This is a genomic window from Mycobacteriales bacterium (assembly GCA_036497565.1).
Lineage (GTDB): Bacteria > Actinomycetota > Actinomycetes > Mycobacteriales > QHCD01 > DASXJE01.
The window spans coordinates 1-56234 of record DASXJE010000077.1 but is presented as its reverse complement, the minus strand read 5'-3'; the positions used below and the strand labels follow the sequence as shown (position 1 = coordinate 56234).

At 67.5% G+C, this 56234-nt stretch carries 56 protein-coding genes and 3 pseudogenes (1 of these 59 running past the window's edge); 30 read left to right on the top strand and 29 right to left on the bottom strand.

The annotated features are described in order from the left end of the window. Positions 1-1068: the 5' portion of a sulfatase gene (locus tag VGH85_06810; protein HEY2173509.1), read on the bottom strand. Its footprint begins 387 nt before the window's first position; the window shows 1068 of its 1455 coding nt (coding positions 1-1068); it begins with the start codon at positions 1066-1068; the stop codon falls past the left edge of the window. 796 nt (positions 1069-1864) lie between these two features. On the opposite strand from VGH85_06810, the gene VGH85_06805 reads away from it, so the two are divergent. Continuing rightward, positions 1865-2389 (top strand): GrpB family protein, encoded by a 525-nt coding sequence (locus VGH85_06805; GenBank protein HEY2173508.1) that lies wholly within the window; start codon positions 1865-1867, stop codon positions 2387-2389. A gap of 486 nt (positions 2390-2875) precedes the next feature. After that, on the top strand, positions 2876-3844 hold the full coding sequence (locus VGH85_06800) for a class I SAM-dependent methyltransferase (GenBank protein ID HEY2173507.1): 969 nt from the start codon (positions 2876-2878) through the stop codon (positions 3842-3844). A gap of 465 nt (positions 3845-4309) precedes the next feature. Here the strand turns inward: VGH85_06800 and VGH85_06795 are convergent, their stop codons facing one another. The 5 genes and pseudogenes from VGH85_06795 to VGH85_06775 all read right to left on the bottom strand — a co-directional run bounded on the left by VGH85_06795 (position 4310) and on the right by VGH85_06775 (position 7899). Continuing rightward, a complete protein-coding gene (locus VGH85_06795) occupies positions 4310-4693 on the bottom strand; it encodes a hypothetical protein (protein HEY2173506.1) in 384 nt (127 codons plus the stop codon). Next, a pseudogene (locus VGH85_06790) lies at positions 4686-4844 on the bottom strand (flavodoxin family protein). The gene VGH85_06795 and the pseudogene VGH85_06790 overlap by 8 nt, the downstream one beginning before the upstream one ends. 65 nt (positions 4845-4909) lie before the next feature. Continuing rightward, positions 4910-6061, bottom strand: a complete 1152-nt coding sequence (locus tag VGH85_06785; GenBank protein HEY2173505.1) for a HAMP domain-containing sensor histidine kinase — start codon at positions 6059-6061, stop codon at positions 4910-4912. Then, positions 6058-6738 (bottom strand): response regulator transcription factor, encoded by a 681-nt coding sequence (locus VGH85_06780; GenBank protein ID HEY2173504.1) that lies wholly within the window; start codon positions 6736-6738, stop codon positions 6058-6060. The genes VGH85_06785 and VGH85_06780 overlap by 4 nt, the downstream gene beginning before the upstream one ends. Before the next feature lie 156 nt (positions 6739-6894). After that, positions 6895-7899 (bottom strand): NAD-dependent epimerase/dehydratase family protein, encoded by a 1005-nt coding sequence (locus VGH85_06775; protein HEY2173503.1) that lies wholly within the window; start codon positions 7897-7899, stop codon positions 6895-6897. A 122-nt stretch (positions 7900-8021) separates the two neighbouring features. Between VGH85_06775 and VGH85_06770 the strand changes: the two genes are divergently transcribed. From VGH85_06770 to VGH85_06745, 6 genes are all read left to right on the top strand, one after another. After that, entirely contained in the window at positions 8022-8678 is a 657-nt protein-coding gene (locus VGH85_06770; protein HEY2173502.1) for a glycosyltransferase family 2 protein, read from the top strand. Beyond that, positions 8678-9307 (top strand): DUF2064 domain-containing protein, encoded by a 630-nt coding sequence (locus VGH85_06765; protein ID HEY2173501.1) that lies wholly within the window; start codon positions 8678-8680, stop codon positions 9305-9307. The genes VGH85_06770 and VGH85_06765 overlap by 1 nt, the downstream gene beginning before the upstream one ends. Continuing rightward, the gene (locus VGH85_06760; GenBank protein HEY2173500.1) at positions 9307-9945 is read left to right on the top strand and encodes a class I SAM-dependent methyltransferase; all 639 of its coding nucleotides are present in this window, start codon (positions 9307-9309) and stop codon (positions 9943-9945) included. The genes VGH85_06765 and VGH85_06760 overlap by 1 nt, the downstream gene beginning before the upstream one ends. 202 nt (positions 9946-10147) lie before the next feature. Next, the gene (locus VGH85_06755; protein HEY2173499.1) at positions 10148-11218 is read left to right on the top strand and encodes a molybdopterin-dependent oxidoreductase; all 1071 of its coding nucleotides are present in this window, start codon (positions 10148-10150) and stop codon (positions 11216-11218) included. After that, positions 11215-11685, top strand: a complete 471-nt coding sequence (locus tag VGH85_06750) for a hypothetical protein (GenBank protein HEY2173498.1) — start codon at positions 11215-11217, stop codon at positions 11683-11685. Before VGH85_06755 ends, VGH85_06750 begins: the two co-directional genes overlap by 4 nt. A 61-nt stretch (positions 11686-11746) precedes the next feature. Then, on the top strand, positions 11747-13081 hold the full coding sequence (locus VGH85_06745) for a hypothetical protein (GenBank protein HEY2173497.1): 1335 nt from the start codon (positions 11747-11749) through the stop codon (positions 13079-13081). Positions 13082-13232: 151 nt separating this feature from the next. Here VGH85_06745 and pip read toward each other — a convergent pair whose 3' ends face one another. After that, positions 13233-14186 carry a prolyl aminopeptidase gene (gene pip / locus VGH85_06740; GenBank protein HEY2173496.1) on the bottom strand — a complete coding sequence of 318 codons (954 nt, stop codon included), beginning with the start codon at positions 14184-14186 and terminating at the stop codon, positions 13233-13235. Between the two features lie 955 nt (positions 14187-15141). Here pip and VGH85_06735 point away from each other — a divergent pair. After that, a complete protein-coding gene (locus tag VGH85_06735; GenBank protein HEY2173495.1) occupies positions 15142-16026 on the top strand; it encodes an alpha/beta hydrolase in 885 nt (294 codons plus the stop codon). Positions 16027-16241: 215 nt separating this feature from the next. Here the strand turns inward: VGH85_06735 and VGH85_06730 are convergent, their stop codons facing one another. From VGH85_06730 to VGH85_06710, 5 genes are all read right to left on the bottom strand, one after another. Beyond that, a complete protein-coding gene (locus VGH85_06730) occupies positions 16242-16430 on the bottom strand; it encodes a sigma factor-like helix-turn-helix DNA-binding protein (GenBank protein HEY2173494.1) in 189 nt (62 codons plus the stop codon). A 679-nt stretch (positions 16431-17109) separates the two neighbouring features. After that, entirely contained in the window at positions 17110-17241 is a 132-nt protein-coding gene (locus tag VGH85_06725; GenBank protein HEY2173493.1) for a hypothetical protein, read from the bottom strand. 61 nt (positions 17242-17302) lie between these two features. Then, positions 17303-17692 carry a heme-binding protein gene (locus VGH85_06720; protein ID HEY2173492.1) on the bottom strand — a complete coding sequence of 130 codons (390 nt, stop codon included), beginning with the start codon at positions 17690-17692 and terminating at the stop codon, positions 17303-17305. A 45-nt stretch (positions 17693-17737) separates the two neighbouring features. Continuing rightward, a complete protein-coding gene (locus tag VGH85_06715) occupies positions 17738-18589 on the bottom strand; it encodes an enoyl-CoA hydratase/isomerase family protein (protein ID HEY2173491.1) in 852 nt (283 codons plus the stop codon). Positions 18590-18754: 165 nt separating this feature from the next. Next, entirely contained in the window at positions 18755-19102 is a 348-nt protein-coding gene (locus VGH85_06710; GenBank protein ID HEY2173490.1) for a hypothetical protein, read from the bottom strand. Here VGH85_06710 and VGH85_06705 point away from each other — a divergent pair. Beyond that, positions 19095-19358, top strand: coding sequence for a hypothetical protein (locus VGH85_06705; protein HEY2173489.1), 264 nt, complete (start codon positions 19095-19097; stop codon positions 19356-19358). The two genes, VGH85_06710 and VGH85_06705, sit on opposite strands and share 8 nt — an antisense overlap. Before the next feature lie 313 nt (positions 19359-19671). On the opposite strand, the gene VGH85_06700 is transcribed toward VGH85_06705, so the two are convergent. Then, a complete protein-coding gene (locus tag VGH85_06700) occupies positions 19672-19974 on the bottom strand; it encodes an antibiotic biosynthesis monooxygenase (GenBank protein ID HEY2173488.1) in 303 nt (100 codons plus the stop codon). 235 nt (positions 19975-20209) lie between these two features. Here VGH85_06700 and VGH85_06695 point away from each other — a divergent pair, with 235 nt between their 5' ends. The 5 genes from VGH85_06695 to VGH85_06675 all read left to right on the top strand — a co-directional run bounded on the left by VGH85_06695 (position 20210) and on the right by VGH85_06675 (position 22848). Continuing rightward, positions 20210-20926 carry an alpha/beta hydrolase gene (locus VGH85_06695; protein ID HEY2173487.1) on the top strand — a complete coding sequence of 239 codons (717 nt, stop codon included), beginning with the start codon at positions 20210-20212 and terminating at the stop codon, positions 20924-20926. After that, positions 20923-21531: a sulfite oxidase-like oxidoreductase gene (locus tag VGH85_06690; GenBank protein ID HEY2173486.1), complete on the top strand. Its 609-nt coding sequence runs from the start codon at positions 20923-20925 to the stop codon at positions 21529-21531. The genes VGH85_06695 and VGH85_06690 overlap by 4 nt, the downstream gene beginning before the upstream one ends. After that, positions 21501-22226: a ferredoxin reductase gene (locus VGH85_06685; protein HEY2173485.1), complete on the top strand. Its 726-nt coding sequence runs from the start codon at positions 21501-21503 to the stop codon at positions 22224-22226. Before VGH85_06690 ends, VGH85_06685 begins: the two co-directional genes overlap by 31 nt. Then, a complete protein-coding gene (locus VGH85_06680; protein ID HEY2173484.1) occupies positions 22223-22378 on the top strand; it encodes a hypothetical protein in 156 nt (51 codons plus the stop codon). The genes VGH85_06685 and VGH85_06680 overlap by 4 nt, the downstream gene beginning before the upstream one ends. 185 nt (positions 22379-22563) lie before the next feature. After that, positions 22564-22848, top strand: a complete 285-nt coding sequence (locus tag VGH85_06675; GenBank protein ID HEY2173483.1) for a hypothetical protein — start codon at positions 22564-22566, stop codon at positions 22846-22848. Between the two features lie 138 nt (positions 22849-22986). Here VGH85_06675 and VGH85_06670 read toward each other — a convergent pair whose 3' ends face one another. Further along, positions 22987-23169, bottom strand: coding sequence for a hypothetical protein (locus VGH85_06670; GenBank protein ID HEY2173482.1), 183 nt, complete (start codon positions 23167-23169; stop codon positions 22987-22989). Positions 23170-23655: 486 nt separating this feature from the next. Beyond that, the gene (locus tag VGH85_06665) at positions 23656-24255 is read right to left on the bottom strand and encodes a redoxin domain-containing protein (GenBank protein HEY2173481.1); all 600 of its coding nucleotides are present in this window, start codon (positions 24253-24255) and stop codon (positions 23656-23658) included. Between the two features lie 389 nt (positions 24256-24644). Between VGH85_06665 and VGH85_06660 the strand changes: the two genes are divergently transcribed. Both VGH85_06660 and VGH85_06655 read left to right on the top strand, forming a co-directional pair. Next, positions 24645-25151 carry a DUF3237 family protein gene (locus VGH85_06660; protein ID HEY2173480.1) on the top strand — a complete coding sequence of 169 codons (507 nt, stop codon included), beginning with the start codon at positions 24645-24647 and terminating at the stop codon, positions 25149-25151. Positions 25152-25358: 207 nt separating this feature from the next. Next, on the top strand, positions 25359-28124 hold the full coding sequence (locus VGH85_06655; protein HEY2173479.1) for a LuxR C-terminal-related transcriptional regulator: 2766 nt from the start codon (positions 25359-25361) through the stop codon (positions 28122-28124). Positions 28125-28217: 93 nt separating this feature from the next. On the opposite strand, the gene VGH85_06650 is transcribed toward VGH85_06655, so the two are convergent. Next, complete coding sequence (locus VGH85_06650) at positions 28218-28934, bottom strand: SDR family oxidoreductase (protein HEY2173478.1); 717 nt, start codon at positions 28932-28934, stop codon at positions 28218-28220. Positions 28935-29185: 251 nt separating this feature from the next. Between VGH85_06650 and VGH85_06645 the strand changes: the two genes are divergently transcribed. Next, positions 29186-29800, top strand: a complete 615-nt coding sequence (locus VGH85_06645) for a muconolactone Delta-isomerase family protein (protein HEY2173477.1) — start codon at positions 29186-29188, stop codon at positions 29798-29800. A 217-nt stretch (positions 29801-30017) separates the two neighbouring features. On the opposite strand, the gene VGH85_06640 is transcribed toward VGH85_06645, so the two are convergent. After that, positions 30018-30986 carry a helix-turn-helix domain-containing protein gene (locus VGH85_06640; GenBank protein HEY2173476.1) on the bottom strand — a complete coding sequence of 323 codons (969 nt, stop codon included), beginning with the start codon at positions 30984-30986 and terminating at the stop codon, positions 30018-30020. A gap of 70 nt (positions 30987-31056) precedes the next feature. Between VGH85_06640 and VGH85_06635 the strand changes: the two genes are divergently transcribed. Beyond that, positions 31057-32091 carry an EamA family transporter gene (locus VGH85_06635; protein ID HEY2173475.1) on the top strand — a complete coding sequence of 345 codons (1035 nt, stop codon included), beginning with the start codon at positions 31057-31059 and terminating at the stop codon, positions 32089-32091. Positions 32092-32705: 614 nt separating this feature from the next. Here the strand turns inward: VGH85_06635 and VGH85_06630 are convergent. From VGH85_06630 to VGH85_06605, 6 genes and pseudogenes are all read right to left on the bottom strand, one after another. Further along, a complete protein-coding gene (locus VGH85_06630; protein ID HEY2173474.1) occupies positions 32706-33422 on the bottom strand; it encodes an urease accessory protein UreD in 717 nt (238 codons plus the stop codon). After that, positions 33419-34018, bottom strand: a pseudogene (ureG, locus tag VGH85_06625) (urease accessory protein UreG). The gene VGH85_06630 and the pseudogene ureG overlap by 4 nt, the downstream one beginning before the upstream one ends. A gap of 82 nt (positions 34019-34100) precedes the next feature. Continuing rightward, positions 34101-34730 (bottom strand): urease accessory UreF family protein, encoded by a 630-nt coding sequence (locus VGH85_06620; protein ID HEY2173473.1) that lies wholly within the window; start codon positions 34728-34730, stop codon positions 34101-34103. 4 nt (positions 34731-34734) lie between these two features. After that, positions 34735-36459, bottom strand: a complete 1725-nt coding sequence (locus VGH85_06615) for an urease subunit alpha (GenBank protein HEY2173472.1) — start codon at positions 36457-36459, stop codon at positions 34735-34737. After that, positions 36452-36760, bottom strand: coding sequence for an urease subunit beta (locus VGH85_06610; GenBank protein HEY2173471.1), 309 nt, complete (start codon positions 36758-36760; stop codon positions 36452-36454). Before VGH85_06610 ends, VGH85_06615 begins: the two co-directional genes overlap by 8 nt. Continuing rightward, positions 36760-37062: an urease subunit gamma gene (locus VGH85_06605; GenBank protein ID HEY2173470.1), complete on the bottom strand. Its 303-nt coding sequence runs from the start codon at positions 37060-37062 to the stop codon at positions 36760-36762. The genes VGH85_06610 and VGH85_06605 overlap by 1 nt, the downstream gene beginning before the upstream one ends. Positions 37063-37255: 193 nt before the next feature. On the opposite strand from VGH85_06605, the gene VGH85_06600 reads away from it, so the two are divergent. The 3 genes from VGH85_06600 (at position 37256) to VGH85_06590 (ending at position 41064) form a co-directional block, all read left to right on the top strand. After that, a complete protein-coding gene (locus VGH85_06600) occupies positions 37256-39343 on the top strand; it encodes a wax ester/triacylglycerol synthase family O-acyltransferase (GenBank protein HEY2173469.1) in 2088 nt (695 codons plus the stop codon). A 226-nt stretch (positions 39344-39569) separates the two neighbouring features. Next, positions 39570-40316 (top strand): class I SAM-dependent methyltransferase, encoded by a 747-nt coding sequence (locus VGH85_06595; protein HEY2173468.1) that lies wholly within the window; start codon positions 39570-39572, stop codon positions 40314-40316. Continuing rightward, positions 40309-41064, top strand: a complete 756-nt coding sequence (locus VGH85_06590) for a hypothetical protein (protein ID HEY2173467.1) — start codon at positions 40309-40311, stop codon at positions 41062-41064. Before VGH85_06595 ends, VGH85_06590 begins: the two co-directional genes overlap by 8 nt. Positions 41065-41117: 53 nt before the next feature. Here the strand turns inward: VGH85_06590 and VGH85_06585 are convergent, their stop codons facing one another. The 4 genes from VGH85_06585 to VGH85_06570 form a co-directional block, all read right to left on the bottom strand. Further along, on the bottom strand, positions 41118-42452 hold the full coding sequence (locus VGH85_06585) for an SPFH domain-containing protein (GenBank protein HEY2173466.1): 1335 nt from the start codon (positions 42450-42452) through the stop codon (positions 41118-41120). Positions 42453-42526: 74 nt separating this feature from the next. Continuing rightward, the gene (locus VGH85_06580) at positions 42527-43840 is read right to left on the bottom strand and encodes a vanadium-dependent haloperoxidase (protein HEY2173465.1); all 1314 of its coding nucleotides are present in this window, start codon (positions 43838-43840) and stop codon (positions 42527-42529) included. 441 nt (positions 43841-44281) lie between these two features. Further along, positions 44282-44884: a YceI family protein gene (locus VGH85_06575; protein ID HEY2173464.1), complete on the bottom strand. Its 603-nt coding sequence runs from the start codon at positions 44882-44884 to the stop codon at positions 44282-44284. Between the two features lie 413 nt (positions 44885-45297). Continuing rightward, on the bottom strand, positions 45298-46686 hold the full coding sequence (locus tag VGH85_06570) for an EAL domain-containing protein (GenBank protein ID HEY2173463.1): 1389 nt from the start codon (positions 46684-46686) through the stop codon (positions 45298-45300). An 83-nt stretch (positions 46687-46769) separates the two neighbouring features. Between VGH85_06570 and VGH85_06565 the strand changes: the two are divergent. Both VGH85_06565 and VGH85_06560 read left to right on the top strand, forming a co-directional pair. After that, a pseudogene (locus tag VGH85_06565) lies at positions 46770-46883 on the top strand (alpha-ketoglutarate-dependent dioxygenase AlkB). A gap of 715 nt (positions 46884-47598) precedes the next feature. After that, positions 47599-47961, top strand: a complete 363-nt coding sequence (locus VGH85_06560) for a response regulator (GenBank protein HEY2173462.1) — start codon at positions 47599-47601, stop codon at positions 47959-47961. A 5-nt stretch (positions 47962-47966) separates the two neighbouring features. On the opposite strand, the gene VGH85_06555 is transcribed toward VGH85_06560, so the two are convergent. After that, positions 47967-48623, bottom strand: a complete 657-nt coding sequence (locus tag VGH85_06555) for a response regulator transcription factor (protein HEY2173461.1) — start codon at positions 48621-48623, stop codon at positions 47967-47969. A gap of 273 nt (positions 48624-48896) precedes the next feature. Here VGH85_06555 and VGH85_06550 point away from each other — a divergent pair, with 273 nt between their 5' ends. After that, entirely contained in the window at positions 48897-50411 is a 1515-nt protein-coding gene (locus tag VGH85_06550; GenBank protein ID HEY2173460.1) for a DUF4118 domain-containing protein, read from the top strand. A 202-nt stretch (positions 50412-50613) separates the two neighbouring features. Here the strand turns inward: VGH85_06550 and VGH85_06545 are convergent, their stop codons facing one another. Continuing rightward, positions 50614-51516, bottom strand: a complete 903-nt coding sequence (locus tag VGH85_06545; protein HEY2173459.1) for a LysR family transcriptional regulator — start codon at positions 51514-51516, stop codon at positions 50614-50616. Positions 51517-51707: 191 nt separating this feature from the next. Between VGH85_06545 and VGH85_06540 the strand changes: the two genes are divergently transcribed. From VGH85_06540 to VGH85_06520, 5 genes are all read left to right on the top strand, one after another. Next, positions 51708-52457 carry an SDR family NAD(P)-dependent oxidoreductase gene (locus tag VGH85_06540; protein ID HEY2173458.1) on the top strand — a complete coding sequence of 250 codons (750 nt, stop codon included), beginning with the start codon at positions 51708-51710 and terminating at the stop codon, positions 52455-52457. Between the two features lie 91 nt (positions 52458-52548). After that, on the top strand, positions 52549-53586 hold the full coding sequence (locus VGH85_06535) for a sigma-70 family RNA polymerase sigma factor (GenBank protein ID HEY2173457.1): 1038 nt from the start codon (positions 52549-52551) through the stop codon (positions 53584-53586). Continuing rightward, a complete protein-coding gene (locus VGH85_06530) occupies positions 53586-54350 on the top strand; it encodes a DUF427 domain-containing protein (protein ID HEY2173456.1) in 765 nt (254 codons plus the stop codon). The genes VGH85_06535 and VGH85_06530 overlap by 1 nt, the downstream gene beginning before the upstream one ends. 331 nt (positions 54351-54681) lie before the next feature. Beyond that, entirely contained in the window at positions 54682-55482 is an 801-nt protein-coding gene (locus VGH85_06525; protein ID HEY2173455.1) for an SDR family oxidoreductase, read from the top strand. 13 nt (positions 55483-55495) lie between these two features. Further along, positions 55496-55975 carry a peroxiredoxin family protein gene (locus VGH85_06520; GenBank protein HEY2173454.1) on the top strand — a complete coding sequence of 160 codons (480 nt, stop codon included), beginning with the start codon at positions 55496-55498 and terminating at the stop codon, positions 55973-55975. The last annotated feature ends 259 nt before the right edge of the window (positions 55976-56234 follow it).

The window sequence follows — 56234 nt, the reverse complement described above, 5'->3', positions numbered from 1 at the left end:
GAACGTTGGGGCCAAGTCGATGTTCTCGACCGGCCGAGCATCGACCATACCCGCGGCGATACCCGGTCCGGCGGCCACCAGCGGCACCTTCACATCGGTGTCGAAGGCGGTGAGCTTACCGCCGGTGAGGCCGAAGTCGCTGATATGGAATCCATTGTCCGAGCTGAACAGGAACACGGTATTGGCGAGCTGACCGGTGCTGCCCAGCGTCGTCTCCAGGTCACCGATCATTCGGTCCACCGACTGAACGCACTCCACGCGCTTGCGGAAGGCCCGATCGCCGGCCGCGATCTGCTTCGCGGTCAGCTGCGGCCGCGCGGCCAGCCAGCGGGGCGCGTTGGCCGGGTGCCTGTTGAACGCGGGCGTCCGCGGGACCCTGAGCGAGGCGAACCTGCCGACATCAGTCGGCGCCGGAACGTAGGGGCTGTGGGGAGTGAACGTTGCAATCTCGAGCGCGAACGGGGTGGCCGCGGCGGCCGAGGTCCGGATGAAATGTCGGCCCATCCGGTCCAGCACCGTCGTCAGATAGTCGCCGGGCGAAAAGCCGTGATGCACGATCTTGCCGTTGAGCGACAGGTTGTAGCCGTACTCGCGATATCCGTGGCCGTCTACCGCTCCCCATTGGCTCCAGCCGGGCGGGTTGGCCGGCTCCGCGAGCGGGGCGTATCCGTTGAGGTACTTGCCGAAGAAACCGGTACGGTAGCCGGCCCGCCGCAGGCTCACCGCGAACGTGTGGGCCTGGTCAGAATTGGCCTGGAAGGCCGCATACCCGCCGCTGGGCGCGGTGTTCGACAGGACCCCCGTGTTGTGCGGGAACTCCCCGGTGAAGATCGACGCCCGAGACGGGCAGCACAGCGAATCTGTGACGGTGTAGTTCGTGAACGTCATGCCGCGGTTCATCAACGACTTCAGGTGCGGCATGTACCGAACCAGGTTCGACGACAGGTCGTCGGTCAGCACCAGCACGATATTGGGCCGGCGCGGTGACGCAGCAGCGTGCGTCGAGGACGCGGTGGTGCCCGTGGCAGCCGCCCCGCCGTCCACGCTGATCAGCGCGAGCGCGGCCACGCCGCAGACGAGCAAAGCGACAAGCGACCTGCGCAGGGTCCGACCGGCGCGAGACACGCGGCGTGGTGTCTGCACCGCACCACTGCCGAGGGACGGGATCTGTGTGCGCATCGCACTCCGATCGCCCGGCGCCGGCCACTGCGACGCGTGTCGAGATCGTCCCGGCGACGCTAACACGCCGAAAGGCGCATGTGGGTCACGATCGACACGCCTAGGACGATGTACCCGAGTTCGATGCATCGCTCGCGCAGGGGTCGGCAGCGCAGATCCGCCGCCCACGAAAAGCGCTGCAATCGCGAGTCAAGTCTCACTGGCCGGTGGCGGTCTCAATGGTGACCAGCTCGCCGGCGGGGACCAAGTCGCTGGGCGCAGGCCACCCAGGACCGTCGCGGGTCAGGAAAGTACCGGCGAGATCGACGGCGCGACCAGATCCGACCCCCCGCCACCACTGCCCGGTAGCCGTCCCACTTGGCGTCACACCCGGCTGGCACCGACCACATCCGCCGCGCGTGCCGCTTCGCGTACATGCATCTGCCGCCGATGGTGCGCAACAAGCGGTCGCTACTCGTCCGTCTCAACCAACTTCCACCGCGTCGGACCCATCGTGGCCGTCAGTCGTGCGCGGAAATCGGCGTCTGCCTCCCCCGAAACAGTCACGCCGATGACGCCTCCGCCGACCACTTCTACCGCTCGGACCGGTGGAATCAAGCCGCTCCGCGTCCGGTAGCCGAAATCCTGGTGGATGCGATCGGTCGCTCGATCGCCCGTTGGGTCGGGTTAGCTGGACACTGTCTTCGTGTCAGAAGTCGTCGTTCCTCCTGATCCCGAATGGCGTGCACGGTTCGAAAGCGAGCGTGAGGCGCTGGAAGCCGTGCTTCGGCCGTGGCTGGTCGCTGGGATTCACCACATCGGCTCGACGTCGATCCCGAGGATGCCTGCCAAGCCGATCCTGGACATGATGGCGGGGGCGTTGTCGTTGGCATGTGCGCCTGAGGCCGGCATGCGGCTGGCCGAGTTGGGCTACCGATCAGCGCCGCATCGCATCGACGCCGCCTTGTTCGTCAAGGGAACCCGAGGCGCCGACACCCACCATCTGCACCTGACTATGCCCGAGAGCGATCTGTGGATTGAGCGTCTGACTTTCCGCGACGCCGTTCGCGCCGATCCCCGGTTGGCTCAGGAGTATGCGGAGCTCAAGCAGCGGCTGCTCGTCGCCAGCGGTGGTCGACCCTATGACGCGGCTGGCAAGCGGGACTTCGTCCGTCGAGTCCTGGCCGGGGCCGGAGTGACACTTCGCGACGGTTTGTATTCGCGCCAGTGATCCCTTCGGGCGGCGCTGTGGCTGGTGCAGATGCCGAACTTCAATCCCAAGGAGTGGATGTAGCTGGCGACCGATGGTGGCGACGTATCTCCCCAGGACAGGTTCTCTGTTCAGAGGCCGCAGCACGCAGCGCGCATACCGATTACGAGATCGTCTACGAAGCGTTCGCCTCCGGCCTCGACCGGTGAACGTGTCACCCATCAAAGGCCCGCCAGCGCAGACCGCGATCACCAACACCGGCCACGCCGTCGTCGCACGCCCTGCAGACGACGAGGCGGGCGCCCGCGGAGCGTTCACGATCGCAGTCAACGTGAATAGCTTCTACGTGGGCAGGGCAGCAATCGAAGATGAACAGAATCGTCCGAAACTCAGCCTCGTCACAAGGCCAGAAATGCCGACACGGGGCAACCGCAAAGTCGGTCAGCGCCGCCCCGTCGTGACAGGGGAGCATCGACACAATCCCGACCAACCGTCTACGGTGTCGAGATGAAGATCAAGAAACGGTCAGCGCGGCTGCTGCGGCGCGTCGCGCGGCGTCTGGACCCGCCCGCCAAGCGGCCACCTCGCCGGGAGCCCCCGCCTCCGCCTCCGCCTCCGCCTCCGCCGCCCCCGCCACCGGAGGTCAAGGTCGCCGCGCCGCCGGGCAAGTGGATCACTTCGTCGCCGGCCGGTTCACGCAAGGCCTCGCTGTTCTTCGACGACTATCCGCGCTTTTACGAGACGAGCCAGACCACCGCGACGCGCGGCAGACTGAACCTTCGGTACGAGGCCATCTTCGCCGAGAACCGCGAGCTGTTCGAAGGTGCGCGCGTACTCGACATTGCGAGTCACGACGGCCGCTGGTCGCTCGCTGCGCTCGCGAGCGGGGCCGAGTCCGTGATCGGTATCGAAGCCAGGCCGGAACTGGTCCAGAACGCGGTTGAGACGCTCGCCCACTACGGTTACCGACCCGATCGCGCACAATTTATCGCCGGTGACATCTTCAGCACCTTCGCCACCCAGGACTTCGAGGTGGATGTCGTGCTGTGCCTGGGTTTCCTCTACCACACGATGCGTTACAACGAGCTCATGCACGGGATCCGGAAGGCCAACCCGCGCCACGTCATCATCGACACCGCATCGCCGATCATGATGGGTGACGACGCCGCCGTCGCAGTGCAGCGTGATTTCCATGACCGGCAGCGCGCCGCAGCGCGCGACGACTACACCTATGGCGACTCCGTACTCGTGGGGCAGCCCAACCTCAAGGCGATCTCGGTCATCGCGAGGTCCTACGACTACAAGATCGAGGGCATCTCTGATTGGGACGGCGTGCTCCGTGACAACCCGGACCTGGTCGCGCTCGGCGAGGTCGGCGACTATGTCAACTACATCCGCACCACCGTTCGGCTCACCGAAAGGGTCGCCACTACGTCACAGATCACCGACGAAACGGCCGTCGCGGGCGTGGCCTAGGAACCGAAGGCGAGTCCGTGCAGTCGCCGAGAGTAGGCACGGCAGCTCAGCGCTCCTTCGGTCATGACCAGGCGCACTTCGCATAGCACACCGATCCGCGGCAGATGCGTACGGTGCCGCTGCGCGGCAGACATCCGGTCGGTGCCCCTGCGGCATTAGCGCGCGTTGCCTGCGAGCGGCGGCTGGCAAACCCTGCTTCGTGTCTGAAGCCACCGAGGTAGCCGCGTTGCTGGACGAGGTAGCGCCTAGGCTTGATCCGCTTGCTGTCGCGGTACGCGCGGAGGGCGACGCGACTCGGTTCTTCACCCCCGCGCCGGCGGGTGACTGGGTGGCGCTCTCGTTTACCGACTCAAGCGGTCACCGCGTTATCAGAATCGCCCTCGACCCTTAGGACCGTCATCGCAGGTAGCGGCCGCCCGAACGTAGGGCCGACCGGGACTGATCGGCCGAGTTGAGGTTGCGAGCCTAGTCGGCAGGTTGATGTGGTCCCCAATCTGCTTGGTGATCGAAAGTGGGCGACGTCGTGACGAGATCGACGTCGCTGCCGTCGGCGTTCGCGGTGGCGATGCCTTCGGTGACGGCCTTGCCGCAGCTCGGGACGCAGAGTAAGTAGCTGATCTGCGTGCCGGTGGGTGCCCAGGAGAAGTCGCCGGCGTTGTAGCGGCCGCCGTTGACCGCGAGCCGGATCTGGGTCAGGCCCGTCCCGTCCGGGTGTACGGTGAACAGCCGCCCGGAGTGTTCGAAGGCGATCGTGTCTCCGTCGGGCGACCAGCTGCCGTCGTCATCGACGAAACCCCACGGTGTGATCCGGTGCAGGCTGCGGCGGTCGGTGTTGACCACGAACGGCACGGACGATGTCCACGCCGAGGCCGTGCTCGCGCATGATGTGCGCGCTCGCGTCAACCAGCCCCTGGGTATTGCTCGGCTCGGGCGATCGCTTCAAGGTGCAGTTGATGAACAGTGCGCTGAGGTCGGTGTAGTCGGGGAGCGTGGCGGTCATCTTGTTTCCCTTCGCTCGTGAGTGTGCAGCCCACCCCGGTTCCTGGCGGTCAGGGACAACGCCGTTCATCGCCCATGCGGGCCGGCGCGGCGTGAGTGTGCATCGAACGGGACGGCGAGCCGGAACGTGCAGCCGCAGCCGTGATTGGCCACCGAGACGGCACCGTGATGAGCCTCGATCACGCCGCGGACGATAGCCAGGCCCAGGCCTGCGCCCGCGCTGCCGTCATCGTGGGGAGGACGGGCGGACTCGCCGCGAAACCCCACGTCGAACACGCGTGCCAGGTCGGATTCGGGGATTCCGCCGCACTCGTCGCTCACGCTGATCTCGGCGCAGTCCCGGGCGCGGCTCACCGCGATGGTCACCGTGCCACCGTCAGGCGTGTGCCGAATGGCGTTGGCAACGAGATTGGTGACGGCGCGGTCCAGTTGAGCCGCGTCACCGCGCACGAACGCAGTGCCGGCGGGGGTGCCTCGCAACGTCACCCCTCGAGCCCGCGCCAGCGGCGCTAGCGCAACGATCACGTCCGAGGCCAGATCGTCGAACGACACCGGCTCGTCGGCAGTACGGGTGTGGCCGGCCTGGATCCGGGACAGGTCGAACAGGTCGTCGACCATGTTGTTCACCCGATCCACCGATGCGCTGATCTGCTTGTAGTACGCGGACGGATCGTCGGCCAGCCCGTCCTCGAGCGCTTCGGCTATCGCACGCAGTCCGGCCAGCGGCGTCCGCAGGTCGTGGCTCACCCATGAGACGAGCTCGCGGCGGGCTGCTTCGAGTGCTCGCTCGCGATCGCGAGTCTCGCTGAGGCTACGCGCTGTGGCCGCCAGGTCGTGTCGCAGCTGATCGAGTTCGGCGGTCAGTGGACGGCCGTCGGTCGTTGGGACGCGTCCCGCCGCGAGGTCGGCGACTGCGGTATGCAGCAGTCGATTGTCGTGGGCCAGACGTCGCGCCGCGGCACCGGCTGCGACCGTAGCGATGACCCCGGCCACGACGGTAAGAACGACAACGGTGACCAGCTCGGAGGTCGGCAACAACATCGCGTGGATGGCGCTGAGCATGGCACCCAGGGACGCTGCGGTTCCCGTCAGCACGACGCAGGTCACCACGCCGAGGAGCGTGCGTCGCCGCACCGGCAGGAGCGCGAACCAGACCGCGATCGCCGCGACGGCGGACCACAGCATCGCCCACGCGACGTTCGCGACGGTGAGGTTCACGGGAGCTCCAGCCGGTACCCGATGCCCCAGACGGTCTTGATCAGTGCCGGGGTCGTCGGATCGTCTTCGACCTTCTCGCGCAGCCGCCGGATGTGCACGGTGACGGTCGACTGGTCACCGAAGGTCCATCCCCACACTTCGCGCATGAGTTGGTCGCGCGAGACGGCCACATCGGGGTGCTCCATCAAGTACGCGAGCAGTTCGAGCTCGCGCACGGTGAGAGTCAGCTCGTGGCCGTTGCGGGTGGCCCGGCGCGCGGTGCGGTCGACGGTGATCGCACCCGCCGTCAGCATGCGCTCCGGGCGCCGCACCGGTGCGCTGCGACGCAGCACCGAATCGACGCGGAGCACGAGCTCGCGTGGTGAGAACGGCTTGGTCACGTAGTCGTCGGCGCCGACCTCGAGGCCGGCGATCCGGTCTTCGGCCTCTCCTAGTGCCGTGAGCATGATGATCGGCAGGTCGGGGCGGGCGGCGCGCACCTGGCGGCAGATCTCGAGGCCGTCGAGCTCGGGAAGCATGATGTCGAGGACGACGAGGTCGGGCGGGTCGGACTCGATCGATTTCAGCGCCGTCCGTCCGTCGCTGACGTACGCGGCGGCATGTCCGGCGCGTTCGAGGTAGTCGCGCACAACGGTCGCAATCGTCTCGTCGTCATCGACAACGAGCACACGCGACATGACTGCATCGTATGTGCGGATGGGCCCGGCGAGCGGGCACGTCACTGCTTCGTAAGCTCGCGCTCGCCTGCCGCACCCTGCTCGGCCATTTGGTACTCACGGCCGGCGTGCTGTGTCGTCCTTCGTCGTGCTTCGTGTCAGGGCCGAGGCTGCCGGTCAGTCGCCGGTGGACATCAGCTCGCGGACACCGGCCGCGAAGTCGACTTCCGGATGCCAGCCGAACATCGTGCGCAGTCGGCTCGAGTCGGCGGTGATGTGCCGGACGTCGCCGAGCCGGAACTCCCCGGTCACGCATGGCGTCGGGCCGCCGGCGGCCAGAGCGAGTGCCTCGGCCATGGCGCCGATCGTTCGAGGGGTGCCGGACCCGACGTTGAGTGCGACCATGCCGCGCTCGTGCCGTTCGATGGCTGCGACTGTCGCCGCCGCGACGTCACGCACATGGATGAAGTCGCGGCGTTGTCGACCGTCCTCGAACACGCGCGGCGACTCGCCGCGCGCCAGCGCGGACCGGAAGATCGCCGCGACTCCGGCGTATGGGGTGTCTTTCGGCATGCCGGGCCCGTACACGTTGTGATACCGCAGGCAGGCGACGCTGCCGCCTACCGCGCGCGCCCAGGACGAGGCGAAATGCTCCTGGGCAAGCTTGCTCGCGGCGTAGGCGTTGCGCGGGTCGAGACGGCCGTCCTCGTCGATCATTGCGGAACCGAGGCGGCGGCCACATCGGGGGCAGCCGGGGTCGAACCTGCCGGCGCGCAGGTCATCCTCGGTGCGGGCACCGGGCGCCACGTCACCATGTGCTGTGCAGCGACCGAGCCCCTCGCCGTACACGACCATCGAACTGGCCAGCACGAGCCGTTGGACACCGTGCTGCGCCATCGCAGCCAGGACGGTGGCGGTGCCGCGGACGTTGACGTCGGCGTAGTCAGGAGTGTCTTGAACGTCGACGCCCAGGCCCACCTTGGCCGCGAGATGACATAACGCGTCGGCATCGCGAATGACCTGACCGACGGCGACGGGATCGCGTACGTCGCCGAGCGTGACGTCGACTCCCCAGCCGGCGGCGCGCGTGTCGAGCACGCGGACGTCGTGGCCGCGTTCGACCAGTCGTGTCACGACAGGTCGGCCGATGAAACCGGCGCCACCGGTCACGACAACACGCATCGCTGGTCCTTTCGCAGAGTTCCCTCCACCCTCACACGCGAACCGCGCTCATCTCCTTACGATCCGATGATCGATTTGGCCATTCGCTCTGCGCAGCCGCTGTCCGTGGTTACGTCGCTGACATGAGCACCGACCCCCTCATCGAAATCGTGCTGCCGTGTCTGGACGAAGCTGCCGCGTTGCCGTGGGTCCTGAATCGGATTCCGTTGTCCGCTCGCGCCATCGTGGTCGACAACGGGTCGAGCGACGGATCGGCCGACCTCGCCCGGGCCGGCGGCGCAATCGTCGTCGAGTGCACGCAACGCGGCTACGGAGCGGCCTGCCACACCGGCTTGAACGCGGCCACCGCCGACGTAGTGGCGTTCTGCGATTGCGACGGGTCGCTCGATCCCGCCGACGCAGTGCGCCTGACCGACTCCCTCGTGGCCGGCGCGGACCTCGTCGTCGGCCGCCGTCGGCCGACCTCGCGCGCAGCGTGGCCGCTGGCCGCACGGCTGGCCAACCACGCGCTCGCCCGGCGGGTGCGAGCGCGCACCGGAGTCCAACTCACCGACCTCGGCCCGATCCGCGTCGCCCGCCGAGAACCGCTGCAGGCGTTGGACATCCGCGACCGCCGCAGCGGATACCCACTCGAGACAGTCGTTCGTGCGGCGCACGCCGGTTGGCGCATCGACCAGGTCGACGTCGACTATCACCCCCGCTCGGGCCGTTCGAAGGTCACCGGGACGCCCCGCGGCTACCTGCAGGCCGTCCGCGACATGAGCGCGGTGCGGTTCTGATGATCGAGACCTACATCGTCATCGCGAAGGAACCGGTGCCGGGACGCGTGAAAACGCGCCTGACACCGGACGTGACGGCAGCGGACGCCGCTGAGCTCGCTGCCGCGGCGCTGCAAGACACCCTCGATGCCGTTGATGCGACACCGGCGCGCGACCGGGTGCTTGCATTCGACGGCTACGCCTATGACTGGCTGCGTCCAAGATGGCGGCACTGCGATCAGGCGGGCGGCGGGTTGGACATGCGCCTCTCGGCCGCCTTCAGCAATGCCGCCCTGCAACCCGCGGTGCTCGTCGGGATGGACACCCCGCAGGTGACCCCGGCGCTGCTCGGGCAGTTCGACCCTGCCACGTTCGACGCGTGCCTCGGCCCGACAGTCGACGGCGGGTATTGGTGCATCGGCCTGCGCGACCCATCGCTGGCGCCCACCGTGATCAACGGCGTGCCCATGTCAACGTCGTGGACTTTCGCCGCGCAGCTCGACCGGCTCAGAAGACACGGGCTCCGGGTGCAGGTGCTCGACGAGCTCATCGACGTCGACACCGCCGCTGACGCCCAGATCGTCGCACAGCTCGCCCCGGCGACGGCGTTCGCCGCGACCTGGCTACGCCTGGCCGAGGAGGCAGCCTGATGCAGGTCGGTGCCCTCCCCGCCTACGAGCATTCGCTCTCACGCGGCACGGCGCTGCACCTGCGCCACCCCGACGGTTGCACCGTCACGCTCGACATCGCACGTTGGCTTGCGCCGGCCGATGCCATCGACCTCGACGCGCTCGACCGTTCAGTGGGTCTGGCCCTCGACGTCGGTTGCGGCCCGGGACGCATTGTCGCGGGACTTGCCGACCGGGAGTGCCTCGCCCTCGGCATCGACATCGCGCCGACCGCTGTCGCCATGACCCGCGAGCGCGGTCTCAACGCGCTGCGCTGCGACGTCTTCGCGCATGTGCCGGGCGAGGGCCGGTGGTCCACAATCGTATTGCTCGACGGCAACATCGGGATCGGCGGCGACCCGTCACTCCTGCTGCGCCGCGTGCACGAACTGCTCGCCCCCGGCGGGCGGGTGATCATCGAAACGCACCCTCAGTGCTCCGTCGACGACCGCCAGCGCGTGCGCTTCGTCGTGTCCGATCAGGTCGTCGGCCCGGATTTTCCGTGGGCCTATGTCGGCAGCGATGCCGCCGTCGACTACGGCCGCACCACCGGCTTTCAGACCATCGAACGCTGGACGAACGGCGACCGAGCATTCGTGCTGCTCGAGCGGCAGCCATGACCGGAATGTCCTGGCGCGACCGCCGGCGCGGTGGTTGGCGGCCTGTCAACCACCGACGAGAGCGCTGCGCGGTGACGGAGCGAACGCAATGACACGCCCGGACAACTGGCCGCGTTTCCGCAGCCCGTTGCGTTCGACCGCGGTCACCGCGCGGCTGGGACGATGGGTCGGCATTTGCTTCGGAATCTGTTTCGTAACAGGGATGCTGAGCCACTACCAGTACCACCCGTGGTCCTGGCTGCCCGAGCCTGCCACGCCGGTGTGGGGATATCGACTGACGCAGGGCATTCACGTTGCCACCGGCACGGCGACGGTTCCGTTGCTGTTGGTCAAATTGTGGTCGGTCTATCCGAACCTGTTCCGCTGGCCGGTGGTCCGCTCCGTCAAGCACGCCGCCGAGCGGCTGTCGGTCTTCGTTCTCGTAGGTTCGGCTCTCGTACAGCTGGTCACCGGCTTCCTCAACACCCTGCACTGGTACCTGTGGCCGTGGGACTTCGCGTCGGTCCACCGCTTCCTGGCCTACGTGGTGATCGGGTCCATCCTGCTGCACATTTCGATCAAGCTGCCCGACATCCGCTATGGGCTCAGCGCCAAGGTGGCCGATGCGGACGTGCTCACCGAAATCCCCTGGCAGGACAACCCCGCCTCACACACCAACGCCGGCGACACAGCGCCGCCACGCACCGACGCACTGACCCGACGTGGCCTGCTGATCGCGGTCGGCACCGGCATCGGCACCGTCCTCGTCACCACCGTCGGAGAGACGATCACACCGCTGTCGCCGCTCGGACTGCTCGCCAACCGGCAGGCCTCGTCCGGGCCGGCCGGCGTGCCCGTCAACCGCACCGCGCTTGAGGCCGGAGTCATGCACGCGGCCCGCTCGCCGCGGTGGCGACTGCACGTCCACGGACCGAGCCCGTTCCTGCTATCCGAACCCGAACTACTCGACCGCGCCCGCACCGACGCCCACCTGCCGATCGCCTGTGTCGAAGGATGGAGCGTCGGCGCCTCGTGGCGCGGCGTGCCGCTGCTCGACATCGTGCGCGAAGCCGGCGGCAATTCCGACTCCCGCGTCCACGCCGTCTCCCTCGAGACCGGCAGCCCCTACAACAACAGCTTCATCGAAGGCCCCCAACTGGCCGCGGCGCTGCTGGCCACCCACCTCAACGGCGAAAGACTCGACCTCGACCACGGCTTTCCGGTTCGCCTGATCGCGCCCGATCGCGCCGGCGTGCTGAACACCAAATGGCTACACAGAATCGAGATCCGGTGACTATGCGCACGTGGCGGATCGTGCTCGGCGCCGCTGGGATTCTTCTCGCACTGTTCGGCGGGTTCCGCCTGCTCACCCAAGTTCCGCTCGCCGACGTCGCGATCCTGGCAGCTTGGATGATCGGCGTCGTAGTAATACACGACGGAGTTCTGTCCCCGCTCGTGATCGCGGTGGGGACGCTGGTCGCGCGGGTGCCGCCTCGCGCCCGCCGCTACGTGCAATTCGCGTTGGTGACAGGCGGCCTCATCGCCGTGATCGGCGTAGTACTCGCCGCCCGCAGGGGTAGCCAGCCACCGGTCAAGGCGCTCCTGCTTCGTAACTACGGGATGAACCTGGTCATCCTGCTCGGCCTGGTCGCCGCCATCTCGCTCGGCACGTACGCCGTGCGTGTCGCCCGCGACGTCAACGCCCGGGGCCGCGGTGATCGCGGTCGCGGTGACGGCGGTACCGGGGCGGGCGGTGACTGACCGGGCCACCGGACCGACTGCCGGGGCCATCGCTACGCGATCCCCGGTCCGGATCGAGCCGGTGCGGTGGGCGAACCGCGGGCTCGCGGTCGGGGTTGTCATTGTCGGGCTGGGTCTGGTCGTTCCGGCGGTATTCCAGTGGCACGTCTATGCCTCTGCGTTCGCCCCGCTCAGCGCCCTCTGGCGACCTCGCGTCGGTGTCGGAACCGCTCCGGCCATCGCGATCGGCGTCGCCGTCGCCCTGCGCGGGATCGCAGCAGCCGATCGGCTGCTGCGGTGGCCGCTGCTGCTAGCCGGGGCTTACGTCGTGTCGCTGGCATGGATGTTCAGCCTGGCTTTGGTCGATGGCGTGTCCGGGATCAGCGCCGTCTTCGAGAACCCGAACGAATCGCTGATCACCGCGCACCGCGTGGGGGGCATCTCGACCCTGCTGCACACCTTCATCGCGCGGATCCCCGCCAATGCTCCCGGCAGTTGGACCACGCACGTCGCCGGGCATCCGCCCGGATCGTTGCTGGTGTTCGTGGCGCTCGTACGGCTGGGCCTGGGCAGCGGCCTGGCGGCCGGGCTGGTCGTGACGATCCTCGGCGCGACGACCCCCGTCGCCGTGCTGCTGACCCTCGACCGGTTGGGCGCACGCCCCGCGGCACGGCGCGTCGCCCCGTTCCTGGCGGTCGGACCGTTCGCCATTTGGTCCGCTGTGTCGGCCGACGCACTGTTCGCCGCGGTGCTCGGGTGGAGCATGTACGCCCTAAGCCGGGCAGCGGCACGCACCGACCGAGCGACCCGTTCGGTGCTCCGAACGCAGGGCTGGGGTTTGGTCGCCGGCCTGCTGTTCGGCTGCGCCCTCATGCTGTCCTACGGCCTGGCGATCGCGGCAATGCTGCTCATAGCCGTCCTGGTCGCCGCCCGGACATGGCGGCCGGCACCGGCAACGATCGTCGGTGCCGCTGTCGTGCTTGCCGTCTTCGCCGCAGCCGGCTTCCGCTGGTGGGCCGCGTTGCCGGTTCTGCACACGCGCTACGACGCGGGTATTGCGCACCTCCGACCAGCGGCCTACTGGATCTGGGCAGACTTCGCAGCCCTGCTGCTCAGCGCAGGTCTCGCTGCCGCGCCCGCCGCCGCGCTCGTGGTGCGTCGCTGGCGACTCGCGGGGCGTTCGATCCGGTCGCCGGCCCGGCCCGTGATCGTGCTCGGCCTCGCTGCGCTGGCCTGTGTCGCAGTCGCGGATCTCACGCTGATGAGCAAAGCCGAGGTCGAACGCATCTGGCTGCCCTTCATGCCCTGGCTCCTGCTCGGCGTCGCGTTGCTCCCACCGCTCTGGCGCACCCGCGCACTAGCCGGACAAGTCGTCCTCGCCCTCGTGTTGCAGACCCTGCTCTTCACCGTGTGGTGAAACCGGTGCCGGCGGCACGTCGCAACCGGTTCGCTGTCCCCGATTACGCGGCATTTGCGGCGGCCACGGGCGGGCCAAGCTATGTGCGAGCTGCAATGCTGGTCGGTCACCATGGTTGAGGCGCCGGCGGCGGGTCTCCGCGAATCGATGTTCAGGTCGTCGTGGCGTAGCTGTCGAGCGCGTCGACGGTTGCGGTGCCGAAGCTGTCACCGCCGTGGCCGGCGTCGCCGAGGACGACGAGTTGGCTTGCCGGCCAGGCTTGGCGGAGGTGCCAGGCTGTGTCGAGCGGACCGGACACGTCGTAGCGGCCGTGGATCAGCGTCGCGGGGATGTGCGCCACCTGATCGATGTTGGCCAGGATCTGGCCGTCTGTGAGGAAGCAGCCGTTGCCCCAGTAGTGGGTGACGAGCCTGGCGAAGACGAGCCGCTCGTCCGCGGGCAACCTTTGTAGCCATGGCTCCCAGTCCGGCATGAGGGACACGTGTGTGTCCTCCCAGACGCACCAGGCCGACGCCGCGCGCTCGCGCACCGCGGGATCGGGATCGGCGAGAAGTGCGGCGTAGGCGGCGGGGATGTTGCCCGAGACGGCGACTGACGGCACGAGTGAGATGAACCGGTCCCATTCGCGGGGGAATATGCGGCCCATGTCGCGGACGATCCAGTCGATCTCACGTCGTGACCCGGCGGTGACCGCGGACAGCACCATCGCCCGCACCCGTGCGGGGTGGGTCTGCGCATACGCCAGCGCAAGGGTGACGCCCCACGACACGCCGTAGACCACGAAGCGGTCCACATCGAGGTAGTCACGTAGCCGTTCGATATCCGCGATGAGATGGGCAGTGGTGTTGCTGCGCAGGTCAGCGTCCGGATCGCTGGCTGACGGTGTGCTTCGACCGCAGCCGCGCTGATCGAACAGAACGGCTCGGTAGCGGGTGGGATCGAAGTGCCGGCGCGCGCCCGGCCCGGTTGCGGAGCCCGGGCCGCCGTGCAGATACATCGCAGGGACGCCGTCTGGTGTACCGACCGTTTCCCAGTACAGGACGTGCCCGTCGGACACCGGCAGCATCCCGGTCTGGTACGGCTCGATGGGCGGGTAGAGACCCACGCGACAAGTCTCGCGCGAACGTCAAGGCTCCGACAGCGGCAAAGCCCGTAGAGCCGCAGGGCGGCATATCCGGTTGGACCGCTGCGCGCATGTCCGGTCGTTGGTGACCAGGGGCTTCCTATTTGACTCAAGTTGGGGAGTCGAGCCGCCGGTCCGCTACGTTCCCTCGGCGTCGATCTGGTCTGAGGTGATACCGGGATCGTGTCGCCAACGGCGAGACAAGGTGGTCGCTCGGCTGCGCGACCACAGCGGGCACGAAGCCGCGAGGACGTGCACGGCTACTACGGCAACATCCCAGACAGCCGACTCAAGCTGAGGCCGCCCGTTCGAACGGGGCCTGTGCCACCCGGCCTTACTCAGCATTCGCTGTTGCACACGCCGCCAGCCTCGCCATCGCCGCCAACGCGCTGGATAGCGCACGACATTCGGCGCTCGACGGTCCTTCTGCAGCCAATTTCAGGAGGTGGTGACTTCGTGGACGTAACAAATGGTGCGCGCCTGGATACCTACGTGATCGAGGCGGACGCGGAAGGATGACCGGCCAGAGTTCGAGGTGCACTCGCGGCAGGATGCATCAGGCCGGGCCGGCAGTGACCAACTTGGCCAGGTCACTGCGCCAGCGCAACAGCAGGCATCGACTGACCGCCTGTGCAGCACGGTCGTGCGCCCTAGCTCGGACATCAGCACGAGCGGCCGCTTGAGCGTCGGGTTCTCCGGCTGCAGTGATGCCGAACCTCCGGTCGATGCACGGTTCGTTCGGCCGGGTGCACAACGAGCGCGGACCGGGGCCGAACGGCCCGGGCATTCCCCGGGCGCGGGCCGAGCCGTCCGAACGGGATGGTGGTCGTAGCGGCGCGGGTCCTGCCGCCCACGCGGACTTCCATTTCGATAACAGCTCTATCCCCGGCCGTCCTCGCCGCAGCGGCCACATTCCCTTCAGACCAGGAGCAAAGCGATGAACGACAACTGCCATCAGGATGGCATCTACCCCTTCCCGGCCGGTACGCAGTCGCGTGAGATCGAGACCAACGGCGCGAAGATCCACGTACGCCTCGGCGGGAATGGTCCCGCGGTCGTCCTGCTGCACGGCTTCGGCACAACCGGCGACATGTGGGGTCATCTGGCGAGCGCACTCATCGAAGACCACCAAGTTATCGTGCCCGACCTGCGTGGGTTAGGCCGCTCGTCAAAGCCGGATGGCGGCTACGACAAGAAGAATCAGGCGGCGGACGTGTGGGGCGTCCTGGACGCTCTGGATGTGCATACCGCCGAATTGGTGACGCACGACATCGGCATCATGGTCGGCTTCGCCGTAGCCGCCACCCATCCCGAGCGCGTGAGCCGATGGGTGGCAATCGATGCGCCGCTACCCGGCATCGGAGCCTGGGATCAGATCAGACAGGACCCGACCATGTGGCACTTCGGCTTCGGCGGTCACGACATGGAGCGCCTGGTCGCCGGCCGCGAGCGCACCTACCTCGATCGCTTCTGGAACGAACTATCCGTCGATCCGAAGCGGTTTGATGAGGCGAAACGCGAGCACTATGCGGCTCTCTACGCGCAACCCGGCGCAATGCGAGCAAGCTTTGCCCAGTTCCTGGCATTCAGCCAAGATGCGGCCGACAACAGGACGTTCCTAGCGCAGGGCAACAAGCTTCAGATGCCCGTCTTGGCCTTTGGCGGCGACGCCACGTTCGGCCCCGGGATCGGCGAGGTCATACGGTGCGTCGCCGATAACGTCGAAGATGCGATCATCCCCGATTGCGGGCACTGGATCACCGAAGAGCAACCGCAGGCAACCACAGATCTGGTCGTCGACTTCCTTCGCCGGGCGCGTTGAAAGGCGGTCTGTGGCTTTGAGGCCGCCGCCTGAGCAGGTTGGAGCTGTGGCGGCGTCGCCCTTTACGTGGGGACTTTGTTGATTCTCACCGCGGTCGCCCCTCCGCGGGAACCGGCACTGTCGACCTCACCATGACCCGGGACGGTGGTCCATGAGGTACGTGACGGAAGGGCGAGGACGCTACAACGGTCAGAGTGGCCGGAGGTCGCATTTCGTCAGGCGGCGCCTCCCATGCCGTCGAGCGCCTGTCGTAGAGCGCGGAATGCGTGGTGGGTGCGGTACTTGACGGTGTCGGGTGGCACGCCGAGCGTGTCGGCGGCATCGTCGATTGATGCGCCGCGGTAGTAGCACTCGAATAGCACCTGCCGGTGTTCGATCGAGAGCGTCTGTATTGCGGCATGCACGAGCTGAACGGCTCGAGCAGACGGAAGGCCGCTGCTAACTTCACAATGGTGGTCGACTCGCCACCACTGGGCACCACCAGCGGGTCGACCGGACTTGGGCCCTACAACGAGCGGCCACGGACCCCTCATCTTTCGACCGCAGCGCGAACTTCGGGAGCGAGCGCATTCAGCGCTGCTTGCATCTCGCCGTCGACGGTCGGTTCGTGGGTAATGTTTGCGGCGTCGTGCGGGTTGCCGCCAGGCGGTACGCGAGCCGGTGAACGGTCGCTGTGTGGGCGCAAACGACCCGGTCCCGATAGCCCCCGGGAGCTGGCATCGGGCCGAGGACAGCCGATGGCTGTATCCGGCGCGATTCCCTCGGCGCGATGGTGTCTTGTGCCGCTCTCATGACGCTACGGTCGCGCCCAGGCCGTTCGATCGCACCCGTGGTTAGCCCTGGTCCGGCGGTCACGGCGCAGCGGGGCAATCGACGTTGTGATCGAATCCTCTGCAGCGGCTGCGCAGGTGGTCACGCACGTGACCATGCATCGGAGCATCCCGAGACCTTGACACGGCGGCTCTTTACGCTCTGGCCGGTTGCTCACGAACTCTCCGTCCGCCGAGGGCCGGGCGTGCGCCCTCGCCGAGCGTGGCGACAGTCAACCCAGCAGCGTCGGCCGCGAGTTGGCGCGGTCGAACATCAACGGTCTTGTTGTGTCTTGGACATGTGCCGCAACGCGATGCCGTGCGAATCGCGGAACATCTGCAACTGCGCATGACCCGCCAGACCATCCGCGCGAAAGTCGTCGCCCCCCAGCTTGCGCTCGCGCAAGCGCCACACGAAACCTATCGACCGACACCGGCGGCCACGCGACTCGGTCGGTGGCTAGGACTTAGCTCATCGCCGCTTCGACAATCGCAATGTCCTGCTCCGTGGTTCCGCCGCTGACACCTACGCCGGCGATCAGTTGGCCTTCGCTGGTGACTGGCACGCCGCCGCCCATCGCGGAGTATCTACCGCCGGAGACGGCTAGGAGAGGATAGAGCTCCGCGCCTGGTTGCACGAGAGGAACCAGGTCGGCGGTGCGGATGCCGACGAGCGCGGACGTGTAAGCCTTTCGCTCGGCAAGCTCGAGTGAGAAGGCAGGCGCTCCGGTCATGCGATGAGTGAGAACGACATTGCCGTGGACGTCGATGACGGTTACCGCGACAGGAACGTTTTGTTTGAGCGACTCGGCCTCGACGTGGTCGGCGATCTTCTTCGCGGTAGTCAGCAGGTCCATGGTGATGTGCTTCCTTCCAGAGGGTGACAATAGGTCGTTCGGGTTTCAGCGGTCGCTCTTGAGGCTTAGCTGTCCCACGGAGAATCCGAGCCGGTCCTCCGTGTCTCCAGGGTTCTGGAGTCCTCGCTCGAGGAGGGTTTTGACTCGTGCCTGGGTCGCTGGTCGCCTGACCGACGCCATGCAGGCGTCCCAGCCTGCTCTGATCTCCACGTCGGGCGGCAGGCTGGCTTCGTTGACGAGGTGCTTGGTGTTGGCGATCGCCCACTTGTCGAACGAGGCGATCCGGGTTGCCAGTGCTTCCACGAAACTGTCCAGCTCGGCATCCGGTAGCGCACGGTTCACATAGCCAAGACGCTCGGCCTCGGCGCCTCGGATGTCGTCCGCGCCCAGCAGCACTTCGAGGGCGCGTGCTCGTCCCATGACCCGCGGCAATCGCGCCATAGGTCCTCCACCAGGGACCACACCCACGCCCACTTCGAAGTGCGACAAGAGTGCTTTCTCTCGGCTCGCGAAGCTCATGTCGCAGGCCAGCGCGAGCTCACTGCCGTTTCCGGTCGCCCGTCCCCGGATCAGCCCGATCGAAACGAACGGCGCGCGCGTCAGTCGCGCCAGGACATCGGGCCATGCCTCGAGACCGGTCGGACCCTGCGGGATGCCCGTCAAGTCGTCGAAATTGGCGAGGAAGTCGGAGTGGTTCAGAAAGAAGCCGTCCACGGCACTTTCGAAGACCACCACCTTCACTCGGTCGTCATTCTCGAGCGCCGTCACGATCTCTCGCATCTGCAGAACGAAGTCCGGACCCATGAGGTTCAGCGGCGGGTTGTCGAGGACGACCCGGCAATATGAAGGTGTCCGTCGATTGAGCCTGACCTGCGCGGCCGGTGTTGCTGAGGACATGACGCTCCTGCTCCTGGTGTTGGCGGTGGACGACGTGACTTGAACATTGCCCGAGGCGCACGCGCTTCGAACCCGTGCGACACCCGGGTCGGGTCTCCCCGGCGCGCTGCCCTGCCTTATTTCGATAACGGAAAGAACGACGACGCCACGGAGGTTCCGGGTTCGCTATCCAGTGGCGACGATGTGCCAGATCGACCCGAACGTCTTGAGCTGATCGCCAGCGGCCACCGTCGTGTCCTTGGATGCCAGGTCGGGCGTGAAGTAGTAGAGCGGTTGGCCGTTCAGGGTGAGCTGGACTACACCATGGTTGCTGAACGTGCCGAGTTCGCCGCCGATCCCAGCTTGCTTGTTGATGCCGTTGCTCGAGCTCACCGACACTGGCGGCCAGAACCCCCAGCAGTTGGTTTTCGTGCGTGCCGTTTTCTCGCAAATGATGTGCTGGGTGGTTTCACCCTGGAATGTGTAGACCGGGTATCCGGATGGACCCACAGCGACGGACTCAGTCGTGTCCACGGGCTTCACCCTGAACGCCTTCGTAGTCGTGTTCGTGACATGGACAGCTGTCCGAATGCTCACCGTCGTCTGCACCGTGGCTGAATTTCCGGACCGGCTTCTGGCGGGCTGGGTCTGCGTCGTCGAGGTGTCAGCGTTTGTGCCCCCGCCGCTTCCGCAGGCCGCGACCGCCAATGAAATCAACACCACGAGAAGGATGCCGTACGTTACGTTGCGAGATCTGATCGGATACATCGATTGCTCCTGTCATTGCTAGGTGTGGTGATCCGCAGGACACACAGAACGCGGGACCGGTTCGAGTCACGTGCACGACTCGCCTCGAAGCTCGCTTCGTGATGCCGTTACCCGGTGCTTGCCATGAAGGTTGCGCTGCGTGCGCACCGGTCGCGCCCGAGTAATGCCCTGGTCAGATGACGCATGCTTCCCCGGGTAGCACCCATCGGGCGGGCTAGCGAGATCAGCGAGGTCGTCCCCGGCACCGACTACCTCGAACCTGCCACGTTCGTCGTTGGCGAGACGCGGCACTTCGACGGTGGTCAGGGTGTGGGGACTGAGGGCAGGCTGTCCGACTAGACGAGTGTTGGGTTGATGGCGGCGTCAAAGATCGTGCGCTCGGGCTGCGCAATCAGGGAATCCGGGAGCATTGCCATGACCCTGTGCACCTGCGGAAGTGACTCCTGTCGTTCGAGAGCCGAGCCGTCCTCATAGATCGCGGTCGCGATGAAGGAATCCGGGTCGCCAAGGGCGCGGGCGATGTCGAACTCGACAACGCCCTCCGTGGCTCGCGCCGGAATGATGATCTCGGCGAGCGCGGCCATTAGTTCGTCGCTCTTGTTCGGCTTGGAATGGATCTTGAAACGAAGAATGATCATTGCTCCTCCAATGGCTGATACAGCGTAGGAGCACACGATGCTCTTTCTGGTCGGGCCACACGCCCGGGGAACTCCCTGGTGCTTCCACGGGCCTCGCACGCAACATCGGTGCTTCGCTCGGCAGCGCGCAGACACGGGCATCTGACCGGGGCAAACCCCGGGCGCGATCCGGGAACGCCGAGCGCAGCCTGAAACGCGGAGTCACCCAGTCCCTCACAAGCGAAAGTAGGTCCACATGTCCAAACCAACCATCGTTCTCGTCCACGGCGCCTTCGCAGATGCGTCGAGTTGGCGCGCCGTGTACGACAATTTCGTCGACGACGAATACACGGTGTTCGCCGCGGCGGTTCCGCTTCGCGGAGTAGCTGTCGACGCGTCCTACCTCGGAGCAGTCATCGATCAGATCGACGGACCCGTCGTGCTCGTCGGCCACTCGTACGCTGGTTGTGTCATCACGGTCGCCGGCGCGTCCGACAAGGTCACCGGGCTCGTGTATGTCGCTGGCTTCGTGCCGGACGAAGGCGAGACGATCGCTGATCTGCAAGGGCGATTTCCATCGCTCGCGATGGGCAACTTCCTCCAGCCGCGGCCGTTGCCGGACGGTAGCGTCGAGGTGTCGGTCGACCCGTCACGCTTTCACGACATCTTTTGCGCTGACGTCCCCGACGCCGAGGCGGCGTTCATGGCGCACGCACAGCGTGCGCTCGTAGCCAGTGCGTTCGAAGAACCGGCTACTGCCGCCGCATGGCGTGTTAAGCCGTCATGGGCGGTGTTCGGAACAGCAGACCAACCGATCGCGCCTGAGTTGCATCGCTTCTCCTTCGCCCGAGCCGGCTCGAAGGTGAGCGAGGTCGACGGAGCCTCGCACTTGGTGATGCTGTCGCATCCGGACGCCGTCGTCGATGTCATTCGCGAGGCCGTGACAGCGAGCGCGGCAACCGTCGGCACGTGACGACGCCGATCTCGCGCGGCTTCCATGGCCGTCGTAGCGACGGTGACCAGGCGGCGCGCGTGCCGCCGGGCAACTACCTCACACGCGACTTCCCCGTGCTCTCGGCCGGACCGACTCCGCACAACCCGCTCGAGTCGTGGACATTCGACATCCGGGGCGAGGTCGCCGAGCCGAGGACGTGGACGTGGGAGCAGTTCATCGCCCTGCCGAGCGAGCGTGTCACCGTCGACATCCACTGTGTGACGAAGTGGTCGAAGCTCGATACATCGTGGATCGGCGTCTCGCTCGACACCCTGCTGGACGGTGTCTCTTCGAGCGCCGGCTACATCCTCGCGTTCAGCGACGGTGGCTACAGCACGAACATCCCTCTCGACGACGTCCGCGACGGCAAGGCCTGGATCGTCTATGAGTACGAGGACAAGCCGCTCGCTCCCGAACACGGCGGTCCGGCTCGGCTGCTCGTGCCACATCTCTACTTCTGGAAGAGCGCGAAATGGGTGCGCGGGATCGAGCTTCGCCAGGAGGACGCACCGGGGTTTTGGGAGGGCTACGGGTATCACAACTATGGAGATCCATGGAAAGAACAGCGATACACAGACGACTGACCTGGCAGTACGCGAGCGTGGTCGACGTCGTCGCCGAGACAGCACGCACGAAGACCATCGTGCTTCATCCCGGCGACTGGGACGGCCACCTTGCAGGACAGCACGTGGACGTGCGGCTCACCGCCGAGGACGGCTACCAAGCGCAGCGGAGCTATTCGATCGCGTCTGCGCCGGAGGACGAACATCTCGTCCTGACCGTGGAGAAACTCAACGACGGCGAGGTGTCTCCTTACCTGACGGATGAGCTGCGCGCTGGTGACCAGCTCGAGCTGCGCGGCCCGATCGGCGGGTACTTCGTTTGGAAGGAGTCGCTTGGCGGCCCGCTCCTTCTGGTCGGCGGCGGCTCCGGCGTCGTCCCGCTGCGGGCGATGCTCCGCCACCGCCGCGCGAGTGGAAGCGGCGTTCCCGCGCGGCTCCTCTACTCCGCGCGCACGCGGGACGACCTCATCTATCGGCAGGAACTGGGCGGCTTCGACGCGGCGATCACGTTGACGCGCGAGCAGCCCGAGGGGTGGACGGGCCATTCCGGGCGGGTCGGGCGCAAATTGCTGGCCGACGTCGCCTGGCCGCCGGCCGAGCGCCCGCTCGTCTACGTCTGCGGGCCGACAGGATTCGTCGAGGCCGTGGCCGACGCGCTCTTGGCGCTCGGGCACGACCCAGCTCGCATCCGAACGGAAAGGTTCGGTCCGACATGAGCATCGCCGTCTGCTCCCACCGCGACACGATCGAGGTTCCGCACCCGATCATCAGGTCGGCCGAGCCGGGCGAGGACTGGAGCTGGTGCTTCATCGACGACGTCGCGTTCGTCCCGAACGATCGCCCACGACGGCAACGCGATCGACGGTGACGAGGCCTTCGGCACGTCGTCGGTCGTCGCCGGGCGATCGACTACGTGCGCGGCACAGGGCGCGTCGCGCGCTGCCGCGGGTGCAGCGAGCTGCTCTTGGTGCTCGTGACAATCCGCGTCGTCACGTGTGCAGACCTGCGTAGGATCGCCGGATTCGAGATGGAGATCCGATCGAGGAACCGCAAATGATCTGGGAGATCAGGGCCAGCCTGGGCCGGCACGGTCGCGCGAGCGTCGACGGCAGTGGATGGCTGTGGGAGATCAGCCGCGGCGGCCAGGTTGCGTGCGTGACGATCGAGATAAGCGGCGCGGTTTGGTCAACCGATCCGCTGGCTCTGCCCGAAGACACTCGCCGGGCCCTCGAAACGGACGGAAGGACGGAGCTTTTGAAAGTGCTCGGCCACGACGACCCACCTCGCGTCATTCGATGCGGCTCGACCGGCTGTACGTATCCCTCGGCCGCGAAGTAGCTGTTGATCGACGGGGGGGTGCGCCCGGTTCGAGGGCCCGGCGCGGCTACGCCGGCACGCAAGGCGAGCGATCGGCTCCTCCTGCGGCGTGCGCTGGATTGCACTGTCTGCCCGGCGCTTGCGAACCCTCGATGGACGTCACGCGACGTCGAGCCGCTCCTGGACATCCACGGCCTCATTCCTGTGGAAGTGGAGCAAGAAGACGAACTCGGCCGTCAACACTGTGACGGCACGCTCACGCTCGACTTCGATGATGTGAAGGTTCCAGTCGTGGAGCACAAGAATGTCTCCGACCGCGAGGTCTTCTGCGTGGATCCTCATGGTGTGACTCCTGGGCCGAGACGCGACACCGGGACCCGCCGGCTGCCGCCGAGGTGCGAAGCTTGAATCGCACGGGTGAGATCGACCGGAAGCCGGGCCTCGCGATACAGGTCCCGAACCCGGTGGGAACGCATCACCCCGAGGTCGTCGACCTCCACGTTCGCAGGTAACAACGCGTGCCCCACGATGGATTTCGGTTCGCCGGGTCGGGTCATGGGCTGACGATCGCGCTCTTTCGCTCGTGTCGCATCGGGGCAAACGCCGGGCGCGTCCCCCGGGGGTGAGACTGGGCTACCGGCAGTGGACCTGCCGACGCAAGGTGATCTGTAGTGCCTCGATTGCTGCGGCGAGCGCACGTGCGTATCGAAGACACTGTCGAAAGCACCGCCTGCATGCGCTTGGCGAGCCCGGCTGTTGTCCATGCGCCGGCACCTCTTGGTCACCAATGCGGTCATCGAGGGCTGAGTGAATTCCTCGGCTGTCCTGCTACCCGCGCTCGCCTGGCCTGGAACGCAGATCGGCCTGCCTGTACGAGTAGTGCATTGCCTGGTCGCCGGTGTCCCAGTTGTCTCTGAGGCCCCGCGCGCTCAGGTCCCAGTCAGGGCGAATTTCGCGTGTTACCTCGCGGAGATCGCGACATAGCTCGTCAATGGACGGGCGACCCCAGTACCAGTAACCGTTGTAGACAGTGTGGATGACGAGGCCTGGCTTGAGCACGAACGTGTGCGGAATCATCGGGTCGTTGTGCGGGTCGGTGTATTCCTGAATGTCGAGTTCCCTTTGAACCGTGCGGCCGGCGTCAGAGAGGAAGGTCCACTGGGCTCCCACGGAGACGCGGAAGTCATTGATCGTGAAGACGGTGTCGGTCGCAATGGTGACGATCTGGGTGTAGCCAGCGACTATCTGCGGGTAGAAGGCTGCGAGTTGTAGATGTTGCTGGTGGTCCTTCGGGCAGAAGTGACCACGCGAGAGCACGAGAATCATCGGGTCGTCGCCCTGTAGGTCGCTGAGTCGACGCCTGGTCTGTGTGTGGTCGGTCAGCGCGTAGTCAGGAAAGATTCCGCCGGGTGCGATGTCTGCGCGCACTCTTAGCCCTCACTTGATGTCGCGAACACTCGATGCAGGGTGCTTTCCCAGTCTCGACTGGACGTTCGCCGTCTCGGCGTTGTCACCTACTTGGCACTGCCTACGATCGCGCTGCGGGTGGCTTATCGCACCCGTGGAAAGCCCGGGTCCAGCCCTCGTCTCGTCGGTTGATCCTGCGCGCGCGCCGGGCGGGCATCAGTAAGCCGCTCGCGGGCAGGACACCTCGCAGCTTCTCCACGACTCGGGCGGCAGCGTGCCCTTCAACCTGATCAGTTCTCGGCTGCGTCCACCTGATGTCATCTCGTCCGGCCATTGCATCGGCCGATGCGAAGCGCCAGCATGAGGGCAACCGGTATTGGCTTGGCCCGGCTCGGGATGAGGGACAAGGCATGATGTCAACCGATGTACCTAGCTCCGGCGAGCATCCCGTTGATCTGCGCGCAGCCGAACTGCAGATGCCGGGCGAGCTGATTTACGAATACGCCCCCTTAGTCACGGACATCGTCGAGTACGGTACTTCGGCCGACGCCATGTTCGCTGGAGAGACGCCTCCACCGGAAGGCGCGCGGCTCGACCTGACGCTCGAAGGTCCGATCGGAGGGCCAAAGCTGAACGGAACGGTCAAGGGTAAGGACTACCTCTGCTTCCGCGCCGACGGCAAGGCCGAGCTGCACATTCATGCCGAGATCACCACCGACGACGGTAAAAAGATCGCGCTGTTCGCCGACGGTGTCGCGATCGGGCAGCAAGGCTCGCCAGTCTTCCGACTTCGCGAGAACGTCACCCTCACCACAAGCGAGTCAGACTTCGCCTGGCTGAACTCGCTGCAGATCTGGGGGGTGGGCACCGTCGACGTCTCGACCGGCCAGGTCGACCTGAAGGGGTACGCCGTCTGAACTGCTGTCACTCGCCTTACGTGAAACGGCAGCGGGTGGCGCGACGAGTTTCAGCGTCCATATCGCAACGAGCTCCTGCGCACTCGCGGCCGATACGGGGATGACCCATGACACGACCTCAGCGGGCTGAACGTTGCACTCGCACCCGTCGAGGACCACGGTCGCAGCGCTCTTGTTGGGGGGTGTCGTCGCGGCCTAAACTACGAGGTGGCTTCCGGTCGGAAGGCGGCGTTGCTTCTCGGACGGCGCGCCGAATGCGAGGTGCTCGACGGCATGTTGGCCGCCGCGCGCCACCAGCACAGCGCCACATTGGTCATCCGCGGCGAGGCCGGGCTAGGCAAATCCGCACTTCTCGATTACGCAGTCCGATCGGCGCCGGATCTCAAACTTGTGCGAACGGCCGGCGTGGAGTCGGAGTCCGAGCTTGCGTTTGCCGCCCTGCATCAACTGTGCCGGCCGATGCTCGACCTCCTTCACGGGCTACCCAGCCCGCAGCGCGGCGCGCTGATGGTCGCATTCGGTCTGGAGGACGGGCCGGCGCCAGATGGACTGCTGGTTGCACTCGCGACGCTCGGCCTGCTCGCTGAAACAGCCGCGGAGCAGCCGGTGCTTTGTGTCGTAGACGACGCGCATTGGCTCGACCACGCGTCGGCGCAGGCGCTTGGCTTCGTCGGGCGCAGGCTGCTCGCAGAGCCGACCGCGCTGATATTCGCCGCACGAGCTTCGTTCAGCGGTCCTGACCACCTTGCGGGATTGCCCGAACTCCGGCTGCGTGGCCTCGACGACGAGCATGCCAAGGTGATACTGGCATCCGCGACGCCCGGTCTGCTCGACGAGCGGGTCCGGAGTCGAATCATCCAAGAGACACACGGGAATCCGCTGGCGCTGCTCGAGCTCGGCAGGGGGCTAGGAGCGGCCGAGCTCGCTGGCGGGTTCGGCATCCCCATCGCCGCGGATCTGCCGACCTGGATCGAGACCGAGTACGTCGAGCGTTTGAGCCAGCTTCCGGACGAGGCTCAACGCCTGATTCTGATCGCTGCAGCCGAACCGATGGGTGACTCGACCCTGATCCTGCGCGCAGCCCAGGGGCTCGGCATCGACATAAGCGCGGTGCGGGCGGCGAGCCAGAGCGGTCTGCTCGAGATGGGTGCGACTGCGCGCTTTCGCCATCCACTGGTCCGATCCGCGGTGTATCGAGCCGCGCCCCCGGAGGTCCGGAGAGCCGTGCACCAGGCGCTGGCAGCCGCCACCGATCAGGGCGCCGATCCCGACCATCACGCCTGGCACCGCGCGCACGCAGCGGGCGGTCCGGATGAAGAGGTGGCGACCGAGCTCATCGACTCCGCAAGCCGGGCGCTCGGCAGAGGCGGCGTCGCGGCCGCAGCGGCATTCTGGGAACGGGCGGTCGCGCTAACCCCGGACCCGAAGCAGCGCGCTACCCGGGCGCTCGATGCGGCCGAGGCGCACTACGCCGCCGGTGACTTCGAGGCCACGCAAAGGTTGCTGGCCATTGCACAGATCGGACCGCCCGATGATCTGCGCGATGCCGGCGTGGAAAGGATGCGCGCGCAGATCGCATTCGCACTGAGGAGGGGGCGCGACGCGCCGCTTCTCCTGCTCCGCGCCGCCCAGCGACTCGAAACCCTCGACGCGGACGCGGCAAGGCGCGCCTACCTTGAAGCCTTGGTTGCTTCGGTCTACGCCGGCCGACTCGCCAACGAGGAAGATGTCGCAGCGGTCGCCCTGGCAGCGAAGACTGCCCCGCCCGGAACAGATCCGAGTGCGCACCCGGAATTGCTGATCCGAGGGCTCGCAACCCGGTTAACGGACGGCTATGCACCAGCGGCGCCGATGCTCAAGGACGCACTTCGCCTGTATCGAGCGCTGCCGCAGCAGCTGGACTGGATGTGCGTGGCTTACAACTTGGTCGCGATGGACCTGTGGGACGACGAGGCTTGTTTCCAATTGGCCTCTGGACAAGTCCGCCTGGCCCGTGCGAGTGGCACGCTTAGCTGGCTTCCGTTTGCCCTCGACTATCTCGCCGAGCACCTTATCCAGGCCGGCGAGCTCGACCTGGCGAGCGCGTTACTGACCGAGAGCGAGCGGATCGACCCGGGGATCCGAGCCGCGACATTGCCCTATGTCCCGCTCATCCTCGACGCCTGGCGCGGAGACGCTTCGAGCGTCGCCAAGGTCAGCAAGGTGATGGCCAACGGCGCGTCGGCTCGGGGCGAAGGCGCCGCGCTGACCTACGTGGGCTACGCCCAAGCCGTCCTCTACAACGGCCTCGGCAAATACGAGCTTGCTGCCGAGGCAGCCAAGAAGGCCAGCGACGTAAACGAGCTCGTCATCTCACCCTGGGCGCTGCCCGAACTGGTCGAGGCCGCCGCTCGAAGCGGCCAGACCGAGACGGCCGCGGCAGCGCTCGACCGACTTGTTGAGATCGCGCTCGCCACCGGCACCGACTACGCCCTAGGAACCGAGAAGCGATCACGTGCACTGCTGAGTGATGGCGAATCGACCGACGGCTACTACCGGGAAGCGATCGAGCTGCTCGGCCACAGCCGAACCCGGACAGGGTTGGCCCGCACTCACTTGATCTACGGTGAGTGGCTGCGCCGACAGAACCGCCGCATCGACGCTCGAGAACAGTTACGCATCGCATACGACATGCTCACCGCCATGGGTATCCAGGGCTTCGCCGAACGAGCCCGACGAGAGCTGCAGGCCACGGGCGAGACCGTACGCAGGCGCACCGTTGACACCGTCAACGAGCTCACCCCTCAAGAGGCCGAGATCGCCCGGCTCGTATGCGACGGGAACACCAATCCCGAGATCGGCGCCGAGCTGTTCATCAGCGGACGCACGGTCGAGTGGCATCTGAGCAAGGTGTTCGCCAAGGTCGGGGTCAGCTCGCGACGGGAGCTCCGCAGGGCGCTGCTTGACCTGGAGCCCACCGCGTCGCTTCCGTAGATGCCTTCGGCCAGTCCCTGCCGTATCAAAGGTTGCACGTTCCAGGCTCGAGCAGCGATCGGCATGACCGCTCGCGACCGCGCTCACGACAGGTCAGTGACCGGCGCTCTGGCCGCCGTCGATGTGCAGGATCTCGCCGGTAACGAACGGAGCGCTCTCCAGGTACAGCACACCGTCGACGATGTCGCTGATGGTGCCCATGCGGCCCACCGGGTGCAGCCCGGCCAGGCCGTCGTAGGTCTCCGGAGCGTGCATCGGGGTCTGGATGACGCCGGGCGACACCGCGTTGACGCGCACGCCCTGCTTGGCGAACTCGATCGCGAGCGATTTGGTCGCCGACTGCAGGCCGCCCTTGGTGAGCGAGGCCAGTACCGACGGCACGTTGCTGTTCGCGTGGTCGACCAGGCTGGTCGTCACCTGCACCACATGACCGCCGTCGCCCTGGCGCAGCATCTGCGCGATGGCCAACTGCGTGGTAGTGACAAAGCCGGTGAGGTTGACACCTACCAGCGCCTCGTAGTCCTCGGCGGTGTAGTCGGTGAACGACTTGGCCATGAAGATCCCCGCGTTGTTCACGAGTGTGTCGACCCGGCCGAAGTCGCGGACGGCGGAGTCGATCACATTGCGAGCGACGGCCGGATCGGCGATGTCACCGGCGATAGTGACGACGCCGACGTCATCGGATGCCGGGATCGAACGGGAGTTGGCAACGACGGCCCAACCATGTTTGCGGTAGGCCTGCACGAGCGCGGCGCCGATGCCCTGCGACGCGCCGGTGATGACGGCGACTTTCTGGTTGACGGTCGTCACGATGTTGGTCTCGCTTTCGGAGAAAGTGGGCCTGAATGGGGTGGTCCGTCATTCAGCATCGTGCCGCGATTGGCCGGGCGCGCCCGGGGGATGCCCGGGCCGATGCCGGTCCGCCCCGGGGTGCACCCGGGACTGGGCGAGCCGGGTATCGACCCGGGTGTTCCCCGGGTCCGAGGCGTGCAGCGAAACGCGAATATCGATCGCGAGGCCGACTCCGTCGGCACTCCAGCTGAACTCGAGAGGCGCCGACAATGGAGTATCTGGTCACGATGACGACGGTGGTTCCGGAGGGAACCGAAGAGGAGTCAGTTCGGGAAATCCGTAGCCGTGAAGCGGCCCGCTCCCGCGAGCTTGCCGCTCAGGGACACCTGCTCCGTCTGTGGCGCCCTCCCCTGCAGCCGGGCGAATGGCGCACCCTCGGACTGTTCGCCGCCGCCGATGAGGTGGAGCTCGAAGACGTCCTCGCCTCGATGCCACTGCGCGTTTGGCGCTCCGATCAGGTTGTCCCGCTATCGGCCCATCCCAACGACCCGCCGCTGTCGCGAACGGCGACTGCCATGGAGTTCCTGACGACGTTCGAGGTCAGCTTCCCCGACAGTGCGAGCGAGCAGGAGGTCGCCGACATTAAGGCACGCGAAGCCGAGCGGACCCGTGACCTCGCCGAGCAGGGACATCTCCTCCGACTGTGGATGCTGCCGCCCACGCCGGGCAATTGGCGGGCGCTCGGCCTCTGGCAAGCTGCGGATGGGACAGAGATACACGCGATCCTCAAGTCGCTGCCAATGGACAAGTGGATGACCACCCAGACGACCCCGCTCACCGAGCATCCGAACGACCCGGCCAACTCCGGGGCTTTGTCGTGCTGACCATGGGCCGCGGTGGTGGAAGACGGTGCGCGCGTTTCTCGCTGATTCGTCCGGGCGTCCGCTCGGTCGGTTTCGGGCTCCAGACGACGGGTTGTCGTGCGTGATCGGGATCTGCTCCGAGGCGTGGGACCGCCTGTCGGCGAGCCGCACCCGGCCGAACTCCATACGCAACTCGACCGTTCCCGACGTGCACCTGAAGGTTGGTCCCGGTATGGCGTCAGGCTGCGGATCGGGGCCGGAAGGTCTGTCGGTACGGACTGGGGCCGATTTTATTGATCCGAACGAAGTGAGTGCGCAGGCTGGCGGCGGTCCCGAAGCCACACCGTTCGGCGATCCGATCGATCGTGTCGTCGGTGGTCTCCAACAGCTCGCGAGCGCGAGCGACCCGCTCGTGCACCAGCCACTGCAACGGAGTGGTGGCCGTGACGGCGCGGAAGTGACGAAGGAACGTGCGTTGACTCATTGCGGCCACGGCGGCGAGATCGTCGATCGTCAACGGCTCGTCCAGATGCAGCCGGGCCCAGTCCAGCACCGGGCCGAGGCGATCGGAATCGGTGCCGCGGATCGGCGAGTCGATGAATTGGGCCTGCCCGCCTTCGCGGTGCGGTGCGATGACCATCCGTCGGGCCAGCGCGTTGGCGACGCGGCTGCCGTGATCGAGCCTGATCAGGTGCAGGCACAGGTCGAGGCCGGCGCATTCGCCGGCGGAGGTGAAGATCTGATCGTCCTGGGTGTACAGCACATTCGGGTCGAGACGCACGGCGGGCCAGCGGCGGGTGAGTTCGTCGCCGTGCATCCAGTGCGTGGTCGCCCGGCGACCGTCGAGCAGACCGGCCGCGGCGAGGGTGAACGCGCCGGTGCAGATGGACGCGGTTCGCGCGCCCCGGGCATGGGCAGCGCGCAATGCCTCGAGCAGTTCCGGCGGCGGGTCCCCCTGCAGGTCGGCGCACGCGGGCACGATGACGGTGTCCGCCTCGGCGAGCTCGGCCAGCCCGCGACCCTCATCCAGCCGCAGCCCCTCCGCGGTACGCAGCGGTTCGTCCTGTCCGGCACACAACACCACCTCGTACCACCAGGGCACAGGGAAATCCTGGCGGGTTCGTCCGAACACCTCGCACGCGACCGCGGCCTCAAAGATCGGAACGTTGGACGTGAGCGGGACAACAACGCGATGCGGAACCTGCATGGCGTGAATCTACCTCAATATGGCGTTCCCGCCACTGCTGCCCACGCGGCATTCCGGCGAGGGTGAGGGCATGAGCATTGAGACCGCCACGGCGCGACCGCCGAATCTGCTCGGCTGGGCCGCGCTGGTCGTGGTCTATGTCGTGTGGGGATCGACCTACCTCGCCATCCGTGTCGGCGTGCGCGACCTGCCACCGCTGACCATGGCCGGGGTCCGCTACCTCGCCGCGGGCGTACTTCTGTACCCGATCGCAGTACGCACCGGAGGCCCGACCGTGCGGCGGACCGACAAGCCGGGCGGGCGTCAGTGGCTGGGTGCCGCGCTGGTCGGGCTGCTACTGCTGGTCCTCGGCAACGGTGGCCTGAGCATCGGTGAACAGAGCCTGGACTCCGGATTCGCCGCCGTCCTTGTGGCCACCGTGCCGCTATGGATGGTGCTGCTGGCGTGGCCGATCGACCGCACCCGACCCACCCGCCGGTCCCTTACTGGTCTGGCCGTCGGCCTCGTCGGTGTCGCGGCCCTGGCCGGTGTCGGCTCGACCTCGGGCCACCTGGCCGGTATCGCCGTCGTGCTCGGGGCCTCCGCAGCGTGGGGACTCGGATCGGTGCTCGCCCGCCGCTTGGCGCTTCCCCGCCGGGCACTGGTCGCCGCAGCGGCCGAGATGATCACCGGCGGTGTCCTGTTGCTGATCGCCGCCGCGATCCATGGCGACTACAGCGGCATCCGCTGGTCGCACGTCCCCACTAGCGGCTGGCTGGCTCTGCTCTATCTGATCGGCCCTGGATCGGTGCTCGCCTTCACCGCCTACGGATACGCCCTTTCCCACCTGCCGCTGGCGACGGTGTCCACGTACGCCTACGTCAACCCGGTCGTAGCCGTCCTGCTCGGTGTCACGATCCTCGGCGAACCGCTCACCACCGTTGAACTGGTCGGGACCGGCCTCGTCGTCGCCTCGGTAGTGCTCACCCTGCGACGCCGCATCCCGCTCGACGACCCCAAGCACGAAACGCCACCCGCCCCTCAGAGGCCCGCCGCCATGATCACGAGCATGGACCTGCCGCCGGATGCCGGCAGACCCGGTGACCGGGCGCGGGTGGGCTCATGACCCCGACCAGTCCGGCGCAGCCATCAGCGAACGCGGGCAAGCGGATCCTCTTTTACGAGACACGGCGGGGCACAGACCTTCGACCCTCAATCCGATAACGGCGCCGAAGACACGTCCGTGGCGTTCGCGTCGTCCTCCCCCAGGCGCTGCGGCGAGCGACTTCCGCCGTGCCATTCGGGCAACGGCGAAGCGCGCACGAGCGATGCCACATCGCCTGCCGGGTGCCACCGACGCGGCAAGAACACGTGGAGACCGCGGGTCTTCAAGCTGCGCAGGAATGCCGTCCAGAACGCGCCGTCCTCGCGGCCCTTACCGACTCAACGCCAGTGTTTGAGGGTGTTGGGCGAGACTCCAGGAGTTCCGCAGCCTCGCGTTCCCCGAGCGGTCGCTCGAACTCTCGCGCCAACTCAGTCATTTCGATCTCACCGGCCCCTCGGTGTGCTCTCACACGGACGGGCTGACCCGTCCGGGAAAGTCGGTGCCGGGGCCGCTACCGGTGGGTGGGATCTGTACCAAATCTGTACCGGACCACTTACCGAGATGCCTGTTGGATGACTAAGAGATGACCAGTGCGCGGCGTTCCCGGGTGCCGCAACCCCCATATCCCCGTCCCATCAGGCCCCTATTGCGACGGCCGCGCGCAGCGCTTGGAGGTCGTTGGCGGCGGCGGCGGCGTCCGCTGCCAGGACGGTGATCAGCACGGCGTCGTCGGCGAGCTTGGCTGCCGCTGCTGTGGCGTGCCGGACGACTGTTCGCGCCGCGAGGCCCGGCCCGGTGAGCAGGCACGACGCGAGCACCCGGCGGCCGGCGAGCAGCAGGCCGGGCTCGCCGGTGAGGTCGACGCTCTGCCGCAGAAGGGGCGTCCCGTCGCGGACGACGTCCCAGCGGATCAGGGCGCGGCCCAGCGGCTCGGCGCTGCGTCCGAGCACGACGACCTCGCGCCAGTCGAGCCGTGCGGTCGCCGCGACGGTTATCGACACCTCCACGTGCGTCCGGGCGCCTGCGGCAACGATGAGCGGACCCGTGTCTCCGGTGAGCGTGGCCTGCTCGCCGAGCACCAACTCGGTCCGGCAGGTGGACACGCAGTCGGCATCCCGTCCTTGTGCGAGTTGTGCGCCGGCTGCAGTGATGGTGGCCCGCGCACCGGGCAGCGCGGTCACGCGGAGCGTCCGCTCGTCGCCGGCCAGTGGCCCGGCCGCCGAGCCGACGAGGCACAGCGCGCACGTGCCCTCCTGCTCGGCACGGACCTGGCGAAGCGTCAACGGCGGCTCGCTGCGCACCTCGGCCAGCACCCCGTTCGCGGCGACGGTCGCGTGCGCGGTCGCGATCAAGGTCGGCCCGGGATGAGGCAGGTCTCGCGGACCCAGGTCGCGACGTCGGTGGCGAGCGGGTCGGCGGTCAGCGAGGTGAACACCACCGGGCGGCCGTCGCGCACGGCTGCGGCGTCGCGCTGCATAACGCCGAGATCGGCGCCGACCAGTGACGCCAGGTCGGTCTTGTTGATGACGAGCAGGTCCGAGCGGGTTACGCCCGGCCCGCCCTTTCGCGGGACCTTGTCGCCGCCGGCCACGTCGACGACGAAGATCTGGCGGTGGACCAGGCCGTAGGAGAACGTTGCGGTGAGGTTGTCTCCGCCGCTCTCGAGGAGGACGAGGTCGAGCTCCGGGTAGTCGGCTTCGAGCGCCTCGACCTCGTCGAGGTTGGCGCTGATGTCGTCGCGGATTGCGGTGTGCGGGCAGGCGCCGGTCTGCACGGCGCGGATCCGCTCAACGGGCAAGACGGCGGCGCGACGCAGGAAGTCGGCGTCCTCGGTGGTGTAGATGTCATTGGTGACGACGCCGATCGTCAGCTCGTCGGCGAGTGCGCGGCACAGCGCGGCGACGAGCGCGGTCTTTCCGCTGCCGACCGGCCCGCCGATACCGATCCGAGGGACGCGGGAACGGGCCGGGGCGCCTCCGGCCGGATGGGCGTGTGAGTGGTGGTCGTTGTGCCGCGGTGGCCGCAGCCAGTCAGGACGCAAAGAGACGCACCTCCGCGGTGTGGTGGAGATCGGCGAGCAGGTCGAGTGCGGGTGCGCTGTCGGCGCGCAGCTCACCGCCGGACAGGGGTATGGCGGCGATCTCGCAGGCGAGGCGGGCGAGCATCGCCTGTACGGCGAACGGGTCGAGGCCGAGCAGTCGAACGGCGGCGCTGGCCGGGACGGTGATCGTGCCGAGTGCCGCGGCCCTGGCGGCGAGATCGGGTGTGCCACCGGCCGCTGCGACCGCCGCGCCCAGCACGAGCGGGTGGTGTACGGCCGGCAGCTCGCAGCCGGGCAGCATGGCGCAGACCAGGCGGCGCAGCCCCTTGCCGAGTTGCCGGGATGCGGCACGCAGCGCCTCGGACGGCATGCGCGCCTCGAACTCGGCGTCGAGAGCGTGCCACGCCGACGTCGGAGCGTGCGGGCCGAGCGCACAGGCGTTCGCCGCGAAGTCGGCGGCGACCAGCCCGGCCGTGCGCAGTCGGGTCCGGCAGAACTGCTCGACGTCGACGAGGTCGTGCACGAGGCCGTGCACGATGGCCGGCTCCATCCCGCTCGAGTGCGAGTGCGCGCCCGCCGGGGACCGCGAGTCGAGCAACAGCAGCAGGAGCGCGTCCATTGACTCAGAACAGGAAGTAGCGCTGCGCCATCGGCAGCTCGGTCGCCGGGTCGGGTTCGATGCGCTCGCCGTCGACGTGCACCGCGAACGTCTCTGGGTCGACGTCGATCGAGGGCAGCGCATCGTTCTGCGGCAGGTCGGCCTTGGTCAGCCGGCTCACGTCACGGATCGGCACCAACGGGCGCTCGCTCGACCAGCGTGCGGCCAGCCCGTCGTCGAGTGCGGCGGGCGCGACGAACTGCAACCCGAGTCGCGCCGACATCCCGCCGTACGCTCCGAACATCGGCCGTGGCAGCTGCGGCTGCGGCGTCGGGATGGAGGCATTGGCGTCGCCCATGTTCGCGTGGGCGATCACGCCGGCCTTGAGCACGAGATGCGGCCGGACGCCGAAGAACGCCGGCTCCCAGAGCACGAGGTCGGCGAGCTTGCCCGGCTCGACAGAGCCAATTTCGGTGTTCAAGCCGTGGGTTACCGCCGGCGCGATGGTGTACTTCGCGACGTAGCGACGCGCGCGCAGGTTGTCCGCGGCACCATCTCCGGGTAGCGCGCCTCTGCGGCGCTTCATGACATGCGCGGTCTGCCAAGTGCGGATGATCGTCTCCCCGACCCGGCCCATCGCCTGCGAATCGGAGCCGATCATCGAGATCGCACCGAGGTCATGCAGGACGTCCTCGGCAGCCATCGTCGACGGACGGATGCGCGACTCGGCGAAGGCAAGGTCCTCGGGGATCGACGGCTTGAGGTGGTGGCAGACCATCAGCATGTCGAGGTGCTCGTCGAGGGTGTTGATCGTGTACGGCCGCGTCGGGTTGGTCGAGGAAGGCAGCACGTTGCTGTGTGCGGCCACCCGGATGATGTCCGGCGCGTGCCCACCGCCGGCACCCTCAGTGTGGTAGGTGTGGATCGTCCGGCCGGCGATCGCGGTCAGCGTGGATTCCAGATAGCCGGCCTCGTTGAGCGTGTCGGTGTGGATCGCGACCTGCACGCCGGCCCGCTGCGCGACGGTGAGGCAGGCGTCGATCGCGGCCGGCGTGGTGCCCCAGTCCTCGTGCAGCTTGAAACCGGCGGCTCCGGCGCGCAGCTGCTCCCACAGGCCTTCGCTGCTGACCGTGTTGCCCTTGCCGAGCAGTGCAACGTTGACCGGCCACTCGGTCAGCGCCCGCATCATCATCGCGATCCAGAACCCACCTGGGCTGACCGTGGTGGCCTTCGTCCCCTCCGCCGGGCCCGTGCCGCCACCGATCAGCGTGGTGATGCCGGCCGAGAGCGCGACCGGCAGTTGCTGCGGCGCGATGAGGTGGACGTGGCTGTCGACCCCGCCGGCGGTCAGGATCAAGCCATTGCCGCCGATGATCTCGGTCGACGGCCCGATCACGAGTCCGGGGGTTACACCGTCCATCGTGTCCGGGTTCCCGGCCTTCCCGAGCGCGACGATGCGGCCGTCCCGGACGCCGACGTCCGCCTTGATCACGCCCCAGTGGTCGAGGACAACCACGCCGGTGAGCACGAGGTCCGGCGTTCCGTCGGCACGCGTCGCGCGCGACTGGCCCATCGACTCACGGATCACCTTGCCGCCACCGAACACCGCCTCGTCGCCGGCGAGCGCCCCCGGCCCACCGCAGCGGTCCTCGGTGACCTCGATCAGCAGGTCGGTGTCGGCAAGCCGGATGCGGTCGCCTGTCGTCGGTCCATACAGCTGGGCATACCGCGCACGCGAGAGCTCAGCCATCCAGCGGTCCGCTGTGTTCTGGACGTAGCCCGGGGATGACGCGTCGGCCGGCGACTGCGACGAGCGTGACCCGCCGCGTCATGCCCGGCTCGAACCGGGTCGACGTACCTGCCGGTATGTCGAGCCGGAAGCCGCGCGCCGCGGCTCTGTCGAACTGAAGCGCCGGATTGGCGGCCGCGAAGTGGTAATGCGAGCCGACCTGGACAGGGCGGTCGCCGGTGTTCTCGACCGTGATCTCGATGCGTGCACGCCCCACGGCGAGCTGGATCGTGCCGACCGCAGTCCAGACCTGGCCCGGGATCACGGAATCGGCCCATGCAGCGTGACCAGCTTCGTGCCGTCCGGGAACGTAGCCTCGACCTGGACGGACTCGATCAGCTCCGCAACGCCGGGCAGCACGTCGTCGCGGGCGAGCACGTGCCGGCCGGCCTGCATGAGGTCGGCGACGCTGCGTCCGTCCCGCGCGCCCTCGAGCACGAAGCAGGTCAGGATCGCGACCGCCTCGGGATGGTTGAGCTTGAGCCCGCGGTCCCGGCGCCGGCGCGCAACGTCGCCGGCCAGAGTTATCAGCAGCCGCTCCTGCTCATGCTGGGTGAGGCGCATGAGTGCACGCTATGCCCGGCGAGTTACAGCTCGATGACATGCCTCGGGGTCAGTCCCGACAGTCCCGCGTCGGGGCCAGGCTCGCGAACACAGCCGATGCAGGACTCGGCCGTGATCCGGCCCCGCTGCGTGCTTACCTCTCCGACATCGTGGTCTGACCTGCCGGCAACACAGCCTGGGCAGCCTCGGCAGTATGGACGGCGCGCAGATCCCAGACCTTCTCGGCACCGGCCGGCTCTGGCTGATCCGGGTCGAGCTGAGCGATCATCCGGGTGCGCTGGCTGCACTGGCCGTTCAGCTGGCCGACCACGGCTGCAACCTGCTGGCGCTGTCCGTGCTGCCGGTCCCCAGCCCGCCGGGAACCGGCCACCCGTTGGTGATCGATGACCTGGTCCTGCGCGTCCCGCCGGCTTTGGGCCGCGACCAGTTGGCTGCTCTGATCGACAACGCCGGTGGCCGCTGTGTGGGAGTGGTGCCGGCAGGCGTTGAAGAGCTGCTGGATATGCAGACGGCGGCATTGCGGGCCGCGACGCAGACCGTGACCGACGAGAACAGGCTGGCCGATGCGCTGCGTCGGCTGCTGTCCGCAGACTCGGTCCGGCCGGTGACCGCGGCCGGGCCGCGCGGCGGCCGGCCAGCCCCGATCAGGCTCGAGCGCAACGGTCACTGCGCCGTGATCACCGATCGTGCCGGGCACAGCCTGCTCGCGACACGCCAGTGGGGCCCGTTCACCGACGTGGAGCTGGCTCGCGTCCCGGCGCTGCTCGACCTCCTTGCCGCGGCGCACCGAGTGGAGGACGCCTCCGCACCCGAGGTGCCGGCGGCCCGACGCAGACTGAGCGCCCTGGACGTGCAGTTCCTCAACGCCGAGAGCCGGACGGCCCCGACGCACGTCGGTGTCCTGATCATGCTCGACCCGGCCACCGCTCCCGGCGGTCAGGTCACCGTGGAGAGCCTGCGGGCATTGCTGGCGGCGCGGCTTCATCTGGTCCCGGCGCTGCGTTGGCGGTTGCACCTCGTGCCGTTCGGCCTGGGCCTGCCGTACTGGATCGACGTGGCCACGCCGGACCTGGACGACCACGTCACGGAGGTCCGGGTTGCCGCTCCGGGTGACGAGGTTCAATTGGGCGAGGCCGTGGCGCGCCTCGCGCAGGAGCCGTTGGAGCGCGACGTCCCGCTCTGGCAGATCTACCTATTGCACGGCCTGGCCGGGGGCCACCAGGCCGTGTACGCGAAGGTGCACCACGCGGTGGTCGACGGAGTGTCCGGCGCCGATGTCCTCGGCGTGCTCTTCGACCTCGACCCGCAACCGCGCGACGTACCGCCGCCTCGCCAAGCGCCCCGTCCCGAGCGTGAACCGGGGCCGGCCGAGATGCTGCGCCAGACATTGACACACAGCAGCGGCCAGGCACTGTCACTTGCCCGCGCTGCGCGGTCGGCAGCCGTGCCGGACCTGGCGCGGCTGGCGGCAACCTCGCGCTTGCACCGCGCTCCAGCTACCCCGTTCAACGATCCGCTCACCGCACGCCGGGCGTTCGCGTTCATCTCGCTGCCACTGGCCGAGATCAAGCTGGTCAGGGACGCCCTCGAACTCACCCTCAACGACGTCGCGCTGGCCCTGTGCACCGGCGTCCTACGACGCTGGCTGCACGATCAAGGCACACTGCCCGCCCGCCCGCTCGTCGCTGCGATCCCGGTATCGGTACGCAGCCCCGAGCAAATCGGCACCGCCGGCAACCAGATCTCGCTCATGCTCACCGACCTGCCGACCCACATCGGCGACCCGGCGGACCGCATCGACGCGCTGCGCACGGCAGTGCGCGACGCGAAGTCCCGCTTCGCGCAGCGCCCGCCGCGACTGCTACACCACGCCGCCGCGGCAATCCCGCAACTGCTGCACGGCACGGCGACGCGACTGCTCGTACGCGCCGCGCGGCTCGCGCCGCCACTGTGCAACCTGCTCGTCTCCAACGTGCCCGGCCCGCAAGTGCCGCTCTACGCCGCCGGCGCCCGGGTAACCGCCACCTACCCCGTCTCCGTGATCAGCGACATCAGCGGCGGCGTGAACATCACAGTCATGTCCTACAACGGCCACATCGACATCGGCATCATCACCTGCCCGGACATCGCCGCCGATCCCTGGACACTGGCCGAGCACTTCACCACCGCACTCGCCGAGCTGAGCGGCGTAGCCAAATCGGGGAACAGCACGGACGGTTCCGCACCGGAGGCCGCGCCGATGAGCCGCGCCGTCCCGGCCGGGTCGCGGCCACGTGCTTGATCGCGTAGAGAGCCGGCATCAGCCCACCGACCGCCGGCAGAACGCGCCGTCCGGCATCGCGGCCCGGCGACGGCCGTTCGTGCCGGGCGCGGCCCGATCACCTCAGTGACGGCGGCGCAGATTTGGTCGGCGCAGCGGCGGTGCTGCCGGCGGGCCCGGCGCCTACGATGACGGCGTCGAAGTGCGGCATGGCGGGGTGCCTTCCCATGAGTGAGGGGAGTGCGAGTTGAGTTCGTTGAGACGTTCGAGAACTGCGCCGAACGAGTTCGCCCGCGAGTTATTCGACGGGCTGGCCGGTCGGTACGACCTGCTGGCCGAGGTGCTCTCGTTCGGCCAGAACCGCCGCTGGCGTGCGGCGATGGTCGACGCGGTGGCCGGGATGGATCGACCCCCGCGGCGAGTGCTCGATGTGGCCACCGGGACCGGTGGCGTGGCCCTCATGCTGAGCGACCGTACCGCGGCCTCGGTCACCGGGGTTGATCTCACCGAGCAGATGCTGCGCCGTGGCCGCGAGCGGATTATCCAGCGGGGCAAGGCCGATCGCATCAGCCTGCTCGTCGCACGCGGTGAGCAGTTGCCGTTTCCTGAGGACACGTTCGACGCGCTGACCTTCACCTATCTGTTGCGCTACGTAGCGGACCCGGCGGCGACGATGCGGGAGTTGGCGCGTGTCGTGCGCCCGGGCGGGTACGTTGCCAACCTCGAGTTCGCGGTGCCCGCCAAACCTTGGTGGCGCGTCAGTTGGGTCGGTTACACCCGCGTTGTGCTGCCGTTGGCCGGGCTGCTGACCGGTGGGCGGGAATGGTACGAGGTGGGTCGTTTCCTCGGCCCGTCGATCAGCGGGTTCTACGAGCAGTACCCCGTCGGGCGGCTGCAGGAGATGTGGCGTGCCGCCGGGCTGGAGGCGGTCACGAGCCGGGCGATGAGCCTCGGCGGTGGGCTCGTTATGTGGGGGCGCAAGGTCGATGGTTGACCGCCTGGCGTCGCCCGGCGCCGCGTTCTACGGGCGCCGCGGCGGAAAACGAGCGGACTGGTGGACGTTGCTCCACCCGCCATACACGCTGTGGCACCTCAGCTACGTCGTCATGGGAGCGGCCCTCGCGCCGCGCCTGTCCTGGACGGTGCTCGCCAGCACAGTCTTCGCTTTTTTCCTCGCGGTCGGTCTCGCCGCGCACGCTCTCGATGAGCTGCATGGGCGTCCGCTCGGCACCGCAATCAGTACCCGGACCTTGTGGATCGTCACGTCGGTAAGCCTGGCCGGCGCGGTGCTGCTCGGCGCTCTAGCAGTGCCGTACAGCGGCCCGCTGCTCCTTCCCTGTATCGCGCTCGGCGTGATCCTGGTGGTGGGCTACAACCTCGAACTGTTCGGCGGCCACCTGCACACCGACGTGGGTTTCGCCGCCGCGTGGGGAGGCTTCCCGGTCCTGGTCGGCTTCGTGGCCCAATCACCGCCGCTGACCCGACCGGTCACTGCAGGTGCGCTTGTCCTGGCCCTCGCCGCCACCGGCCTGTCCTATGCACAACGGCGACTCAGTACGCCTGCTCGCGTACTTCGACGCCGCGCCACCACAGTCCGCGGCGTGATCACCCTGTCCGACGGCACGCAGCACACCCTGGACCGAACCACACTCCTGGCTCCCCTCGAAACTGCGCTCAAGACCCTCTCGATCGCCATGCCGCTCCTCGCGCTTGCGCTGATACTTCCGCACACACACACGTGAGCAAGATGTGCATCCGTGCCATGCTGGTCGGGCGCCGGGCGCCCACGCAGCAATCACAACCTGAGCGCCGGCGAGGTCGGGGTAGCGCCGTTGGAGTTGCTCGGCCCGGCTAAGCCCTGCTTGATCGAGTCCAGGATGGCCAGACCTTGACCGACCAGTGATGACACGACTTCGGTCACTCCCTCGGATCCGTTGAGCACGGTCAGGTGGGAGCCGGCCAAACCCTGTGCGGCCTTCTCCACGATGAGCGGGAGTTGGGCGATGAGTTGTTGATCGAGTGCAATGCGGTTGTGCGACTGGGCCGCCTCGGCCAGGATCTTGGTCCGCTCGGCGTCGGCTGCGGCCAGGATCTTGACTCTATCCGCGTCGGCTTCGGCCGGGCGTACGACGGTGGAGACGAGCGTTTGGCGAGTCAGTTCGGCCTCTTGCTGGGCTAGACCCGTTTGGGCGTCGATTACTTGCTGCTGCGCCACGGCGTGGGCGAGAGGTCCGGATTGGTCTGCTTTGGCTTGAGCCGCTTGGGTTTCGGCTGCGAACGTAGCTTTGGCGACCGCGGTTTGGCGGGCGAAGTCGGCCTGGTTGCGGTCGGATTCCTGCTGTGCTTCGGCAGCTATCTGGGCAGCCTTGGACCGGGTGACTGCGGTCTCGGCCTCGTAGTTGGCCTGGTTGCGAGCCGACGCCTGGGCGGCGGCCGCCGCGGTGGCTGCGGCCGAGGACTTCGCTGCTTCCACGTCGGCCGCGTACTGGGCTTGGACCACCTCGGTTTGGCGGGCGTATTCGGCCTGAGCTCGCAGGGACGCCTGGTGTGCCTCGGCGGCGGCCTGATCGGCCTGCGAGGCTGCGACCTTTGCTGCTCGCTGGATAGCCGCGTTGTGCGGTGCCGCCATTGCCGCGACGTATCCCAGACCCATGTCATCGATCGACTGGATCTGGAGCGCGTCGACCGTGAGACCGATCCTGGCCATCTCCCCCTTGGATCCGTCCAGCACCTCGAACGCGAGCTTCTGCCGCTCGGTGACGATCTCCTCGACAGTCATCGAGCCGATGATCGAGCGGAGGTGACCCGAGAAGATCCGACCGGTCAGTACCGACATCTGGGACTGGTCGGATAGGAATCGCTGCGAGGCGTTGACAATGGACTCCGTGTCATTGCCCACCTTGAAGGCGATGACGGCTTTGACCTTGAGCGCGATGCCCTGCTTCGTCACGCAGTTCTCTTCGACCTCGGCCTCGGACATCGACAAGGTGATGAACCGCGCCTTACGAAACATCGGCGTGACGTAGGCGCCTCGTCCGGTGACCACCCTGAACGGTGCGTCGGAGGCCGTGGCCTTGCCCCCCGAGATCAGCATCGCTTCGTCTGGTGCGGGAACGTGGTATCCGAACATTGGCGTACTCCTTATTTCAGGTGATGGCTATTTCAGTTCGAGAATGTTGTCGAGGTGGGTCAGCCGACGTCGGCCTAACCCGCGTTCAGTTCATGCAGTGCGAACGTGGCGACCTGGTGGCCGAGCTGCTGGCCTGCTTGGTCGTCGAGTGCGGTGTGCTGGCCGGCGAGGATGCGGCTAAACCCTGCCTCGACCGCCGCTGCTTGCACGTTGGTGAAGGTGCGGACGACTCCGGGCATGTTGTCCGACGTCACGGTGATCGCCTGGTGCTTGCCGAAGAACGTGGTGAGCACGGTGGCGGCAGCTGCACTGATCGTGCTGTGTGCGCCGGGGTAGGAAGGATCGGCGGCCGTGACCGCCAACGGGTTCCAGGTGGGTGCGTTGGGGTCGAAGGCGATGGCCGTGTTGTAGCCGCTGTTTCCGGCCCGGATCGCGGTCACTGGTCGCCACACGTGGTAGACGTACTTGGCGTCGTACAGCGCGATGGTCGCGTCTGCGACGGAGAGGTCGAGGTTCACGAACACAGTGGCGGCGCGCTGCAGGTTGGCGTGTTGGTCAGTCAGCAACGTTTGCGCGATCTGGTTCCAGGTGTTCCAGATCGGTGCCGAGCCCCAGAATTTCGCCTCTGTCGTCTGATCAGCCGTACGGACGGTACTGGTGTCTTGCCCGAGGGCCTTGACCTGGTTCACGGCGGCGGCGTACGTCATGCTGCTGACCGGCGGCGGCGCGGTCGGCCGGAACTGGGAACCGCTGGTGAGCAGGAACGGTGTGACCGAGCCCCAGGTGGTGAAGACCGGTGTCGGGAAGTTCGGCGGTGTCGGCCGGTAGTCACCTGGCTGGGTGCCGGCGACGAACGGCGGCGGGGTCGCTGCGGATCCGTCGAAGGCCCGTAGGTCGACGAGGAGCTGTGCGACCGTCGCGCCGGCTTGACGCCCGTCGCGTGTGCCCTGGTTGTCGGGGATCGCTGCGAGTTCGGTGCTGAGTTGCTGGTCGATGCCGTTCGTCGCCGCTGGGTAGAGCGCCGTCAACACGTCGTGCGCGGCTTGGTCGGCGGCCGCATCCGCTCGCGCGTCGCGCGGCGCCGGCACCGAGAACAGGTACGGCTGACCGATGCGCGTGGTGGAGGCCACGGCGTCGTACTCAGCCGCCTGCAGGATCGCGAAGCTTCGGGTCGGTTGGATCGTCGCCGGTTGCGGGCCCGGCGTACCGAGCAGAGTGATGAGCTCGCGGTTCCAGTCGACGATCGACTGCCCGGATCCGTGGGCCGATGACCCAATCCCCTTGCCCGGAGCCGGATGGCCGCCCTGAGTGGCTGCGTAGGCGGTTCCGGTGGTTCCGACGAGCACCGCGGCGGCGAGCCCGGTGAGGGCCCTTGTCCTTGTGCGCATGCGTCCTCATTTCTGTGCCGTGGATCGGAGACAGGTGGCAACTCGCTTTGGTGTTCGCTGACTAATACGGCCGCGGGTTACGCGGCGTATCTCGAACGAGCGATGTGCAGGAAGTCGCGGTCAACCGCGGCGGTGCCGTCAGCGTGCCCGCGCCGGGAGACCGGGAGTGATCAACGGGCCGTAAGGATGATCATGAACGCACCGCCCAGCAGCTGACGGAACCAGTTGGAGCCGTGGACGAGTTCTTCGTAGGCCCACACGGTCATCGCCAGATGCACCATCGAGGTCAGGTACGGACGGCCAGCTGCGGCTACGAAGTGGTGAGCCCAGCCAGCGATCCAGGCCGTCAGGAGCGCCGATGATCGGACGTCGCAGTGCCCGTCGGGCGCTGTCCGGAGGGGTCACTACCAGCGGCCCCCGCCCCGAGCATTCGGCGATGCCCTAGTCGCTTCTGCGGCGCCATGTACGCGCAGGTGCGAGTTCGTTGCCAGCGTCCTCGATCGGGCGGTCGAGGACGACCGAGCAGGTCATGGCGACGCGACGGGACATCGCCGGAATCCGTTGGCTGGTGATCCAGGTCGAGTCAAGTACCCACCGGCCAGTGAGCGTCACCCCGCCGTCTCCTGGGTTCGCGTGGCGCAGGTCGGCGTCGAGCTCACACACGATCGGGTGGTCGGTTCCCTTGACCTGCAGGTCTCCGATGGCCCTCCATCCGGTCGGGACGCAGACCAGCATCTGCGACCGGAAGTTGATCTCCGGGTGATCCTCGACGTCTAGGAAGCCGGGACCGGCGAGCAGCCGGTCAAGCATGCGATTCCCAGTGCTCACCTCGCTCGTGATGGCAGTCAGATGTACTGCTGAGTCCTCGACCGAAGCGGCCACGATCGCTGCTCCGCTCAAGGGCAACCGACCCCGAACAGACCTGCCGGCGACGCGTGCCGTAAACGACGCATGTGATCGCACCGGGTCGACCCGCCAGTCGCCGAGCGGCACATAGGTCTGGTCGGGCTTCGCTACCCGAACAGCGGAGGTGTCCGTCGTCATGATGTTTCTCCTTTGGCGTGGCGACGCCGAGTGAGCGGCGCGTCCCGCCTAAGGCCGGGACGCCGGCGACTCCGGTGAGCCGTCGTGAACAGATACGCAACGGAGATACGCACGAACTAGCCAGGGTGCCAACTCGTGCCCGCTGGATCGCGATGTAACGCGCAGCGGTATCTATCGATGCACCGCTCCAAAGCGGAGCAGGCGCTCATGCGCCACCGGGTGCACGGACCGGGTCACGATGTACCCGCTGTTCGATGCATCACCCACGAAGAGAGGAAGCCATGAGACACGTCTCACCGTTGCCGCTATCGGGGTGGCCGTCGCCGCGACCGTGCTCGCGGGAGGGTGGCCGGTCGTATCGCGAACCGTAGCGCCAGGTTTCGCAGCAGATCATGCGATCAACTTTTGTCGCGTCAGTTCCTGGATACCGGCGTCCGGTCGTCGTACCGCGCCGGTGCGGCGAACAGGTAACCCTGTGCCGCGTCGATGCCGAGCCGCGTCGCGGCGTCTTGTTCGGCGGCGGTTTCGACGCCCTCGGCGGTGACGACCGCGCCGACTGCGTGGGCGAAGCCGACCATTGCGGTGACCAGCGCGGCGCGGGCCTGGTCGCGGTCGAGGTCTCGCACGATGTCACGGTCGAGTTTGATGATGTCCGGCCGTAGCCGCAGGATGTGCCGGAACGAGGCGTAGCCGGAGCCGGCGTCGTCGATGGCGAGTCGCACGCCGCGGCGACGCAACGCGGCGAGCGCCGCGTCGAGGGCGGGGTAGTCCTGGACCGACACGTGTTCGGTGAGTTCGACGACGATGCGGTGCAGCGGGATGCGGGGCTGGATCAGTGTCGGCAGGAACTGGTTGCTGGCCACGGTCGCGGGGGCCGCGTTGATCGACACGTATCCGCCTGAGGGGAGCGCGTGTGCCGCGGTCAGCGCGGTCTGGATCGCGTACAGGTCGAGTTGGGTGCCCAGTCCGACTTCTTCGGCGTCGGCGAACCAGCGATCCGGCGGTTGCGCCGGGTCGGCCGCGAACCGCGACAGCGCTTCATGCCCCAGCACGGTGCCGGTCCGCAGATCGACGATCGGCTGGAAGAAGGTCCGGATGGCTTCGGTCTCGATGACACCGAGGATGCGGCTGCGCAGCTTGTCGCGCGCGATGCGGCGAACCGACTCGTCGCCGAGCCGGCGGGTGGTGGCGGTGAACCCGACCACGTCACCCACGGCATCGAGCCGGACGACACCGGAGCTTTCGACGAGTTGGGTCCCGCCGTCGACATGTCGCATCTCCAAGACCCGGTTGGTCCAGCCGGCCCGCTCCCGCACGTAGGTCGCGATCATCTCGCGCGCCGCGGCCTGCTTCTCGTCCGGAACAAGAACGAGCACGCTCTCGCCGAGCAGCGCCGCGGGGTCGATACCGAACATCGACCGTGCCACGCCGCTCATGTAGGTCACCACACCATCCGGGGTGATCTCCCAGATCAACTCCTGCCCGGTCGATTCGGCGCAATCCAACAGCCGCGCCTTCTCGGCCTCCCCGGCCCGAGCCGCGTCTTCGCGAGCTCTGGCCGCGGCTTCTCGATCGCGGGCCGCGTGCACGTCACGCGCCAGCCGCAACCCCACACCGGCCAGCAACGGAAAGGCCGCGAAGCCAGCCCACGCCAGGACCAGCCCGGCGGTCGAGCGGTCGCCGAGCTCCCGTACGCCATGGGTGATGAGCACGACTGCGGCGAACAGCAGCACGGATACATCGGGCAGGTGGGACCGCCACCGGGCATTGCTCGAGCCGCGAAACGCGGGCAAACCAGTCACATCACGATCATTCGGCTACCCAGCCGGTTTCTTTACCTAACGTCGCGTTCGAGTTGCGTCCATGGACGCAACTCGACCCCGCTGCCCGCCTCGGGACGCATCAGGACAAAGACGAAGCCGCCGACGCGCCGGTGGTGTCTCTCAGGGTCGGCGACACCTGCCGGTTCCGACTCGGCACCACGACCAACCGCGGAAAGACTGCCCCAAATCACGCAATACATGCACCCCGGACGGTCGAAGCGCTGGCGGTGATACCAACCCAAAGTTCCTGCTGGCCGGTATCGCAGGATGGCCGCTGCCCGCAACGACAGGACACGTGCGGCGGCGGCACTATCGGAGCATGCGTTTAGGCGGTGAGCAGCATGCGTTCAGGCGGTGAGCGGAGTGCAGAAGCCGGGGTCCGGGCCGCCCGATGCGCTGAAACATGTGCGGTCCATTCCGCTGGCCGGGGATGGTCGCCACGATGACGACCGCATCGCCCCCGCTTGTATGCGGTGACTGGGCGCCGACATCGCGGCTAAATGCGCAAGCCGCATCTCGGCTGCCGACGAGCCCTCTCGAGAAGTCCGCGACCCTTCCGGCACTTGCACGTGACCCGGGACGTGACGGGTCGGGAGCCGGACCGGTCGGCGTCACCGTTTCACATAACCGAGTTTCGTCGCGAACGGTGGGAGAGGTGAGAATAGCCGCCATCACTTCCCAGTCGTCGTACCGCTGATCCGGCCCAACCAAGGACCGTTCCCCTCACTCAGCGGGTATCGGCGCCGTTCACGACCGGGCACCGCCCCTCCCCGGTGCCCCGGAGGGGAGGGACAAATGTCCCTCCCCTCCGTTGTAATGGCCGGATTCAGCCGGCGAATCTTCCGGGTACCCGGGATGCGAGCGTGCCGACCACGGTCGACAGTGGGACAAGTGGTGCTGCGCTGCGTGATCGTCGACGACAGTCGGCGTTTCGTCGAGGCAGCGCGCGCTTTGTTGGAATCGCAAGGTATCCAGATTGTCGCCGTCGCGACCAACGGCGACCAAGCAGTCGATGCCTGCCGGCGGTTGACGCCAGACGTGATCCTGCTCGATGTCGAGCTCGGCACCGAGAGTGGCTTCGAAGTTGCCCGTCGCCTCGCGAACGTTGACGAGGCTTCACCGGTCATCCTCATGTCCACGCACACCGAGTTGGAGTACCGCGACTTGATCGCGGAAAGTCCGGTCATCGGGTTTCTTCCCAAGGTTGAACTCTCCGCAGCGGGAATCCGAAACTTGCTGCCCCGGTCGAACTGACGCGCTCACCCGCCGCCGAGGAACGTGACAACGGCCAGGACGCGGCGGTGATCGTCCTCGGTTTCGGTTAGGCCGAGTTTCGTCATGATGCTCCGCACGTGTTTCTCCACGGTGCCCTCGCTGACCCAGAGCCGTCGCGCAATGCCGGCGTTCGACCGACCCTCGGCCATCAACGCCAGTACCTCCCGCTCGCGCGTGCTCAACGCCTCGAGAGGATCGTTGCGCCTGCGGGCAGCGACCAGTTCCTGGACGAGGGCTGGGTCGACGACCGAGGCGCCGCGGGCGACGCGGTCGAGCGTGTCGATGAATTCGGCGACGTCGGTGACCCGGGTCTTGAGCAGGTACCCGATCTTGCGAGCACCTTCCTCGAGTAGTTCCATCGCATGCTCCACCTCGATGTAAGCCGAGAGCACGACGATGCCAATATCTGGCCACTGCGCCCGGATGGCCCGCGCTGCATCAAGCCCCTCGATGCTGTGTTCGGGTGGCATTCGGATGTCGACGATCACCAGATCTGGCGTGGTCTCCCGCACCAACCGGAGGAGTGTCTCGGCGTCACCGCCTTGTCCAAGCACGTCGAACCCGGACCGCTCGAGCAGGCTGGCCAGACCCTCACGAAGCAGCACGTCATCCTCGGCCAAGACGACACGCCACCCGATCATTGTCGTTGCTCAGCCGAGCCGGGCGGGTCGCACCGGGCAGCGGCGGTTGGGAGTTGCGCGACTGGTCGTGGCTGGTGCCATGCCTCAACCTATCGCCGAGGCGAGTGGCCGACGACGCTATCGTTTCCGGCAAGCCCGGCAAATCTGGGCGGAAATCTAGTTCTCGGTCCCCCTCCTGGGTTAGCTTGGCTTCGTGAGCGCATCGGCGCTCGACGACGACGGGCGCGCCACGGGCTCGCCTGACTGTGCTGACTCAGCTTTGCCGGACGCGCTATGACGGAGGCCGTCTGGCGGAGGCTCATCAAGCGAACCACTGTCACCGATCGTCACGAGGCCAGGCGGGCGCGCGCCCGCCGATGGGTTACCGCCGTGGCCACCAGCGCTGTCCTAGTCATCGCGGTAAGTCTCGCCGTTTCGGTACTGGACGATCACGCGCCGGTCCTGCCGTTGATCGTGCTCTACCTGCTCGCGGTCGTCCCCGTAGCGGTGCTTTGGGGCATGGGTCTCGCGACCGCCACCAGCGTGGCGAGCGTTCTGGTGTTCGCCTACTTCTTTGTGCCGGCCGGCGGTCATGTCGCGCTCGCCACGTCGGACACCTGGTACACGCTGTTCGTCTTCGAGTTCACTGCGGTGGTGGTGGCCGAACTGACCACCCGCTCGCAGCGAGCGGCCCGTACGTCGGTCCGGCTTGCCGATGAGCAGCGCGCGCTACGTCGGGTCGCGACCGTCGTCGCCCAGCAGGCGACCACCCCGGACGAACTGTATGTATTGATCTGCCGCGAAGTCGGCACAATGCTGTCGGCCGATCTTGCATTGATAGGACAGTTCGACGAAGACAGAAGCACCCGGGTCATGGGCCGGTGGATCAGATCGGCCCGACTTGGCAAGAGAGACCCCACAGCCGTGATCCGCGTCATCGAGCTGATCTCGCAGACCAACCGCCCGGCTGGGGCCGAGGCCCCTCGGCAAGCCGCCGCCACCTCCGACGTCACAATGTCCGCCGTGGGCGCACCGATCATGGTCGAGGGAAGCTTGTGGGGCGCCATCGTGATCGCAGCCGACTCGGTCGCTCTGCCGCCGACCACCAGCGAGCGACTCGCTGACTTCACCGCACTCGTCGCCACGGCCATCGCCAACGCCAAGAACCGCGCCGAGCTGGCCGCCTCACGCCAACGGCTGGTGGTGGCGGGCGACACTGCCCGCCGCCGCATCGAACGGGATCTCCATGACGGCACCCAACAACACCTGGTCGCACACGCGATCGACTTGCAAGCGATCCAACAACGGGTGCCCGCCGAGCTGCCACAACTACACGCCGATCTCGCCCGAGTCATCCGCGGACTGACCGACACACTCGACCACATCCGCGAGATCGCCGGCGGCATTCACCCAGCAATTTTGGCCCAAGGCGGTCTCGGCCCGGCCCTGAAAACCCTAGCTCGACGTTGCCCCGTCCCGGTCGAAGTCGAGGTAAACATCGCTCGGCGCCCATCCGATCAAGTCGAAGTCGCCGCCTACTACGTCGTCGCCGAATCCCTCACCAACGCCGTCAAGCACGCCAACGCCACACTGATCCAGATCACCGGCGACGTCGACGAAGACCAACTCCGCATACGTATCCGCGATGACGGCCACGGAGGCGCCAACCCGGCCCGTGGCTCGGGGCTCGTCGGAGTCACCGACCGCGCCGAAGCACTTGGGGGCACGCTCACTGTGCACAGTGCACCCCACGCCGGAACAAGCGTCGAACTCACGCTACCGATCCACTCTGGCAGCGCAACACCCTAACCGGACGCCGGGGTCTATCTGGGTCTATCTCGCTGACGTTGTGCGGGGCGTGTCAGATCGGACGTGTAAGTGACGTGGCCTGACTCTGAGTCCTAGCGACTCGGAAAGGGACTGAGCTCGGTGAGCACGTACGCCGTCGTCGTTCCCTCCTCTCGGCCACGAGCGTTCTGCAGAACCGCCAGATGGACGGGACAGCTGGTCTTTACGCGCCCGTATCGAGGATCGCGATCAGCGCTGCGAGGTCGCGGTCGCGGGCCGCGGCAAGCCAGACGGCCCAGGTCCGCCGAACGATCGGGTTCCCGATGAGGGGGTGCCAGGTCATGCCGTCAGGGAGCGGATGTGCCCAACCCGGGGGCGCGAACGCGAAGGCCTTGCCGGTGCGTGCAGCGCCGAGCTTCACTTCGGCGATCAGCGGCCCGCCCTCGCCCCGAGACTGCTCTGTGACGGCGACGCCGTGACCGCGCAAGGTAGCGGCGACCTGGTCGTACCAGGCCGGCGACTCCGATCGGGCGAACGCGATCCACTGCAGCCCCGCCAACTCGTGCAGGTGCACGCCGGTAGGTTCGGCCAGCTCGGCCGAGCGCTCGGCGGACAGGATCACTCCCAGCGATTCCTCGACCACGAGCACGGCCTCGAATCGGTCGTCGGCGGGGCGGTCGCGCACGAGAGCTACCTCGAGTTCGGCGGCGTGCAACGCCGACATCTGCGCCGAGCTGGAGGCGTGCAGGAGTTCGACCTTGGTGTCGGGGTAGTCGGCCGCGAGCTGCGCCAGCGCACTGGGCAGCACGTCGACAGCGAACTCCAACGGCACACCGACGCGAATCCGTCCGTGGCTGGTCGCCGTCGGGGCGGCCACGGCGGCGAGCAACTCGTCGTGGTGGGCGATCAGGTTACGCGCGCCGTGGAGCAAGAGCTTTCCGGATTCAGTTGGGCGAGCGCCGGTGTGATCGCGCACCAGCAGCTGCACACCGAGCTGCCGCTCCAGTGAGCGGACAGTCTGCGACAGCGCGGACTGGCTGACGTGCAGGCGCCGCGCGGCCGCCGACAGTCCGCCTTCCTCGACGACGGCGACGAACGCCCGCAGCTCGCGAATCTCCACGACCATCCATTGTTCCTGCCTTCACGCACGCGGCAGCGCAGTCGGTCGTCGACCGGCTAGAAGCACCGCTTATGACCGCCAGCGGCAAGACCGTCAACCGGTCGGCAATACACCGCTCGGACCGGAGGTTGGCCTTGCCGGACAGCGCGGGAGCGTTCCGCAGACCAATTCCCGGCCCAGAGCGAAAGGGACCTCACATGACTACTGACCTGACCGGATCGGTGGCCCTGGTCACGGGCGGCAACAGCGGCATCGGTCGGGCTACCGCCCGCGATCTTGCTGACCACGGCGCCCACGTGATCGTGACCGGCCGCGACGTCGCCCGCGGCGATCAGATCGTGGCCGATATTCGCGCCGCCGGCGGCAAGGCCGAATTCATCGCCGCGGCGCTCAGCGACCAGGCCAGCGCCCGCACCCTCGCCCGCGAGGCCATCGAACTCGGCGGCGGCCGGGTCGACATCCTGGTCAACAACGCCGGGGTGTTCCCGTTCGGCCCGACCGACTCCCACACCGAGGCCGAGTTCGACTCGGTCTACGACGTCAACGTCAAGGTTCCGTTCTTCCTGGTCGCCGAGCTTGCGCCGGCGATGGCCGCCCGCGGCAAGGGCGCGGTCATCAACATCACCACGATGGTCGCCCAGTACGGACAGGCGGGCATGGCCCTCTACAGCTCCAGTAAGGCCGCCCTTACCCTGCTGACCAAAGCGTGGGCTGCCGAATACGGCCCATCGGGTGTGCGGGTGAACGCCGTCTCCCCCGGTCCGACCCGCACCGAGGGCACCGCCGTCATGGGCGACGCCCAGGACCAGCTGGCTGCGGCCACCCCGCACGGCAAGGTCGGCCAGCCCGAGGACATCGCGCACGCCGTCACCTACCTCGCCGGCGACGACGCTGCCTACGTCTATGGCGCGGTCCTGCCCGTCGACGGGGGCCGCATCGCTATCTAAGCGCCTGCACCGGCGGTCTCCGAGTCCGCCGAAGCAAGACCGGCGCTCGGCCAAGGGGCGCCATGGGGACGGGCCGGATGAAGGAGCCGATATGGACACCACGATGATCAGCGTCGCTGCTGCCCGGGCCGTCGGGCCCGCGACAGCGGTCGACCCTGAGCTGGCGGTGACCCGCGCCGCGGGTAACGAGCAGTGGCTTGACACGCTCGCCGCCGGCGGGCGCCCACGGGAGCAGGCCGTGGAACGGCTACATGCCCTGCTGCTGCGTGTCGCCCGGGCCGAGCTGGGCCGCCGCTCGAACCAACACGCACTGACCGGCCCTGAACTCGACGACCTGGCCCATCAGGCCGCCGCCGACGCGGTGCTGGCGATCCTCGGCAAGCTGGACCAATTTCGTGGGGAGAGCCGGTTCACCACGTGGGCGTACCGGTTCGCGGTGCTCGAGGTCTCGACCAAACTCGGGCGCCACTTCTGGCACCGGCACCCCGCGAGCGTCCTGGAGGCCGACGACTGGGATCGGCTACCGGACCGCTTCGGTATGCGGCCCGACGAGCACGCGCAGCACGTCGAACTCGTGACCGCGGTCCGCGAGGCCGTCCAGACCGCGCTGACCGAACGGCAGCGATCAGTGTTTCTCGCCCTGGTGGTCAACGCAGTGCCCCTGGACGCCGTGGTCGCCCAAACCGGATCCACCCGCAACGCGATCTACAAAACGATGTTCGACGCCCGACGTAAGTTGCGGGCCGCGCTCGCCGCTAACGGATATGTGGATGGTCCCGACGTTGCGCGGCAGCCCAGCCACGGCAAGGGTGGAACACGACAAGGGGACCGAGGTGAGGCGGCCATGACGGGGTGGGCCGAGCTGGAGCAGTTCCTCCGAACCGATCCCGCCGATGTCGGCTGCGACCAGGCCCTGCAGATGCTGCATGTCTACACCGAGCTTGTCCGCGATCCCAGCCTGGGGCCGAGCGCGGCCGATCGGACCGGCGCCGCGCGGGCACGCTATCCCGGGGTCGCGGCTCACCTGGCCGCCTGCGGGCCCTGCGGCGACGACTTCGAGGGACTGCTTGCCGCCGTCCAAGCCGAGGCTCGGGGCGAATTGCCGGCCGAGCCGGAAGGCACACCCTGATGAGTACCTACCCGCCGGACTTGCCGCGGGTCAACGACACCGCCCCGGTGCCTCGCCGGATCCGGGCCGTGGTCGCCGGGCGCGTCATCCTGGACACGACGGCGGCGCTCTATGTCTGGGAGAAGGCCGCCTATCCGCAGTACTACATCCCCTCCGTCGACATCGACCCGGCAGTCCTGCTCGACGAACAGCACGAGCAGAAGCTCAGCCGCGGCACCGCCCGCCGACACACCGTCCGAGTCGGCCACGACGTACGCCCGGCGGCACTGCGGATCTACGGAAACGACGCCACGCACGGTCTCACCGGCTTCGCCCGGGTCGAGTGGGACGCGGTCGACGCCTGGTACGAGGAGGACGAACAAGTCTTCGTCCACCCCCGCGACCCTTACACCCGCGTCGACGCGATACGCAGCACCCGGCACGTACGGGTCGAAGTCGACGGGACAGTGCTCGCCGAATCCGGCTCGCCGGTGCTCGTGTTCGAGACCGGCCTGCCGACCCGCTACTACCTCAACCGCAGCGAAGTCGACTTCACCCGCCTGCGGCCCAGCGACACGGTCACCGCCTGCCCCTACAAAGGGATCACCAGCGGCTACTGGAGCGCCCAGACCGGTGACACGGTTCACCCCGACCTGGCCTGGACCTACGACTTCCCCGCCCGGCAGCTGCAACCCATCGCCGGACTCATCGCCTTCTACAACGAGAAGGTCGACACCATCCTCGACGGGCAACTGCTCGAACGACCGGTAACCCACTTCTCCTGACAGCGCCCGTACTGCCGTGGCTGGCTGCAACCGCCCGGCGGCGCTGAGCCGGGAGCGCGGAGGATCGTCCGAACGAGATCGCTCTGACAACCGTGAACGCCCGCGACGGGCAGGCTCTGCTCCACGCCGCCGGACTGACTGGCCGCCAGTTGCGCGCCGGCCGACGGCCTGACCATCACCTAGGCCCCGGAGATGTCGTCACCGCGTCGGCGTTGCTGCGCCGGTCATGAACTCATCCCAGCCCCGTAGATCGAACACCACCATCGTCGTGACCAAAAATTGATCAACCGTGCTCGGTAAGAGCGCACCGGTCGCTGACGCTAACGACAACATGAGCACAAATGCAGATTCCCTGCGGGGCCGCGTAGCGCTGGTGACCGGCGCAGGTCGGGGCATCGGGCAAGCCGTGGCCCGCGGGCTAGCCGCCCGCGGCGCGAACGTCGCCGTGCTGGCCCGCTCGACCGAACAGGTGATCGATACTGTCACATCGATCTCCGCGTTGGCCTGCGCGCGCCGCGGCGACGCGGTTGCCGTTCCCGCCGATGTCGCCGACAGCGACCAGGTAAGCGATGCGCTCAAATGGATCGAGCACCGATGGGGTTCGGTCGACATCCTTATCAACAACGCGGGGGTCGTCTCGCCACTCGGAGCAAGTACCAGCATCAACCCGGACGAGTGGGCCCGGGCCATGACGGTGAACGTCACCGCTGCGGCCCGGCTGACCTTCACGGTCCTGCCGGCCATGCTCACGGCCGGTTGGGGCCGCATCGTGAACGTCTCCAGCGGGATCGCCGCCAACCCGGCCGGCATGCTGCGCGCCAATGCCTACGCCACCAGCAAGGCCGCGCTTGAATCCCACACCCTCAACCTCGCCGCGGAACTTGCCGAGACCGGCGTCACCGTCAACGTATACCGACCCGGCAGCGTCGACACCGCCATGCAGGCCTACATCCGCTACCAAGACCCAGACCGGATCGGAACCGCCCTGCACGAACGGTTCGTCACCCGTCACGCCGCCGGAACCCTGCTCAGTGCCGAGCAGACGGCCACCTCCCTGCTCTCCCGGATCGGCGGCCAAGCCACCGGACAGATCTGGGACGCCGGCGACCCGCTAGCGAACGACAACACCTGACAGGAGAATCGCAATGACCTTGCTGCACCCCGGCGACCCGTTCCCGAAACTCACCCTGGCCCAGGCCGGCGGCGGATCATTCACCATCCCCGACGACCTCCATGGCAGCTTCGGTGTCGTGCTGTTCAACCGCGGCAGCTGGTGCCCCTACTGCAACGCGCAATTGCGGGCCTTCGAACGCGCAACCGAGCAGCTGGCCGATGTCGGCGCCAAAGTCGTCGCCCTGTCCATCGACGACGAACCCACCGCCACCGAGCTGATCACCAAGCACGGCCTCACCTTCCCGGTCGGTCACAGCGCCGACGCCAAGGCGATCTCCGCCGCCACCGGCGCGATCATCGACCCGACCGGCGGCTACCTGCAGTCCACCGGCTTCGTCCTCGCCCCGGATGGCAAAATCATCGTCAGCGTCTACTCCTCTGGCGCAATCGGGCGCCTCGTCCCGGATGACGTGGTCGGGCTGATCCGCTACGCCCGCGACCACGCCGCCTGAGCAGATGGGACAACACCCCCGCATGACTGATTCATTGCCATCGCCGAACCCCGTTCATTCGTTCTCACCATTGAGTGGCACGGTCCAGACGCTGCGCCGGTTCATCTGTTGGCCCGAAGCCGGACACTCTCGTGGCGGACGCTGAACACGTCGAAGAACTTGTTGCGGAACGCATCCATCGGCCAGACCGGCGCCGAGGCGTTGGGCACCAACCCGCCCTGCCAATGCCACGGCGCAAGCCGGTCGACGACGCTCGGGT

What these genes read in the sequence shown, in the direction of transcription:
- VGH85_06800 (HEY2173507.1), top strand. Translation starts at nt 2,876, where the DNA reads ATGAAGATCAAGAAACGGTCAGCGCGGCTGCTGCGGCGCGTCGCGCGG.
- VGH85_06780 (HEY2173504.1), bottom strand. Translation starts at nt 6,738, where the DNA reads ATGTCGCGTGTGCTCGTTGTCGATGACGACGAGACGATTGCGACCGTT.
- VGH85_06775 (HEY2173503.1), bottom strand. Translation starts at nt 7,899, where the DNA reads ATGCGTGTTGTCGTGACCGGTGGCGCCGGTTTCATCGGCCGACCTGTC.
- VGH85_06770 (HEY2173502.1), top strand. Translation starts at nt 8,022, where the DNA reads ATGAGCACCGACCCCCTCATCGAAATCGTGCTGCCGTGTCTGGACGAA.
- VGH85_06765 (HEY2173501.1), top strand. Translation starts at nt 8,678, where the DNA reads ATGATCGAGACCTACATCGTCATCGCGAAGGAACCGGTGCCGGGACGC.
- VGH85_06760 (HEY2173500.1), top strand. Translation starts at nt 9,307, where the DNA reads ATGCAGGTCGGTGCCCTCCCCGCCTACGAGCATTCGCTCTCACGCGGC.
- VGH85_06755 (HEY2173499.1), top strand. Translation starts at nt 10,148, where the DNA reads ATGCTGAGCCACTACCAGTACCACCCGTGGTCCTGGCTGCCCGAGCCT.
- VGH85_06735 (HEY2173495.1), top strand. Translation starts at nt 15,142, where the DNA reads ATGAACGACAACTGCCATCAGGATGGCATCTACCCCTTCCCGGCCGGT.
- VGH85_06720 (HEY2173492.1), bottom strand. Translation starts at nt 17,692, where the DNA reads ATGGACCTGCTGACTACCGCGAAGAAGATCGCCGACCACGTCGAGGCC.
- VGH85_06715 (HEY2173491.1), bottom strand. Translation starts at nt 18,589, where the DNA reads ATGTCCTCAGCAACACCGGCCGCGCAGGTCAGGCTCAATCGACGGACA.
- VGH85_06700 (HEY2173488.1), bottom strand. Translation starts at nt 19,974, where the DNA reads ATGATCATTCTTCGTTTCAAGATCCATTCCAAGCCGAACAAGAGCGAC.
- VGH85_06695 (HEY2173487.1), top strand. Translation starts at nt 20,210, where the DNA reads ATGTCCAAACCAACCATCGTTCTCGTCCACGGCGCCTTCGCAGATGCG.
- VGH85_06685 (HEY2173485.1), top strand. Translation starts at nt 21,501, where the DNA reads ATGGAAAGAACAGCGATACACAGACGACTGACCTGGCAGTACGCGAGC.
- VGH85_06680 (HEY2173484.1), top strand. Translation starts at nt 22,223, where the DNA reads ATGAGCATCGCCGTCTGCTCCCACCGCGACACGATCGAGGTTCCGCAC.
- VGH85_06675 (HEY2173483.1), top strand. Translation starts at nt 22,564, where the DNA reads ATGATCTGGGAGATCAGGGCCAGCCTGGGCCGGCACGGTCGCGCGAGC.
- VGH85_06670 (HEY2173482.1), bottom strand. Translation starts at nt 23,169, where the DNA reads ATGAGGATCCACGCAGAAGACCTCGCGGTCGGAGACATTCTTGTGCTC.
- VGH85_06660 (HEY2173480.1), top strand. Translation starts at nt 24,645, where the DNA reads ATGATGTCAACCGATGTACCTAGCTCCGGCGAGCATCCCGTTGATCTG.
- VGH85_06645 (HEY2173477.1), top strand. Translation starts at nt 29,186, where the DNA reads ATGGAGTATCTGGTCACGATGACGACGGTGGTTCCGGAGGGAACCGAA.
- VGH85_06640 (HEY2173476.1), bottom strand. Translation starts at nt 30,986, where the DNA reads ATGCAGGTTCCGCATCGCGTTGTTGTCCCGCTCACGTCCAACGTTCCG.
- VGH85_06635 (HEY2173475.1), top strand. Translation starts at nt 31,057, where the DNA reads ATGAGCATTGAGACCGCCACGGCGCGACCGCCGAATCTGCTCGGCTGG.
- VGH85_06620 (HEY2173473.1), bottom strand. Translation starts at nt 34,730, where the DNA reads ATGGACGCGCTCCTGCTGCTGTTGCTCGACTCGCGGTCCCCGGCGGGC.
- VGH85_06615 (HEY2173472.1), bottom strand. Translation starts at nt 36,459, where the DNA reads ATGGCTGAGCTCTCGCGTGCGCGGTATGCCCAGCTGTATGGACCGACG.
- VGH85_06605 (HEY2173470.1), bottom strand. Translation starts at nt 37,062, where the DNA reads ATGCGCCTCACCCAGCATGAGCAGGAGCGGCTGCTGATAACTCTGGCC.
- VGH85_06600 (HEY2173469.1), top strand. Translation starts at nt 37,256, where the DNA reads ATGGACGGCGCGCAGATCCCAGACCTTCTCGGCACCGGCCGGCTCTGG.
- VGH85_06590 (HEY2173467.1), top strand. Translation starts at nt 40,309, where the DNA reads ATGGTTGACCGCCTGGCGTCGCCCGGCGCCGCGTTCTACGGGCGCCGC.
- VGH85_06585 (HEY2173466.1), bottom strand. Translation starts at nt 42,452, where the DNA reads ATGTTCGGATACCACGTTCCCGCACCAGACGAAGCGATGCTGATCTCG.
- VGH85_06580 (HEY2173465.1), bottom strand. Translation starts at nt 43,840, where the DNA reads ATGCGCACAAGGACAAGGGCCCTCACCGGGCTCGCCGCCGCGGTGCTC.
- VGH85_06575 (HEY2173464.1), bottom strand. Translation starts at nt 44,884, where the DNA reads ATGACGACGGACACCTCCGCTGTTCGGGTAGCGAAGCCCGACCAGACC.
- VGH85_06555 (HEY2173461.1), bottom strand. Translation starts at nt 48,623, where the DNA reads ATGATCGGGTGGCGTGTCGTCTTGGCCGAGGATGACGTGCTGCTTCGT.
- VGH85_06550 (HEY2173460.1), top strand. Translation starts at nt 48,897, where the DNA reads ATGACGGAGGCCGTCTGGCGGAGGCTCATCAAGCGAACCACTGTCACC.
- VGH85_06545 (HEY2173459.1), bottom strand. Translation starts at nt 51,516, where the DNA reads ATGGTCGTGGAGATTCGCGAGCTGCGGGCGTTCGTCGCCGTCGTCGAG.
- VGH85_06540 (HEY2173458.1), top strand. Translation starts at nt 51,708, where the DNA reads ATGACTACTGACCTGACCGGATCGGTGGCCCTGGTCACGGGCGGCAAC.
- VGH85_06535 (HEY2173457.1), top strand. Translation starts at nt 52,549, where the DNA reads ATGGACACCACGATGATCAGCGTCGCTGCTGCCCGGGCCGTCGGGCCC.
- VGH85_06530 (HEY2173456.1), top strand. Translation starts at nt 53,586, where the DNA reads ATGAGTACCTACCCGCCGGACTTGCCGCGGGTCAACGACACCGCCCCG.
- VGH85_06525 (HEY2173455.1), top strand. Translation starts at nt 54,682, where the DNA reads ATGAGCACAAATGCAGATTCCCTGCGGGGCCGCGTAGCGCTGGTGACC.
- VGH85_06520 (HEY2173454.1), top strand. Translation starts at nt 55,496, where the DNA reads ATGACCTTGCTGCACCCCGGCGACCCGTTCCCGAAACTCACCCTGGCC.